The 56,523-nt window shown below is 71.4% G+C and carries 52 protein-coding genes, 1 tRNA gene and 1 pseudogene (1 of these 54 only partly in view); 20 read left to right on the forward strand and 34 right to left on the reverse strand.

What is annotated here, in order from left to right:
- Positions 1–65 precede the first annotated feature (65 nt).
- Entirely contained in the window at positions 66–830 is a 765-nt protein-coding gene (locus JSX79_RS11700) for a response regulator (RefSeq protein WP_374115184.1), read from the reverse strand.
- Between the two features lie 172 nt (positions 831–1,002).
- Positions 1,003–2,262, reverse strand: coding sequence for a class I SAM-dependent RNA methyltransferase (locus JSX79_RS11705; protein ID WP_229086403.1), 1,260 nt, complete (start codon positions 2,260–2,262; stop codon positions 1,003–1,005).
- A 14-nt stretch (positions 2,263–2,276) separates the two neighbouring features.
- Between JSX79_RS11705 and JSX79_RS11710 the strand changes: the two genes are divergently transcribed.
- Complete coding sequence (locus tag JSX79_RS11710) at positions 2,277–3,104, forward strand: nucleoside triphosphate pyrophosphatase (protein WP_229086405.1); 828 nt, start codon at positions 2,277–2,279, stop codon at positions 3,102–3,104.
- 79 nt (positions 3,105–3,183) lie between these two features.
- Positions 3,184–4,962, forward strand: coding sequence for a biotin carboxylase N-terminal domain-containing protein (locus JSX79_RS11715; protein WP_070418451.1), 1,779 nt, complete (start codon positions 3,184–3,186; stop codon positions 4,960–4,962).
- 127 nt (positions 4,963–5,089) lie between these two features.
- Here the strand turns inward: JSX79_RS11715 and JSX79_RS11720 are convergent, their stop codons facing one another.
- The 13 genes from JSX79_RS11720 to JSX79_RS11780 form a co-directional block, all read right to left on the reverse strand.
- Positions 5,090–6,043 (reverse strand): hypothetical protein, encoded by a 954-nt coding sequence (locus tag JSX79_RS11720; protein WP_229086407.1) that lies wholly within the window; start codon positions 6,041–6,043, stop codon positions 5,090–5,092.
- Between the two features lie 207 nt (positions 6,044–6,250).
- Positions 6,251–7,915, reverse strand: a complete 1,665-nt coding sequence (locus tag JSX79_RS11725; protein WP_229086409.1) for a phospho-sugar mutase — start codon at positions 7,913–7,915, stop codon at positions 6,251–6,253.
- The gene (locus tag JSX79_RS11730; protein WP_229086411.1) at positions 7,912–8,751 is read right to left on the reverse strand and encodes a purine-nucleoside phosphorylase; all 840 of its coding nucleotides are present in this window, start codon (positions 8,749–8,751) and stop codon (positions 7,912–7,914) included. Before JSX79_RS11730 ends, JSX79_RS11725 begins: the two co-directional genes overlap by 4 nt.
- A 30-nt stretch (positions 8,752–8,781) precedes the next feature.
- Positions 8,782–9,060, reverse strand: a complete 279-nt coding sequence (locus JSX79_RS11735; RefSeq protein ID WP_070418447.1) for a PTS sugar transporter subunit IIB — start codon at positions 9,058–9,060, stop codon at positions 8,782–8,784.
- A complete protein-coding gene (locus JSX79_RS11740) occupies positions 9,057–9,503 on the reverse strand; it encodes a PTS sugar transporter subunit IIA (RefSeq protein WP_070418446.1) in 447 nt (148 codons plus the stop codon). Before JSX79_RS11740 ends, JSX79_RS11735 begins: the two co-directional genes overlap by 4 nt.
- 3 nt (positions 9,504–9,506) lie before the next feature.
- On the reverse strand, positions 9,507–10,619 hold the full coding sequence (locus JSX79_RS11745) for an adenosine deaminase (RefSeq protein WP_229086413.1): 1,113 nt from the start codon (positions 10,617–10,619) through the stop codon (positions 9,507–9,509).
- Between the two features lie 132 nt (positions 10,620–10,751).
- On the reverse strand, positions 10,752–12,041 hold the full coding sequence (locus tag JSX79_RS11750; RefSeq protein ID WP_229086415.1) for a thymidine phosphorylase: 1,290 nt from the start codon (positions 12,039–12,041) through the stop codon (positions 10,752–10,754).
- Positions 12,042–12,046: 5 nt separating this feature from the next.
- Complete coding sequence (locus JSX79_RS11755; protein WP_070419511.1) at positions 12,047–12,445, reverse strand: cytidine deaminase; 399 nt, start codon at positions 12,443–12,445, stop codon at positions 12,047–12,049.
- 163 nt (positions 12,446–12,608) lie between these two features.
- A complete protein-coding gene (locus JSX79_RS11760; protein ID WP_071295798.1) occupies positions 12,609–13,892 on the reverse strand; it encodes an ABC transporter permease in 1,284 nt (427 codons plus the stop codon).
- Positions 13,893–13,897: 5 nt separating this feature from the next.
- Positions 13,898–15,256 (reverse strand): ABC transporter permease, encoded by a 1,359-nt coding sequence (locus tag JSX79_RS11765; RefSeq protein WP_374475350.1) that lies wholly within the window; start codon positions 15,254–15,256, stop codon positions 13,898–13,900.
- Between the two features lie 49 nt (positions 15,257–15,305).
- Entirely contained in the window at positions 15,306–16,826 is a 1,521-nt protein-coding gene (locus JSX79_RS11770; RefSeq protein ID WP_229086417.1) for an ABC transporter ATP-binding protein, read from the reverse strand.
- A 75-nt stretch (positions 16,827–16,901) separates the two neighbouring features.
- Positions 16,902–17,978, reverse strand: coding sequence for a BMP family protein (locus JSX79_RS11775; protein ID WP_070418441.1), 1,077 nt, complete (start codon positions 17,976–17,978; stop codon positions 16,902–16,904).
- Positions 17,979–18,187: 209 nt separating this feature from the next.
- Positions 18,188–19,303 (reverse strand): mannose-1-phosphate guanylyltransferase, encoded by a 1,116-nt coding sequence (locus tag JSX79_RS11780; protein WP_070418440.1) that lies wholly within the window; start codon positions 19,301–19,303, stop codon positions 18,188–18,190.
- A gap of 256 nt (positions 19,304–19,559) precedes the next feature.
- Between JSX79_RS11780 and JSX79_RS11785 the strand changes: the two genes are divergently transcribed.
- The 6 genes from JSX79_RS11785 (at position 19,560) to JSX79_RS11810 (ending at position 25,143) form a co-directional block, all read left to right on the forward strand.
- The gene (locus tag JSX79_RS11785; protein WP_229086419.1) at positions 19,560–20,798 is read left to right on the forward strand and encodes a glycosyltransferase family 1 protein; all 1,239 of its coding nucleotides are present in this window, start codon (positions 19,560–19,562) and stop codon (positions 20,796–20,798) included.
- Between the two features lie 78 nt (positions 20,799–20,876).
- Positions 20,877–21,326, forward strand: a complete 450-nt coding sequence (gene sdhC / locus JSX79_RS11790; protein WP_083295282.1) for a succinate dehydrogenase, cytochrome b556 subunit — start codon at positions 20,877–20,879, stop codon at positions 21,324–21,326.
- Positions 21,327–21,337: 11 nt separating this feature from the next.
- Positions 21,338–21,784, forward strand: a complete 447-nt coding sequence (gene sdhD / locus JSX79_RS11795; protein ID WP_070418438.1) for a succinate dehydrogenase, hydrophobic membrane anchor protein — start codon at positions 21,338–21,340, stop codon at positions 21,782–21,784.
- Between the two features lie 70 nt (positions 21,785–21,854).
- A complete protein-coding gene (gene sdhA / locus JSX79_RS11800) occupies positions 21,855–23,648 on the forward strand; it encodes a succinate dehydrogenase flavoprotein subunit (RefSeq protein WP_071295791.1) in 1,794 nt (597 codons plus the stop codon).
- Position 23,649: 1 nt separating this feature from the next.
- The gene (locus JSX79_RS11805; protein ID WP_071295792.1) at positions 23,650–24,423 is read left to right on the forward strand and encodes a succinate dehydrogenase iron-sulfur subunit; all 774 of its coding nucleotides are present in this window, start codon (positions 23,650–23,652) and stop codon (positions 24,421–24,423) included.
- Between the two features lie 75 nt (positions 24,424–24,498).
- Positions 24,499–25,143: a TNT domain-containing protein gene (locus tag JSX79_RS11810; protein ID WP_229086421.1), complete on the forward strand. Its 645-nt coding sequence runs from the start codon at positions 24,499–24,501 to the stop codon at positions 25,141–25,143.
- 74 nt (positions 25,144–25,217) lie between these two features.
- On the opposite strand, the gene JSX79_RS11815 is transcribed toward JSX79_RS11810, so the two are convergent.
- The 4 genes from JSX79_RS11815 to JSX79_RS11830 all read right to left on the reverse strand — a co-directional run bounded on the left by JSX79_RS11815 (position 25,218) and on the right by JSX79_RS11830 (position 28,694).
- Complete coding sequence (locus tag JSX79_RS11815) at positions 25,218–25,883, reverse strand: DUF805 domain-containing protein (RefSeq protein ID WP_267484362.1); 666 nt, start codon at positions 25,881–25,883, stop codon at positions 25,218–25,220.
- Positions 25,880–26,404 (reverse strand): DUF805 domain-containing protein, encoded by a 525-nt coding sequence (locus JSX79_RS11820; RefSeq protein ID WP_229086423.1) that lies wholly within the window; start codon positions 26,402–26,404, stop codon positions 25,880–25,882. The genes JSX79_RS11815 and JSX79_RS11820 overlap by 4 nt, the downstream gene beginning before the upstream one ends.
- A gap of 72 nt (positions 26,405–26,476) precedes the next feature.
- Entirely contained in the window at positions 26,477–27,421 is a 945-nt protein-coding gene (locus JSX79_RS11825; protein ID WP_229086425.1) for an NADP-dependent oxidoreductase, read from the reverse strand.
- A gap of 10 nt (positions 27,422–27,431) precedes the next feature.
- Positions 27,432–28,694 (reverse strand): ice-binding family protein, encoded by a 1,263-nt coding sequence (locus tag JSX79_RS11830; RefSeq protein WP_229086430.1) that lies wholly within the window; start codon positions 28,692–28,694, stop codon positions 27,432–27,434.
- Positions 28,695–28,880: 186 nt separating this feature from the next.
- Here JSX79_RS11830 and JSX79_RS11835 point away from each other — a divergent pair, with 186 nt between their 5' ends.
- Positions 28,881–29,879, forward strand: a complete 999-nt coding sequence (locus JSX79_RS11835) for a diacylglycerol kinase family protein (RefSeq protein WP_083414139.1) — start codon at positions 28,881–28,883, stop codon at positions 29,877–29,879.
- A gap of 92 nt (positions 29,880–29,971) precedes the next feature.
- Here the strand turns inward: JSX79_RS11835 and JSX79_RS11840 are convergent, their stop codons facing one another.
- The 4 genes from JSX79_RS11840 to ptsP form a co-directional block, all read right to left on the reverse strand.
- Positions 29,972–31,129, reverse strand: coding sequence for a mannitol-1-phosphate 5-dehydrogenase (locus JSX79_RS11840; RefSeq protein ID WP_071294737.1), 1,158 nt, complete (start codon positions 31,127–31,129; stop codon positions 29,972–29,974).
- Positions 31,126–31,563 (reverse strand): PTS sugar transporter subunit IIA, encoded by a 438-nt coding sequence (locus tag JSX79_RS11845; RefSeq protein WP_022907882.1) that lies wholly within the window; start codon positions 31,561–31,563, stop codon positions 31,126–31,128. The genes JSX79_RS11840 and JSX79_RS11845 overlap by 4 nt, the downstream gene beginning before the upstream one ends.
- An 85-nt stretch (positions 31,564–31,648) precedes the next feature.
- On the reverse strand, positions 31,649–33,205 hold the full coding sequence (locus JSX79_RS11850) for a PTS mannitol transporter subunit IICB (protein WP_229086432.1): 1,557 nt from the start codon (positions 33,203–33,205) through the stop codon (positions 31,649–31,651).
- Between the two features lie 65 nt (positions 33,206–33,270).
- Positions 33,271–34,926, reverse strand: a complete 1,656-nt coding sequence (ptsP, locus tag JSX79_RS11855) for a phosphoenolpyruvate--protein phosphotransferase (RefSeq protein ID WP_229086434.1) — start codon at positions 34,924–34,926, stop codon at positions 33,271–33,273.
- 266 nt (positions 34,927–35,192) lie between these two features.
- Between ptsP and JSX79_RS11860 the strand changes: the two genes are divergently transcribed.
- Both JSX79_RS11860 and JSX79_RS11865 read left to right on the forward strand, forming a co-directional pair.
- Complete coding sequence (locus JSX79_RS11860) at positions 35,193–35,963, forward strand: DeoR/GlpR family DNA-binding transcription regulator (RefSeq protein WP_071303090.1); 771 nt, start codon at positions 35,193–35,195, stop codon at positions 35,961–35,963.
- A gap of 76 nt (positions 35,964–36,039) precedes the next feature.
- Positions 36,040–36,312 (forward strand): HPr family phosphocarrier protein, encoded by a 273-nt coding sequence (locus JSX79_RS11865; RefSeq protein WP_229086436.1) that lies wholly within the window; start codon positions 36,040–36,042, stop codon positions 36,310–36,312.
- Between the two features lie 66 nt (positions 36,313–36,378).
- Here JSX79_RS11865 and JSX79_RS11870 read toward each other — a convergent pair whose 3' ends face one another.
- A complete protein-coding gene (locus tag JSX79_RS11870) occupies positions 36,379–36,714 on the reverse strand; it encodes a hypothetical protein (protein WP_229086438.1) in 336 nt (111 codons plus the stop codon).
- A 56-nt stretch (positions 36,715–36,770) separates the two neighbouring features.
- Here JSX79_RS11870 and JSX79_RS11875 point away from each other — a divergent pair, with 56 nt between their 5' ends.
- The 8 genes and pseudogenes from JSX79_RS11875 to JSX79_RS11910 all read left to right on the forward strand — a co-directional run bounded on the left by JSX79_RS11875 (position 36,771) and on the right by JSX79_RS11910 (position 44,843).
- The gene (locus JSX79_RS11875; RefSeq protein WP_071296540.1) at positions 36,771–37,613 is read left to right on the forward strand and encodes an exodeoxyribonuclease III; all 843 of its coding nucleotides are present in this window, start codon (positions 36,771–36,773) and stop codon (positions 37,611–37,613) included.
- A 37-nt stretch (positions 37,614–37,650) separates the two neighbouring features.
- Positions 37,651–38,661: a tryptophan--tRNA ligase gene (gene trpS, locus JSX79_RS11880; RefSeq protein WP_070418426.1), complete on the forward strand. Its 1,011-nt coding sequence runs from the start codon at positions 37,651–37,653 to the stop codon at positions 38,659–38,661.
- A 2-nt stretch (positions 38,662–38,663) separates the two neighbouring features.
- Complete coding sequence (locus tag JSX79_RS11885) at positions 38,664–39,263, forward strand: GNAT family N-acetyltransferase (RefSeq protein WP_229086440.1); 600 nt, start codon at positions 38,664–38,666, stop codon at positions 39,261–39,263.
- A gap of 90 nt (positions 39,264–39,353) precedes the next feature.
- Positions 39,354–40,406: a bifunctional diaminohydroxyphosphoribosylaminopyrimidine deaminase/5-amino-6-(5-phosphoribosylamino)uracil reductase RibD gene (gene ribD, locus JSX79_RS11890; RefSeq protein WP_229086470.1), complete on the forward strand. Its 1,053-nt coding sequence runs from the start codon at positions 39,354–39,356 to the stop codon at positions 40,404–40,406.
- A gap of 29 nt (positions 40,407–40,435) precedes the next feature.
- Positions 40,436–41,062 (forward strand): annotated as a pseudogene (gene ribA / locus JSX79_RS11895) (GTP cyclohydrolase II); the annotation flags it as partial.
- Positions 41,063–41,278: 216 nt separating this feature from the next.
- Positions 41,279–42,691 (forward strand): MFS transporter, encoded by a 1,413-nt coding sequence (locus tag JSX79_RS11900; protein WP_070418423.1) that lies wholly within the window; start codon positions 41,279–41,281, stop codon positions 42,689–42,691.
- A 108-nt stretch (positions 42,692–42,799) separates the two neighbouring features.
- Positions 42,800–43,015 carry a hypothetical protein gene (locus JSX79_RS11905; RefSeq protein WP_022907338.1) on the forward strand — a complete coding sequence of 72 codons (216 nt, stop codon included), beginning with the start codon at positions 42,800–42,802 and terminating at the stop codon, positions 43,013–43,015.
- A 7-nt stretch (positions 43,016–43,022) separates the two neighbouring features.
- Entirely contained in the window at positions 43,023–44,843 is a 1,821-nt protein-coding gene (locus JSX79_RS11910) for an ABC transporter ATP-binding protein (protein ID WP_070418422.1), read from the forward strand.
- A gap of 39 nt (positions 44,844–44,882) precedes the next feature.
- Here the strand turns inward: JSX79_RS11910 and JSX79_RS11915 are convergent, their stop codons facing one another.
- The 3 genes from JSX79_RS11915 to JSX79_RS11925 all read right to left on the reverse strand — a co-directional run bounded on the left by JSX79_RS11915 (position 44,883) and on the right by JSX79_RS11925 (position 48,100).
- Positions 44,883–45,503, reverse strand: a complete 621-nt coding sequence (locus tag JSX79_RS11915) for an isochorismatase family protein (RefSeq protein ID WP_229086441.1) — start codon at positions 45,501–45,503, stop codon at positions 44,883–44,885.
- A gap of 23 nt (positions 45,504–45,526) precedes the next feature.
- Positions 45,527–47,020 (reverse strand): D-alanyl-D-alanine carboxypeptidase/D-alanyl-D-alanine-endopeptidase, encoded by a 1,494-nt coding sequence (gene dacB / locus JSX79_RS11920; protein WP_229086442.1) that lies wholly within the window; start codon positions 47,018–47,020, stop codon positions 45,527–45,529.
- Between the two features lie 99 nt (positions 47,021–47,119).
- Complete coding sequence (locus JSX79_RS11925) at positions 47,120–48,100, reverse strand: Gfo/Idh/MocA family protein (protein ID WP_229086443.1); 981 nt, start codon at positions 48,098–48,100, stop codon at positions 47,120–47,122.
- Positions 48,101–48,268: 168 nt separating this feature from the next.
- On the opposite strand from JSX79_RS11925, the gene JSX79_RS11930 reads away from it, so the two are divergent.
- Positions 48,269–49,948: an HAD family acid phosphatase gene (locus JSX79_RS11930; RefSeq protein WP_229086444.1), complete on the forward strand. Its 1,680-nt coding sequence runs from the start codon at positions 48,269–48,271 to the stop codon at positions 49,946–49,948.
- Between the two features lie 138 nt (positions 49,949–50,086).
- Here the strand turns inward: JSX79_RS11930 and JSX79_RS11935 are convergent.
- The 7 genes from JSX79_RS11935 to JSX79_RS11965 all read right to left on the reverse strand — a co-directional run.
- Positions 50,087–50,159, reverse strand: a tRNA-Thr gene (locus JSX79_RS11935).
- A gap of 44 nt (positions 50,160–50,203) precedes the next feature.
- Entirely contained in the window at positions 50,204–50,848 is a 645-nt protein-coding gene (locus JSX79_RS11940) for a TetR/AcrR family transcriptional regulator (RefSeq protein WP_071295960.1), read from the reverse strand.
- Between the two features lie 134 nt (positions 50,849–50,982).
- Positions 50,983–52,125 carry a DNA polymerase III subunit delta' gene (locus tag JSX79_RS11945; RefSeq protein ID WP_229086445.1) on the reverse strand — a complete coding sequence of 381 codons (1,143 nt, stop codon included), beginning with the start codon at positions 52,123–52,125 and terminating at the stop codon, positions 50,983–50,985.
- Between the two features lie 25 nt (positions 52,126–52,150).
- Positions 52,151–52,786, reverse strand: a complete 636-nt coding sequence (gene tmk, locus JSX79_RS11950; RefSeq protein ID WP_229086447.1) for a dTMP kinase — start codon at positions 52,784–52,786, stop codon at positions 52,151–52,153.
- Complete coding sequence (topA, locus tag JSX79_RS11955) at positions 52,783–55,575, reverse strand: type I DNA topoisomerase (protein WP_229086472.1); 2,793 nt, start codon at positions 55,573–55,575, stop codon at positions 52,783–52,785. The genes tmk and topA overlap by 4 nt, the downstream gene beginning before the upstream one ends.
- Before the next feature lie 440 nt (positions 55,576–56,015).
- A complete protein-coding gene (locus JSX79_RS11960) occupies positions 56,016–56,321 on the reverse strand; it encodes a TadE family type IV pilus minor pilin (RefSeq protein WP_229086448.1) in 306 nt (101 codons plus the stop codon).
- A 34-nt stretch (positions 56,322–56,355) separates the two neighbouring features.
- A protein-coding gene (locus JSX79_RS11965; RefSeq protein ID WP_070418415.1) for a DUF4244 domain-containing protein crosses the window boundary here: on the reverse strand, positions 56,356–56,523 show its 3' portion. Its footprint extends 39 nt past the window's final position; only the last 168 of its 207 coding nucleotides appear in the window; its start codon lies off the right edge, out of view — the gene reads right to left on this strand; its stop codon occupies positions 56,356–56,358.

Raw genomic sequence — 56,523 nt, forward strand, 5'->3', positions numbered from 1 at the left:
GCGGCTGACGCTGCACCCGGCCCCGGCCCCGGCCCCGGGTGCAGCGTCAGCCGCCGTCATGCTGCTCAGCGGCCGTCGCCGTCGGGGTCGATGCCCGAGTCGAGCCCCGGCAGGATGCCGTCCTCGACCGCACGGCGGAGGAGGTCGACCTTCGTCGGTGCCGGTCGACCGACCTCGACGTACTTCACACGGATGCGGTCGAGGTACTCGCGGGCGGTGGAGTACCCGATGCCGAGCTGCTGCGCGGCGAGCTTGAGCGGCAGGCCCGAGGCGTAGAGGTGCAGGATCTCGCGTTCGCGGCGGCCGAGCTGCGCCTTCGCGAAGTCCCGGTCGGCGTCGATCGCGCTGGCCCACTCGAGGTTGTTGAGCACGTCCCCGCGGGCGACGGTGGCGACGGCGGCCATCACGGTCTTCGTCGCCGAGGACTTCGGGATGACGCCGGCCGCCCCTGCGGCCAGTGCCTCGCGGACGTTCGCGACGCGGTCGGCGATCGAGTGCACGAGCACGGCGGAACCGGTGCCCTGCACACCCTTCACGTTCGCGGTCACGGTCGAGCCGTCGCCGAGGGACAGGTCGAGGACGACGACGTCGACCTCACGCCCACCGAGGTTCTCGATGTACTCGGGCACGCTCGCGGCGGTCAGCACCACCTCGAACCCCTCGTTCTGGCAGGCTGCCTGGATCCCGAGCCGCACGGACTCGTGGTCGTCGACGATCGCGACACGGACGGGCTTGGTCGCCAGTCCGGTCGTTCCGGTTGTGGTCGTGTCTGTTGCCACGGTGGCCTCTCTGGTCGATGCGCTCCCCGGCCCCTGAAACCGGTTCGCCATCAACGACCAAGGATACCCAGGTCGGACTCAGGCAGCGGCGCGACGCGGTCGTGACACGGCCGGTCGTCGTGCGCTCGGACACGCGTCGCGCAAATCGGCCAGGTCGGCGCGGCGCCCGCGCGACCGCCGTCGAGCGCGCGCCCGCCGCCCTGGAGGCGACCCGCGATCGACGTCAGGCGACGGGCACCAGGCGCGCCACGGCCTCGAGGTGGTGGGTGTGCGGGAAGAGGTCGAAGGCGCGCAGTGCCTCCAGGCGGTACCCGAGGTCCGCGAACGTCGCGACGTCGCGCGCCAACGCGACCGGGTCGCAGGCGACGTAGACGACCTGCGCCGGCTGGAGGGCCGCGATCTGCACGACGACCTCGCGGCCGGCACCCGAACGCGGCGGGTCGAGCACGATCGTCCCGGCGCGGTGGCGCTGCCGCTCGCCGGCGGACAGGGTCGAGACGGTGCGCTGCAGCCAGCGGTCGACGCGGCCGGTCTCGGCGCGGGCGCCGATCCACTCGGACAGGTTCTCCTGCGCGTGCTCGGTCGCACGCTCCGAGCTCTCGACGCTGGTGAGCTTGGCGCGCGGCCCGACGAGGTCGCCGAGCGCGGCGCCGAGCAGGCCGACACCGCCGTAGAGGTCGAGGTGCTGCCCCTCGGGGTCGAGCCGGTCGCGGTCGACGAGGTCCTGCACGGCCGCGGTCAGCACGGCCGGAGCCGCACGGTGGACCTGCCAGAAGCCGTTGTCGTCGACCGAGAACGAACGCTCCCCCACGACCTCGGTCACGACGGTCGGCTTCTGCTCGTCGATCACGAGTCGCGCGCCCTCGGAGCCGCTCGGCGCGAGGACGTCGACCACGGACGCGCCGGGCATCGCGCCGCGGCCGAGCGGTGCGCTCTCCTGCACGACCCGGCTCGCGAGCGGGAGGGACGCGACGGGCACGACGGTGTGCGACCGGGCCGCGAAGGGGCCGGCGGTGCCGTCCTCGTCGACGTGCAGGCGGACGCGGGTGCGCCAGCCGGTGCCGTTCGACTCGTCGTCGCCGGGGGCTGCCTCGACCACGACGTCGTGGCCGAGCACGGCAGCGAGGTCCGCGCGGGCGAAGCGCGCGAAGGAGTCGACGAGGACGTCGTGCTTCAGCGTGCGCTGGTGGCCGAGGGCGATGTGCCCGAACTCGGCACCGCCGGCGCGGACGGCCGGGTCGCGGTCGAGGGCGGCCTCGGGCCAGACGTGGTCGACGCGGTGTTCGCTCGGCGTCCCGACCGACACGGTGTCGGCACGCCAGAACGACTTCTTCCGGTCCTCGGTCACGCGGGCGGTCACCCGTTCGCCGGGGATCGCGTCCGACACGAACACCACCCGCCCCTCGTGCCGTGCCACCGAGATGCCGCCGTGGGCGATCCCGGTGACGTCGAGGTCGAGCAGCGTTCCGACGGATTCACCCATGGTTCGATGTTCCCATGCGTCTGTACCTCGCGAGTACCTCCCCCGCCCGCCGCGCACTCCTCGCCCAGACCGGGATCGAGCCGGTGCTCGTCGCGCCGGGGGTCGACGAGGACGCCGCGGTCGCCGCGGCCGCCACGTCGCTCGGCCGGGACCTGACCGGACCGGAGCTGGTGGCGATGCTCGCGGTCGCCAAGGCCTCGGCCGTCGCGGACGCCCCGGTCGACGGCTCCGCGGTCGACGGCTTCGTGTTCGGCGGGGACTCCGCGTTCGAGGTCGACGGCGTGCTGTACGGCAAGCCCCACGACCCGGAGGTCGCGCGGGACCGGTGGCGGCAGATGCTCGCCGCCGGCGGCGGCACGCTCTGGAGCGGGCACTGCGTCGTGGACCGGCGCCAGGCCGCGGACGCACCCGACGCCCTGGACGCACCCGACGTCCTGGACGCACCCGATCCGGGGCCTGGAGGCGCGGGTCGGGCCGGCACCGTGCCTCCCGTCCGTACCGTGGACGCGTCGGGCGGCGGGCCGCTCGGCGCTGCTGCCTTCGTCGCGGGCGTCGCGCCCGGCGGGTCGGCGATGGTCGCCGACGGCGACCAGGTGGTGGCGGTCGACAGCGCCGTGCTCACCTTCGCCGACGACATGTCGCCCGCGGAGATCGACGCGTACGTCGCCACCGGCGAACCGCTCGAGGTCGCCGGGGCGTTCACCATCGACGGTCGGGCCGCCGCGTACATCACCCGGATCGACGGCGCACCGTCCGCCGTGGTCGGGCTCTCGCTCCCGGTGCTGCGCGCGATGCTGCTGCGGGGGTTCGGCATCGCGTGGCACGACCTCTGGGCACTGTAGACATCCACACTTCTTCGCGCCTGTTCTTTGTGGGTGCCAGTCAATTCGCGCCCCTGCCGCACGAATACGCTGACTTACCATGCCCCGTATCAGCAAGGTCCTCATCGCGAACCGCGGCGAGATCGCCGTCCGCATCATCCGCGCGGCCCGCGACGCAGGCAAGGCATCGGTCGCGGTCTACGCCGACCAGGACCGTGACGCCCTCCACGCACGCCTCGCCGACGAGGCATACGCGCTGAACGGCACCACGAGCGCCGACACCTACCTCGTCATCGACAAGATCATCTCGGTCGCCCGACGCTCCGGCGCCGACGCCGTGCACCCGGGTTACGGGTTCCTCGCCGAGAACGCCGACTTCGCCCGCGCCGTCATCGACGCCGGGCTGACCTGGATCGGCCCCTCGCCGGAGTCGATCGAGCGCCTCGGCGACAAGGTCTCCGCGCGGCACGTCGCCGAGAAGGTCGGCGCGCCGCTCGCGCCCGGCACGATCGAGCCCGTGCAGGACGTCTCCGAGGTCTTCGACTTCGTCGACCAGGTCGGGCTGCCCGTCGCGATCAAGGCGGCGTTCGGCGGTGGCGGCCGTGGTCTCAAGGTCGTCCGCTCGCGCGACCAGGTGGAAGAGCTCTTCGAGTCGGCGACGCGCGAGGCCATCGCGGCGTTCGGCCGCGGCGAGTGCTTCGTCGAGAAGTACCTCGACAAGCCGCGCCACGTCGAGACGCAGTGCCTCGCCGACGAGCACGGCAACGTGGTCATCGTCTCGACGCGCGACTGCTCGCTGCAGCGTCGGCACCAGAAGCTCGTCGAGGAAGCGCCCGCGCCGTACCTGACGGCGTCGCAGGAGGAACGGCTGTACGAGTCGTCGAAGGCGATCCTGCGCGAGGTCGGCTACGTCGGTGCCGGCACGTGCGAGTTCCTCATCGGCGCCGACGGCACCGTCTCGTTCCTCGAGGTGAACACCCGCCTGCAGGTCGAACACTGCGTCTCCGAAGAGGTCACCGGCATCGACCTCGTCCGCGAGCAGTTCCGCATCGCCGAGGGCGGCGTGCTCGACTACTCCGACCCGGTCGCGCGGGGGCACTCGTTCGAGTTCCGCATCAACGGCGAGGACCCGGGTCGCAACTTCTTCCCGGCGCCGGGCCCCGTGCACGCGTTCCACGCGCCGTCCGGCCCCGGTGTCCGCGTCGACTCCGGCGTCGTCTCGGGCGACGTCGTCTCCGGCTCGTTCGACTCCATGCTCGCGAAGCTCATCGTCACCGGAGCCACGCGCGCCGAGGCGCTCGAGCGGTCGCGTCGTGCCCTCGCCGAGTTCGAGGTCACCGGCCTGCCGACCGTGCTGCCGTTCCACCGTGCGGTCGTGTCGGACCCGGCGTTCGCGACGCCCGACGAGACCCCGTTCAGCATCTACACGCAGTGGATCGAGACCGACTTCGTCAACGAGATCCCGGCGTGGAGCGGCTCCCCCGAGGAGCTCCCCGCACCGGCAGCCCGCGAGAGCGTGGTCGTCGAGGTGCAGGGCAAGCGCATCGAGGTCACCATGCCGTCGATCGTCGCCGGTGGCGCCGCCGGTGCTGCCGGTCGTCGTCCGGCCGGGCCGTCCGCTCCGCCGAAGCGCCGGTCGTCCGGGGTCCGTGGCGGCCTGGCGTCGTCCGGCTCCGTGACGTCCCCGATGCAGGCCACCGTGGTGAAGCTCGCGGTCGCCGAGGGTGACACCGTGGTGAAGGGCGACCTGCTCGTCGTGCTCGAGGCCATGAAGATGGAGCAGCCCGTCGCTGCCCCGCGTGACGGTGTCGTCACGGGGCTGAACGCCCCCGTCGGCCAGACGATCTCGTCCGGCCACGTGCTGCTCGAGCTCGCGTAGGCGGCTGCGCCGCGCGCGCGGTGCGCGCGCCGCTGCGCTTCGCACAACCAAAGTCCCTTCGAACCGCGCATCGGCGCAGTTCGAAGGGACTTTGGTTGTGCGCAGACACCCCGAGCCTCCATCGCCGTCACCGCAGCAGCGTGAACGAGCGCGGCGTCGTCGGGACTCCCACCCCCTGGAGCAGCGCTCGGAGCGCCTCAGCATCGTGCGCCTCCGGCCAGCCGAACCGCCCGACGGCTCGCACGTCCCGATGCCGACGGAGTCGATCCTCCCGTCGCTTCTCCGACACGACCACGTCGGCCGCGGTCGTACCGGCTGCTCGGAGAGCAGGGTCCACGTACTTCGCCTTGCCGTCGAACTCCAGGATCACGCCCTGGTCGGGGAACCAGAAGTCCACGCGCCCGATGAAGCCGTCTGCATCGCGGAACTCCTGTTGCAGCACGGCGCGAGGAGCGCCCACCTCGTCGAGCGCCACGCGCCCGACGGACTCCCCCGGTGAGCCACTCGCCGCATCGGCCAGCTCGATCGCCGTGATCGCACGATGCCGCCCGTGCACGGCGTTCCGGGCGTCGACCTCTGCCCGGATGTCCGCTCGGGCTGCGCCCCGCCGCAGGGCAGAGTCCAGTGCCGGCACGGAGATGCGGAGATCGTAGGAGATCGCGAGGTCGGCCGCCGTGCTCACGAGGTCGGTGAGCAGACGGTTCTTCGCCACCATCGTCTGGGTCCGGAACGTCCGGCCGGCACCAGGTCGCTTCCGGACGTGTGCGAGACCCTGCGACGTCGTCCGTCGGGGATCGAGCACGTCGACGGTCTCGGGGAACTCTCCGACCCACGGGAGGCCGTGCAACGCGGCCGCCGACGCGTGCGACACGACGAGTCGCGGAGCGAGCCGATCGTGCACCGCTTTGATCCGCGCGATGTGCCGTTCACCAGGCGTCGCGCGCCGCCACTCCCCGGCGTCGACGAACCGGCCGGGGACGAGCCGTACGAGGTCCCCTGCGTCGGCAGCGCGCTGGAGCGCTCGTCCCCTGCGGCCGGAGGGGTGGGCGGCGCCGCCGTGGATGATCGTGAGTCGTGCCATCGAACGAGGATCCCGCTCGACCGCTGCGAACGGTCGTCTGCGCCCCGCTTCTGTGGACCGCACGGCGATCCCGGGGTCCTGTGGAGGACGGCGTCGTTCGCCTCTGCACAACGAAAGTCGCTCCGAACCGCGGGGAACCCCGGTTCGAAGCGACTTTCGTTGTGCGGCGGGCCAGCGCCGCCGCCAGCGCCGCCGGCGCCGGCGCGCCTACGACACCAGGGGGCGGATGTCGGCGGCGAGGGCGTCGACGAGCGACTGCGCCTCGGCGGGGCTCTCCGCGACGGTGTCGATGTAGACCTTCACCTTCGGCTCGGTCCCGCTCGGGCGGACGATCACGCGGGCGTCACCCGTCAGGTCGTAGCGGAGGATGTCCGACGGCGGGAAGCCCTCGACACCCCCGGCGTAGTCCGTCACCGACAGCACCGACAGCCCGCCGAGCGTCGTCGGCGGCGTCGACCGCAGGGACGCCATGATCGAACCGATGCGGGACAGGTCGTCCACCCGGGTCGCCACCTGCCCGGACGCGAACGCCCCGAACTCGGCCGCGAAGGCGTCGAGCTGCCCGGCGATCGACGACCCCGAGGAGGCCAGGTCCGCGGCGAGGGACAGCAGGGACAGCGCCGCCGAGATGCCGTCCTTGTCACGGACGACCTCCGGGTCGACCAGGTAGCCGAGCGCTTCCTCGTACCCGAACAGCAGCCCGGGGACGCGGGAGACCCACTTGAAGCCGGTGAGGGTGTCGCGGTACTCCAGCCCGTGCCGCGACGCGACCCGTGCGAGCGCCGGCGAGGACACGATCGACGCCGCGAGCGTTCCCTGCACACCGTCGTCGGACGCCCGGGCGGCAGCGCGCCACCCGAGGAGCCAGCCGACCTCGTTGCCCGAGAGCCTGCGGAAGGAACCGTCGCCGTCCGGGATCGCCAGCGCCAAACGATCGGCGTCCGGGTCGTTCGCGATGACGAGGTCCGCACCGACAGCGACCCCGCGGGCGATCGACAGGTCCATCGCCCCCGGTTCCTCGGGGTTCGGGAACGACACCGTCGGGAACGCCCCGTCCGGCTCGATCTGCTCGGGCACGGTCACCGGCACGGCGAACCCGGCCGCCTCGAACACCGCGCGGGCGGTCTCCCACCCGACGCCGTGCATGGCCGTGTAGACGACCTTCGGCTGCGCGTCCGGAGCGAGCCCGGGCGCTGCCACCGTCGCCGCAGTGGCGGACACGTAGGCGTCGAGCAGCGCGGACGTAGCGACGGTGTAGTCGGTGGCACGGGGCAGGTCGGCGATCGAGCCCGCGGCGACGGCGTCGATCGCGGCGGCGATGTCGGCGTCGACGGGCGGGACGATCTGCGACCCCTCGTCGTCCTCGCCGAGGTAGACCTTGTAGCCGTTGTCCCGCGGCGGGTTGTGGCTCGCGGTCACCATCACCCCGGCACCGACGTCGAGGTGCCGCACGGCGAAGGCCAGCACGGGCGTGGGGAGCGCCGACGGCAGCAGGGTGACCTCGAGCCCGAGGCCGCGCATGACCTCGGCGGAGTCGCGGGCGAAGACGTCCGAGTTCACCCGGCCGTCGTACCCGATGACGACGCTGCGTCGACGACCGGTGTCGATGAGGAAGCGCGCGAGTCCCGCGGCGGCCTGGGTCACGACGACCCGGTTCATCCGGAGCGGTCCGTACCCGAGCTCGGCGCGGAGGCCTGCGGTGCCGAACGCCAGGCGCCCGGTGAACCGCGCGGCGAGGTCCTGCACGGCGGGACCGTCGCCGGTCGCCGCCGCGTCGATCGCCGCATCGAGCGAGGAACGGGTCTCGGGGTCCGGGTCCTGCGCGCTCCAGGAACGAGCAGCAGCGAGCACCCCGTCGACGTCGAGCTTCACGACGCGGAGCCCAGCGCGGTCACCACGCGGGCGAGCAGGTCGGCGATCACCGGCTCGGCCTCGCGCCCGGCCTCGAGCACCTCGGCGTGCGACAGCGGCGTCTTCTGGATGCCGGCGGCGAGGTTCGTGATGAGCGAGAAGCCGAGGACCTCCATGCCGGCCTGCCGCGCCGCGATGGCCTCGAGCGCGGTGGACATGCCGACGATGTGCCCGCCGATGGTCTTCGCCATCTGGACCTCGGCCGGCGTCTCGTAGTGCGGACCGCGGAACTGGGTGTAGACGCCCTCGTCGAGCGAGGGGTCCACGCCGCGAGCGACCGACCGGAGCCGCGCCGAGTACAGGTCGGTGAGGTCGACGAACGTCGCGCCCTCGAGCGGGCTGTCCGCGGTGAGGTTGATGTGGTCGCTGATGAGGACGGGCGTGCCGGGCGTCCAGTGCTCCTTGATGCCCCCGGCCCCGTTCGTCAGGACCATGATCGAGGCGCCGGTCGCCGCCGCGGTCCGGACGCTGTGCACGACCCGACGGACCCCGTGGCCCTCGTAGTAGTGCGTGCGCGCCCCGATGACCAGCGCGTGCCGGCCGTCAGTGAGACGGATCGAGCGGACCGTACCGGAGTGTCCGGGGACGGCCGAGGCGCTGAAGCCGGGGACCTCGGACGCGGGGATCTCGGACACGGTCTCGCCGATGAGGTCCGCGGCCTTCCCCCACCCGGACCCGAGGGTCAGGGCGATGTCGTGGCGCTCGATGCCGGACTTCGAGGCGATGACCTCGGCGGCGTCACGCGCGACCTCGAACGGGTCGGCGGCGGGGTCGTTCAGCGGGTTCTCCGTGCTCATGCCCCAACTCTAGAGGCCACGGAACCGGCGTCAGTGTTCGCCGAGCGCCCGGTCCACCGCGGCCGTGATCTCGGCCTGGTCGAAGTGGTTCCGGATCACGATGACCTCGGCGTAGGTGGACCCGATCGCCTCGACGAACTCCTGGCTGGTGAGGATCACGTTCGCGTCGTCGGACACCTTCTGCACGGACGCGACGTCGGCCGCCACGACGGACGCGGTCAGCCCGAGCGCCGCGAGGGCCTTCTCGGCGTTCACCTTGAGGATCGCGCTGGAACCGATGCCCGCGCCGCAGATGGTGACGATCTTCATGCCGTGACCCCCATGATCGCGCGGACCTCGTCCGCGGTGGCGGCATCGGCGATCCGACCGGTCACCGAGGCGTCGTTGAACAGGTTCGCGATCTCCCCGATCGACTCGAGGTGGGTGCCGACCCCGGCGACCGCGAGCCCGAGCACCACACGCACGGGGTCGTTGTGCGGGTGCCCGAACGAGACCGGCGCGTCGAGCGTCACGACGGACAGCCCGTCACGCAGCACGGCGGGCCCCGGCCGGGCGTGCGCGAACGCCAGCCCGGGCGAGATGACGATGTACGGCCCGTGTTCCTCGACCAGGCCGATCATGGCGTCGGTGTACGGCTCGGTGGCCGCTCCCGACGACACGAGGGCACCGCCAGCCAGCCGGAGCGCGTCGCGCCACGAGGACGCGGTCGCCCCGAGCACGACGGCGGAGTCCGGCAGCGGCGGCAGTGGCATGCGTCAGGCCTCCTGGTGGCCGGCCGTGATGGTGGCGATGATCTCTTCGCGGTCCTCGAGCGGCAGGAACGAGCCGAGCGCCGCGTTGATCTGGAACGCCGCGAGGTCGTCGAGGTCGTAGCCGAACGTGCCCGCGAGCAGCGCGAGCTCCTTCGAGAGCGAGGTGTCGCTCATCAGGCGGTTGTCGGTGTTCACCGTGACCCGGAAGCCGAGCTGGTAGAGCACGTCGAAGGGGTGGTCGGCGAGGTCGTCGCCCCACGCCGCGACGGCCCCGGTCTGCAGGTTCGACGACGGCGAGACCTCGAGCGGGATCTCACGGTCGCGCACCCACGAGGCGACCTCGCCGAGGGAGGCGAGCGTCGAGCCGTCACCGGCGTCGGACAGGACGACGTCCTCGAAGATGCGCACGCCGTGGCCGAGGCGCAGCGCTCGCCCGTCGACGAGCGCGGAGCGGATCGAGGCGAGCCCGTCGGCCTCGCCCGCGTGCACCGTCACGGGGAAGAGCTCGGACGCGAGGTAGTCGAACGCCGCACGGTGGTTCGAGGGCGGGAACCCGGCCTCGGCACCGGCGATGTCGAACCCGACGACGCCGTTGTCACGGTGCCGGACGGCGAGCTCGGCGATCTCGAGTGCACGGTCCGCGTGGCGCATCGCGGTGACGAGCTGCCCGACGCGGATGCTCCCGCCGGCGGCGTCGACCGCTTCCTCGATGCCGGCCTGCACGGCCTCGACCGCCTGGTCGAGCGTGAGCCCGCCCTGCAGGTGCTGCTCGGGCGCCCAGCGGACCTCGCCGTAGACGACACCGTCGGCGACCAGGTCCTCGACGAACTCCTTCGCGATGCGGTGCAGCTGCGGCGCCGTCTGCATCACCGAGATCGTGACGTCGAAGGTCTTCAGGTACTCGACGAGCGAGCCGGAGTTCGACTGGTCGGCGAACCACTGCCCGAGCTCGGCCGGGTCGGTGGTCGGCAGGGTGACGCCCGCGGCACCGGCGAGCTCGACGATCGTCGCCGGGCGCAGGCCACCGTCGAGGTGGTCGTGCAGCGAGACCTTCGGCAGGTCGTTGATGACCGCTCCGGCGTCGGGCAGGCGGTAGGTCGTGGCGTCGGAGCTCATGCACCCAGGCTATCGGTGGTCACCGACCCCGCGCAGGCACCTGTGCACAACAGACGACGGGACCCACTGGAGGCTCTCCACAGCCGGGCAGGCAGCCGCAGCCCGGCCGGTGGCCGGTCCCACGGCCGGGGTTCAGCCAGCGATGCGCTCGCGCACGATCGGCCCACGCAGAGGCGCCTCGGTGCCGATCGACCACGCACCCTCGAGCGACTCGAGCGCCCGCGGGATCCTCGACGCGTCGTCGGTGTGCAGCGTCCAGAGCGGCTGCCCCGCGGCGACGGTGTCACCGGGCTTGACGTGCAGCTCGATGCCCGCCCCGGCCTGCACCGGGTCCTGCGCGCGCGCACGGCCGGCACCCAGGCGCCAGGCCGAGACGCCGAACGGCAGGGCGTCCTGCTGCGCGAGCACGCCCGACGACGGCGCGGTGACGACGTGCTGCTCGCGGGCGACCGGCAACGCGGCTGCGGGGTCCCCGCCCTGCGCCTGGATCATCCGCCGCCAGGTGTCCATCGCTCGGCCGTCGGCCAGTGCGGCGGCAGGGTCGGCGTCCGGCAGCCCGGCCAGCGTGAGCATCTCGGTCGCCAGCGCCACGGTCAGCGCGACGACGTCGGCTGGACCCCCGCCCGCCAACACCTCGACCGACTCCCGCACCTCGAGCGCGTTGCCGATCGTCAGCCCGAGCGGGACCTCCATGTCGGTCAGCAGCGCCGAGGTCTTCACCCCGGCGTCGTTCCCGAGGTCGACCATGGTCTGCGCGAGCTCGCGCGACGCCTCGTACGAGGGCATGAACGCCCCCGACCCGAACTTCACGTCGAGCACGAGCGCACCCGTGCCCTCGGCGATCTTCTTCGACATGATGCTCGACGCGATGAGCGGGATGCTCTCGACGGTGCCGGTGATGTCCCGCAGGGCGTAGAGCTTCTTGTCGGCCGGCGCCAGGCCGGTACCGGCGGCGCAGATGACCGCGCCCACGTCGGTCAGCACCTCGAGGAGACGGTCGTTCGACAGCGCCGCCTGCCACCCGGGGATCGACTCGAGCTTGTCGAGCGTCCCGCCGGTGTGCCCGAGCCCGCGGCCCGACAGCTGGGGCACCGCGACCCCGAACGACGCCACGAGGGGCGCCAAGGGCAGCGTGATCTTGTCGCCGACGCCACCGGTCGAGTGCTTGTCGACCGTCGTCTTGCCGAGCGACGAGAACGACATCCGCTCCCCCGACGCGATCATCGCGAGCGTGAGGTCCTTGATCTCGCGCCGCTCCATCCCGTTCAGGAAGATCGCCATCGCCATCGCCGCCATCTGCGGGTCCTCGACGTAGCCGCGCGTGTAGGCGTCGACGAGCCAGTCGACCTCGGCGGTGCTCAGGGCGGCCCCGGAGCGCTTGGTGCGGATGAGGTCGACGGTGTCGAACGGCTCGACGGCCATGTGGATCAGTGCTCCTGCTGGTAGGTGGCGAGGGTCCGCGGCCCGAAGGCGTCCGGCAGGACCTCGTCGATGGTGCGGATGCCGGAGACGGTCTCGAGCAGCATGCCCTCGGTGGAGTGCTCGAAGAGCAGCTGGCGGCACCGGCCGCACGGCATCAGGGTCGCGCCGTCGCCGTCGACGCACGTGAACGCCACGAGCTTGCCGCCGCCGGTCATGTGCAGCTGCGAGACGAGCGAGCACTCCGCGCAGAGCGTCACCCCGTAGGACGCGTTCTCGACGTTGCAGCCGGACACGATCCGGCCGTCGTCGGTGAGCGCCGCGGCGCCCACCGGGAACGACGAGTACGGCGCGTAGGCGTGCCCCATCGCGGCCGTCGCGGCGGTCCGCAGGGCGGTCCAGTCCACGTCGGACGGGAGGCGCGGCTCGGCCCCCGTCCCGTCGGCGGCGGTCCGGCCGCCGCGCCCGTCAAGGGCCGTGGCCGGGTCCGCCCAGGCGGTCGCGTCGGTGGACGCGATCTGGTCGTCGCCCGCAGCGTGCGTGTCGGTCATGTGCCGTGCCTCCTGGCCGTCAGCTCTTGATGTACGGCTTGCCGGCCGCCGCGGGACCGCGCACCTGCCCGACCAGGCCGGCGACCGCGAGGATCGTCACCACGTACGGGAGCATGAGCAGGAACTCGCTCGGGACGGGCGAACCCTGGACGACGCTGAGCGCGTTCTGCAGGTTGGACGCGAACCCGAACAGCAGGGCCGCGAGCATCGCGCGGATCGGGTCCCAGCGACCGAAGATCACGGCGGCGAGCGCGATGTAGCCCGCGCCGGCGGTCATGTCCTTCGTGAAGCCGCCGACTGCGTCGAGCGTGAAGTACGCACCGCCGAGACCGGCGATGGCGCCTGCGAGCGAGACGTTCCAGAACCTGGTGCGGTTCACGTTGATGCCGACCGTGTCCGCGGCCTGCGGATGCTCGCCGACGGAACGGAGGCGCAGGCCCCACCGGGTCTTGAAGAGCCCGAACGTGACCACCGCCACCGCCACGTACGCCAGGTACACCACGACGGTCTGTTCGAAGAAGATCGGGCCGATGATCGGGATCTGGTGCAGCAGCGGGATCTCGAGCTTCGGGAAGCGCAGGCCCACGTTGAGCGTCGACGCGTTCGGCGAGAGCACCTGCGAGTACAGGAAGCCGGTCAGCCCGGAGACGAAGGCGTTGATGACGACACCGACGATCACCTGGTCGACGAGGTACTTGATGCTGAACGCCGCGAGGATGAACGACACCAGGACACCGGCGACGACGGCACCGACGAGGCCGGCCCACGGTGTACCCGTGACCGACGCGACGAGCGCCGAGGTGAACGCACCGGCGAGGAACTGGCCCTCGATGGCGATGTTCACGACGCCGACACGCTCCGAGATCACGCCGCCGAGGGCGCCGAACACGAGCGGGACGCTCAGACCGAGCGCGCCCACGAGCATGCCCGGAATCGTGATCGAGTCACCCGCGACGGCCCAGGCGAGGAAGCCCACGACGAACACGATCGCGAACAGCGCGGTCACCCAGAGGCGGACCCGACGGAACGCGCGCGTCTCGACGACCGCGTAGACGGTGGCGAGTGCGAGGAGCACGATGACGACGACGCCCGTAGCCGTGGACGGCAGTGGAAGGTTCGGCAGAGCGAAGAAGTCACCCTTGGAGGACAGGCGGAACGTGGCCGTGCCCGGTCGGTGTGCGACGCCGAAGAGCAGCAGCGCGATCACGGTGAAGACGCCGTACCCGATCGCGGCCTTCCAGCTGCGGGTCGTCTCGAGGCCGCGGCCTTGCGCGGGGAGCGCGGGGACCGCGGTGGGGGTCATGGTGCTCACGCGGCGACCGCCTTCTTGCTCTGCTTGTTGCGGGTTCGGCGACGAGCACCCGGCTGCGGGATCCGGAAGATCGCGCGGACGAGCGGCGGTGCCGCGATGAAGAGGACGATGAGGGCCTGGATGACGCCCACGATGTCGATCGGGATGCCGTTCGCGGCCTGCATGGCGTAGCCGCCGTTCTTCAGGACGCCGAACAGGATCGCGGCCCAGAACACGCCCCACGGCTTCGACCGGCCGAGCAGCGCCACGGTGATGGCGTCGAACCCGATGCCGGCGTCGATGCCGGAGGTGAACCCGGTCGTGACCGCGCCCTGTACCTGGTACGCGCCGGCGATGCCGACGAGGGCACCGGAGATGACGAGGACCCAGATGGTCAGGGACGGCACGCTCATGCCGGCCACGCGGGCGGCACGCGGGTTCTCACCGATGGTGCGGAAGCGGAAGCCGAGCGAGGACTTGTTCACGAGCCACCACACGACGACGACCGCGATGATCGCCACGACGAAGCCGAGGTCCACGCCGTAGCGCACCCCGAACAGCGGCGGGAGCACCGCGCTGTCCTTCGTCGCGGGCGAGATCGGGTTCGGGCTGCCCGGCGCCTGCAGCAGGCCCGGCGTGCGGAGCAGGTAGCTCACGAGGTACAGCGCGACGTAGTTGAGCATGATCGTGAGGACGACCTCGTTGGCACCCGTCCGTGCCTTGAGGACGCCGACGATCCCGGCCCACACCGCACCGCCGACGATGCCGGCGATGATCGTGAGCGGGATGTGGATCGCCGCGGGGCCGTCGAACGAGAAGCCGACCCAGCCGGCCGCCGCGGCGCCCATCAGGATCTGGCCCTGGCCGCCGATGTTGAACAGGCCGGCGCGGAACGACAGCGCGATGCCGAGACCGGCCGCGATGAGCGGCACGGCGTAGTCGATCGAGCGGGTCAGCGGGACGATGGCCTGCTGGAAGCTCGACGCGCCGAAGTTGACGACGGACCCCTCGAACAACGACGCGTACGCGCCGCCGACCGCGGTGCCGATCGCCCGGAAGGTGTCGGCCGGACGGGCGAAGAAGTACCCGGCGGCCGAGCGGACGTTCTCGTCGGTGATGGCGATCAGGATGCCGCACGCGACGAGGGCGAGCACGACGGCGAGGACCGTGACGAGCGCGGAGCCGTTGACGATGCCCTGCAGTGCGGCCTGCCAGCGGTCGCCGCCCTGGCGTCGCTCGGTGTCCTCGGCGGAGTCCGTCATGAGGTGCGGGGTGGACTCGACGTCCTGCAGGCGGTCGTCGGTCAGCGGTGCGTCCGGCTGCGTGTCGGCCGTCGGCTGGGCATCCGGCTGCGTGTTGTCTGGCGTGTTGCTCACGCTGCCAGCTCCGTTCCGGTCGTGGTGGGCTCTGTGAGTTCCCCGGCCATCATGCGACCTGTTCCGTTCCTTCTGGGAGTTCCCCGGCCATCATCAGGCCGAGGACGTCGCGCGGGGTGTCCGCGGGGACGATGCCGACGATCCCGCCGCGGTACATCACGGCGATCCGGTCGGCGAGCGCCACGACCTCGTCGAGCTCCGTGGAGACGACGATGACCGGGACACCGGTGTCGCGGGTGGCGACGATGCGCTTGTGCACGAACTCGATCGACCCGACGTCGATGCCGCGGGTCGGCTGCGCCGCGACGAAGAGGCGCAGGTCGCGGCTCAGCTCGCGGGCGAGGACGATCTTCTGCTGGTTGCCGCCGGACAGCCGGCCGGCCGCGGTGGTGCGGCTCGGCGTGCGGATGTCGAACTCGGCGATCTTCTCGTCGGCGAACGCGTCGCGCTCCGCCGACCGGATCGTGCCGGCGCGGACGAACTCGGCGTGGTCGGCCCGGTCGAGCATGAGGTTCTCGGCGATGGTGAACTCGCCGACGAGCCCGTCTTCCTTCCGGTCCTCCGGGACGAAGCCGACGCCGGCGTCGAGGATCTGCTTGACGGTGCGGCCGGTGAGCTCGCGCCCGTCGAGCGTGACGTGGCCGGCGTGCACCGGCTCGAGGCCGAGGATCGCCTCGGTCAGCTCGGTCTGCCCGTTGCCCTGCACCCCGGCGATGGCGAGCACCTCGCCGCGCCGGACCGTGAACGAGACGTCGTCGACGAGGACGATGCCGGACGGGTCGGTGACGGTCAGCCCGTCGACGACGAGGGCGTCCTCACCACCGGTCGCTGGTGCCTTGTCGACGACGAGGGAGACGGCACGGCCGACCATGAGCGCCGCGAGCTCGTTGTTCGTCGCGGTGGGCGATGCCTCGCCGACGACCTTGCCGAGGCGGATCACGGTGATGCGGTCGGCGACCTCGCGGACCTCGCGCAGCTTGTGGGTGATGAACACGATCGCGGTGCCGGCTGCACGGAGCTGGCGCATGATGCCCATCAGCTCGTCGGTCTCCTGCGGGGTGAGGACGGCCGTCGGCTCGTCGAACACCAGGACCGAGGCGTCGCGGGACAGCGCCTTGATGATCTCGACCCGCTGCTGGACGCCGACGGGGAGGTCCTCGACCTTGGCGTCCGGGTCGACGTCGAACCCGAAGCGCTCGGAGATCTCCCGCACGCGCTTGCGGGCGCCGGCGAGGTCGAGCCGGCCGCCGAACGCGGTCTGCTCCTGGCCGAGCATGACGTTCTCGGCGACGGTGAAGACGGGGACGAGCATGAAGTGCTGGTGCACCATGCCGATGCCGGAACGCATGGCGTCACCGGGTCCGTCGAAGTCCTGGACGACGTCGTCGAGGAGGATCTCGCCCTCGTCCGCCTGGTACAGGCCGTACAGGACGTTCATCAGGGTCGACTTGCCGGCGCCGTTCTCCCCGAGGAGACAGTGGACCTCACCGGGCTCGACGGTGAGCGAGATGTGGTCGTTGGCGACGAGGGGGCCGAACCGCTTCGTGATGCCGCGGAGTTCGAGCTTCATGTTCTCTGGGTCTGTTTCTGTGATCGACGCACGGAAACGCGGGCGAGGGAGGTTCCCCCGCCCGCGTTCACCGGACTACTTGACGGTCGCCTTGGTCTCGACCTTGATCGAGCCGTCGATGATGCCCGACTTGATGGTGTCGAGCTCCTTCTCGAGGCCGCTGTCGACCTTGTCGGCGTAGTCGTGGAACGGCGCGATGCCGACGCCGTCGTTCTTCAGCGTGCCGACGTACGGCTCGTTGGAGTACTTCTTGTCGGCGGCCTGCTCGACGACGTCCTTGACGGCGGGGCGCATGCCCTTCTCGACGGACGTGAACGCGATGTCCTTGTAGCGCGGGTCGGCCTCGTAGAGGTCGCTGTCCGCACCGATCAGCACGGAGCCGTTGTTCGCGTCCTTGATGGCCTCGGCAGCCGACTGGTAGATCGGGCCACCGACGGGCAGGATCACGTCGGCGTCCTGGTCGATCAGGGTCTGCGCGACGGCCTTGGCCTGCGTGCCGGCCTCGAAGCCGCCCGTGAAGGAGCCCTTCTGGCTGTCGACGTCCCAGCCGACGACCTTGACGTCCTTCGACTTCTGCTCGTTGTAGTACTTCACGCCGTCCGCGAAGCCGTCCATGAAGATGGTGACGGTCGGGATCTGCATGCCACCGAAGGTGCCGACGACGCCGCTCTTCGAGTACGAGGCGGCCGCGTAGCCGGCGAGGAACGCCGCCTGCGAGGTGTCGAAGGTGATCGGCTTGACGTTCTTCGCGTCGATCGAGTTGTCGTCGATGATCGCGAAGTCGGTGTCGGGGTTCGCCGCGGCCTGCTTCTTCGTGGCGTCGGCGAGGTTGAAGCCGACGGTGACGATGAGGTTGCAGTTCTGGCCGATGAGCTGCTCGATGTTCGAGTCGTAGACGGTGGCGTCCTTGGACTCGGCCGACTTGTAGGTGGCACCGAGGTCGGACGCGGCGTCCTTCATGCCCTCGAACCCGAGCTGGTTGAACGACTTGTCGTCGAAGCCACCGGCGTCGGAGACCATGCAGGGGCGGAAGCTGGTCTTGTTGTCGCCGGACGCGGTGTCGGACGGGGCGGCCGAGCAACCGGCGAGGACGGCGACGGTACCGGCGAGCGCGAGGGAGCTCAGCAGGACCTGACGGGTACGAGATGTCACGGGTGGGTTCCTCCGGGGAGCGTGCCCGGACCACGTGCGTTCCGGGCGATCGTGGCGACAGTACACGACCGCCCGGCCGGTACAGAACGCCCCTGAGGGACTCCTGGGATCAGTTACGGGATCGCGACCGCGCCGAAACGCGCCCGTAACGCGAAGTCACGGTTCTGCCCCCAGTTCGGGGGACGTCAAGCGCTTTTCGTGATGGAGCGCTACAGGACGTCACCGCGGCCGCTGATCTTCAGTGCATCCACCACACCCTTGACGCGCTGCGCGTTCGCACTGGTGGTCACGAGCAGGGCGTCGGGGGTGTCCACGACGACGATGTCCTCGACGCCGATGAGCGAGATGAGCCGCTGGCTGTGCGAGACGACGATGCCGCTCGACGAGTCCGCGAGGATGCGAGCGCCGTCCCCGAGCACCGCGAGGTTGTTCGCGCGGCCGCCGGACTGCAGCTTCGCGAGCGAGGCGAAGTCGCCGACGTCGTCCCAGTCGAAGTCGCCGGGGATGACCGCCATGCGCCCAGCGGCGGCGGCGGGCTCGGCGACCGTGTAGTCGATGGCGATCTTCTCGAGGTTCGGCCACACCGCGTCCACGACGGCACCACGTGCCGAGGTGTCCCACGCGTCGGCGAGCTCCTCGATGCCGGCGAGCAGCTCGGGCTTCGTCCGGCCGATCTCGGCGAGCAGCACGTCGGCGCGGGCGATGAACATGCCCGCGTTCCAGAGGTAGGTGCCCTGCTCGACGTACGAGCGCGCGGTGTCGAGGTCGGGCTTCTCGACGAAGGAGCGCACCGCGTGGGCGGTCGGGGCGCCCTCGATGCCGATCGGGTCGTCGTGCGCGTGGATGTAGCCGAAGCCGATCGCCGGCTCGGTGGGCGTGATGCCGATCGTCGTGATGTAGCCGGCGCGTGCGGCGACGACCGCTTCGCGGACCGACCGGCGGAAGCCCCGGGCGTCACCGATGACGTGGTCGGCCGCGAAGGAGCCGATGACGACGTCCGGCTCGCGGCGGCGCAGGATCGCCGCGGCGAGGCCGATGGCCGCCGTGGAGTCCTTCGGCTCGCTCTCGAGCACGACGTTGTGGTCCTCGACGCCGGGGAGCTGCGACTCGACGGCGACGCGGTGCGCGCGGCCGGTGACGACCATGATCCGCTGCTCGCCGGCCAGGGGCGCGAGACGGTCCCACGTCTGCCGGAGCAGCGAGGTGCCGGACCCGGTCAGGTCGTGCAGGAACTTGGGCGCGTCGGCACGCGACAACGGCCAGAGCCGCGATCCGATGCCCCCGGCGGGGATGATCGCGTAGAAGTCCTCGAGTGCGTCTGCCACGTGCTCACCGTACCGGTGCGGCCGGGCGCGACCTGGGTGGTTCCCGCACGCTTCCCGCACGCACGCGGTGCGGGAGTCCGCACACGGCCACCGCAGCCGGCCCGCCGGTCGTGCGCCGCGCCTCCAGTCCGATCGTCCACCACGCGCGGACGCGACCGTTCACCACCCGCCGACGCGGCTGTTCACCGCCTGCGTGCCGGGCGTTCACGTCGACGGCCCCGCGGGGACACGCCGCGCGCGGAGCATGGACACCGCCATGAACGCACGCAGCGTGGAGCGCGGCACGTCCCAACGGACCGTCGCCGTCGTGACCGAGAGCTTCCTGCCCACCCTCAACGGCGTCACCACCAGCGTCCTCGCGGTGCTGGACCACCTGGAACGCCGCGGTCACCGCGCGGTCGTCATCGCGCCGGACACCCCCGGCATCGCGCAGTTCCGCTCGCGGACCGCGGTGGAGCGGTACCGCTCCTTCGACGTGCACCGGGTCCCGGCCGTGGCCTACCGCCAGTTCCCGGTCGCGCTCCCCCACCCGGTGCTCGACACGATCCTCGCCGCCTCCGGCGCCGACGTGCTCCACGCCGCGAGTCCGTTCCTGCTGGGTGGGCGCGCGATCACGGCGGCCGGGAGGCTCGGCATCCCCTCCGTCGCCGTCTTCCAGACCGACGTGGCCGGGTTCGCCCGCCGCAACGGCCTGACCGCGACCGTCCCGTTGGTGCGGAAGATCCTCGGACGCATCCACGCCGGCGCCTCGCTGACGCTCGCGCCGTCGAGCGCGACCGCGGCGATGCTCGCCGAGGACGGCGTCCCCCGCGTCGCGCGCTGGGGCCGCGGCGTGGACACCGAGCTGTTCCACCCCGCGCGCCGCTCGTCGGCGCACGTGCGGGCGCTCCGGCGGCGGATCGCCCCGCGCGGCGAGACCATCGTCGGGTACGTCGGGCGGCTCGCGCCCGAGAAGGAGGTCGAGCGGCTCGCGGAGCTCGGCGGCATCCCCGGGATCCGGATCGTGGTCGCGGGCGGTGGTCCCTCCCGGGCCGCGCTCGAACGGCGCCTCCGCCACCTGGACGTCACGTTCACCGGCCCGCTCCGCGGGGACGCGCTCGCGGACGCCTACGCGGCCCTGGACCTGTTCGTCCACACGGGACCGGCGGAGACCTTCGGCCAGACCCTGCAGGAGGCGCACGCCAGCGGGCTGCCGGTCGTCGCGCCGAGCGCCGGCGGGCCGCTCGACCTCGTCGCGCCGGGACTCGACGGCGAGCTGTACGACCCGGACGAGCCACAGGCCCTGCGTCGAGCCGTCCTCGCCCTGCACCACGACCGCGCCCTGGCCGAGCGGATGGGCTCCGCCGGGCGGCTCCGGGTCGAGGGGACGACGTGGGAGGCGATCGGCGACGAACTGCTCGACCACCACGACACGGCCCGCACGATCGGCGCGCCGCCCGCCACGACGCGGGGTGCCCGGACCGGTTGGCACGAGAAGGTCAGCGCACGCGCATAGGATGGGTCGTGTTCCACACGAACACGAACGGCAAGGGCTCGCCGATCGGGCGAGCCCGTCCTATGGGAGGACGAGCTCATGGCCGAGCAGACCGCAGGGGGTACGGCGACCGCCGCACCTCGGGTGACGATCGAGGCGCCGCGCGCTTCTCGGACACCGCAGGGGACGCTCTACCGGGGGTCCACCGGCATGTGGTCCTGGGTCCTGCACCGCATCACCGGTGTGGCGATCTACTTCTTCCTGCTCGTGCACATCCTCGACACCGCCCTCGTGCGGCTCTCCCCCGAGGCGTACAACGCGGTCATCGGCACGTACAAGACGCCGATCATGAACCTCGGTGAGATCGCGCTCGTGATGGCCATCGTCTTCCACGCGTTCAACGGGCTCCGGATCATCCTCATCGACTTCTGGTCGAAGGGTCCGAAGTACCAGCGGGCCATGTTCTGGATCGTGATCGTCCTCTGGGCGATCGCCATCGCCGGCTTCCTGCCGCGCCAGCTCATGAACCTCGTCGCGGACTTCAACTAGGGGGCATCCGGATGACCACGCAGACCATCGAGCCCCCGCGCTCGGCAGCAGCAGCCCGCCGCTCCACCAACTGGGAGAAGTGGGGCTGGATCTACATGCGCGGCTCGGGCGTCCTGCTCGTCGTGCTGATCTTCGGCCACCTCTTCGTCAACATGGTGGCGGGCGAGGGCGTCAAGCAGATCGACTTCGCGTTCGTCGCCGGCAAGTGGGCGTCGCCGTTCTGGCAGGTGTGGGACTCGCTCATGCTCGTCCTCGCGCTGATCCACGGTTCGAACGGCATGCGGACGATCGTCAACGACTACGTGTCGAAGCCGGGCATCCGCAAGACCCTGCTCGTCGCGATCCTCATCGCCTGCGTCGTGCTCATCGTGCTCGGCCTGCTCGTGTGCTGGACGTTCGACCCGTGCCCCGCCGGCGCAGCCGCCGCGGACCTGCCGTCGTTCTGCCCGGCCCAGTAGCCGCAGCACGCGTCCTCGCCCTCGCCGCCGCACGCCCCTGCCGGCGCGGCACCACTCCTGAAAGGCCCCAGTGACCGAGACCACCGTTCACCACCACCAGTTCGACATCGTCATCATCGGCGCGGGCGGTGCCGGCATGCGTGCCGCCATCGAGGCCGGCCCGAAGGCGAAGACGGCCGTCATCTCGAAGCTGTACCCGACGCGTTCGCACACCGGTGCGGCGCAGGGCGGGATGGCCGCGGCGCTCGCCAACGTCGAAGAGGACTCGTGGGAGTGGCACACCTTCGACACGATCAAGGGCGGCGACTACCTGGTCGACCAGGACGCCGCCGAGATCCTCGCGAAGGAAGCCATCGACGCGGTCATCGACCTCGAGAACATGGGCCTGCCGTTCAACCGCACGCCCGAGGGCAAGATCGACCAGCGGCGCTTCGGCGGTCACACCCGCGACCACGGCAAGTCCCCCGTCCGCCGGGCCTGCTACGCGGCGGACCGCACGGGCCACATGATCCTGCAGACGCTGTTCCAGAACTGCGTGAAGCTCGGCGTGAACTTCTTCAACGAGTTCTACGCGCTCGACCTCATCATGGTCGACGTCGTCGGCGAGGACGGCGTCACCCGCAAGCAGCCCGCCGGTGTCGTGGCGTACGAGCTCGCGACCGGTGACCTCCACGTCTTCCACGCCAAGGCGATGATCTTCGCGACCGGTGGCTTCGGCAAGATGTACAAGACCACCTCGAACGCCCACACCCTGACCGGCGACGGCGTCGGCATCGTCTGGCGCACGGGCCTCCCGCTCGAGGACATGGAGTTCTTCCAGTTCCACCCGACCGGGCTCGCCGGCCTCGGCATCCTCCTCACCGAGGGCGCCCGCGGCGAGGGCGCGATCCTCCGCAACGCCTCGGGCGAGCGGTTCATGGAGCGCTACGCCCCCACCATCAAGGACCTCGCCCCGCGTGACATCGTCGCCCGGTGCATGGTGCAAGAGGTCGCCGAGGGCCGTGGCGCCGGGCCGAACAAGGACTACGTGCTGCTCGACTGCACGCACCTCGGGGCCGAGGTGCTCGAGACCAAGCTCCCCGACATCACCGAGTTCGCGCGCACCTACCTCGGTGTCGACCCGGTCGTCGAACCGGTGCCCGTCATGCCGACGGCGCACTACGCGATGGGCGGCATCCCGACCAACACCGACGCCGAGGTCCTGTACGACAACACCACGGTCGTCCCCGGGCTCTACGCCGCCGGCGAGTGCGCCTGCGTGTCCGTCCACGGTTCGAACCGCCTCGGCACCAACTCGCTGCTCGACATCAACGTCTTCGGCAAGCGCTCGGGCAACAACGCGGCCGAGTGGGTCAAGACCGCCGAGTTCCTCCCCCTGCCCGACGACCCGGCCGCCGGCGTCCGCGACATGCTCGCGCAGCTCCGTGCCTCGACCGGCACCGAGCGCATCGCCGTGCTCCGCAAGGAACTGCAGGACGAGATGGACAAGAACGCGCAGGTGTTCCGCACCGACGAGTCGCTCGCCCGCGTCACCGAGACCATCCACACGCTCCGGAACCGCTTCCTGCAGGTCTCCGTGCAGGACAAGGGCAAGCGGTTCAACACCGACCTGCTCGAGGCCGTCGAGCTCGGGTTCCTGCTCGACCTCGCCGAGGTCGTCGTGTACTCCGCCCGGAACCGCAAGGAGTCCCGCGGCGGCCACATGCGCGACGACTACCCGAAGCGCGACGACGAGAACTACATGCAGCACACCATGGCGTACCTGACGGGCGACCCGCACTCGTCACTCGCCGACGACCACATCACCCTCGACTGGAAGCCAGTCGTCGTGACGCGGTACCAGCCGATGGAGAGGAAGTACTGAGATGACCGACACCCTGGTCTCCGACGCACCCCGCACCGACACCGTGCAGGACGCCCCTCCCGGATCGTTCCCGGTGACGCTCATCATCCGCCGCTTCGACCCGGACGTCGACGACGAGCCGCGCTGGCAGGACTTCGACGTCATGATGCTGCCGACCGACCGCATCCTCGACGCGCTCCACAAGATCAAGTGGGACCAGGACGGCTCCCTGACCTTCCGGCGCTCCTGCGCGCACGGCGTCTGCGGCTCCGACGCGATGCGCATCAACGGGCGCAACCGGCTGGCGTGCAAGACGCTGATCAAGGACCTCGACGTGTCGAAGCCGATCTACGTCGAGGCGATCAAGGGTCTGCCGCTCGAGAAGGACCTCGTCGTCGACATGGAGCCGTTCTTCAAGTCCTTCCGTGAGGTCCAGCCCTTCCTGCAGCCCGCGACCGCCCCCACCCCGGGCAAGGAGCGCATCCAGTCGGTGGCCGACCGTGCGCGCTTCGACGACACCACGAAGTGCATCCTCTGCGCCGCGTGCACGTCGTCCTGCCCGGTGTTCTGGACGGACGGCCAGTACTTCGGCCCCGCCGCCATCGTGAACGCGCACCGGTTCATCTTCGACTCGCGCGACGACGCGGCCGACGTCCGGCTCGACATCCTCAACGACAAGGAGGGCGTGTGGCGCTGCCGCACGACCTTCAACTGCACCGACGCGTGCCCGCGCGGCATCCAGGTCACGAAGGCGATCTCCGAGGTCAAGCAGGCCGTCATGCGGGGCCGGGCCTGACGACGTCGCCGGGACGGGGCCGACGCTCGGCTCCGTCCAAGGCACGTCAGGGGCACCACCGATAGGCTCCGCTCCATGACCTTCGCGGACACCCGCCCCATCCTCGACCAGCTCGGCTACACGATCCGCTACGTGCAGCTCCCCGGAGAGACCCTGCACGAGCCCCCGGTCGAGGGCGCGCTGCGAGTCGTCGCGGTCGAGGGCACGGGCGACTTCGCGCTCGAGGTCGTCGACTACGGCACCGCGCGGCGTCTCGCGACCGCCCGGGGCGAGGCGGACGCGGTCGAGATGCTCCGTCGCTTCCTCAACCGGCCGTTCCCGGCGCCGAAGGACATCCCCCGGTACGAGCTCGACGGGCTCCGCGACCGGGCGGCGTCGACGTACCCGCAGCTCGCACAGCAGGTGGCGCAGGCGGGCGAGCAGGGCCTCACGATCCAGGTGCCGGCCGGCGTGCCGGTGGACCGCGTCGGTGGCCCGGACGGCTACCTGCTGCACCCGCTCGACACCCCGCTGCCGCAGCGCTCACTGCCGCCGCACGTCGCGGCGGCGCCCGAGACGCACCGCTACCTGGTCGAACGGCCGTTCCTGGTGACGGTCCGGTTCGTCCAGCCCTGGTTCGACCAGCCCGGAGGCGCGTTGCGCTTCCAGACGGCGGATCCGTCCGTCACGGTGCGCGACCTGGTCGTGGACGGTTCGCTCTCGCGGCTCCGGGTGGTCTGACCCGCGCCCCGACCGCAACACGACGAAGCGGCCCGCCCCCTGCCGGGGCGGGCCGCTTCGTCGTGGTGGTCGCGCTACCCGAGGTCGGGGCGGTCGTACTGCGCACCGGCCGGGTTCGACTCGAGGGCACCGAAGACGATCCCGGCGATCCCGACGAACAGCGCGATGAGCCAGAACGGTCCGGCCAGGTTCGCGTCGTGCACCCGGCGCCACCCCAGGGCCAGGCTCGGCACGATCGTCGCGAGCCACCAGAGCCCCCAGACCCCGCCGATCAGCAGCGCGACGACGGGCGGCCCCACGGCGTCGGACCGTGCCACGCCGTACGCGTCGGTCGAGGTGTTCGCCGCGATCCACGAGAACAGCGCGACGAGGTAGGCGCCGAGGAAGACGAGGTTGACCAGCCCGTTGGCGAGCGCCCAGAACCAGAACTCGCTCCGGCTGGCGCGCCCGTCGAACCGCGCGTACTTCTTGAAGAAGCGCGTGGCGGCGTCGAGGAAGCCGATGCCGTACCAGGGTGCCCAGAGCGGGGGCGTGCCGTCCGGCCCGACCGGGATCGGGGGCTGGAGCTGCGCGTACGGCTGGCCGTACGGCGGGAACGTCTGGCCGTACTGCTGGCCGTTCTGCTGCCCGTACGGCGCCGAGGGCTGGCCGTAGGGCGCGGAGGGCTGGCCGTTCGGCTGCCCGGCCGGCGGCTGCTGCCCGTCCGGCTGTCCCCACCCGGGTTCGCCGCTGGTCGTCATCGCGAACCGGTCGGTCGGTCGAACCGGGCGCCCTGCGGGTTCGACGGCAGGAACATCATGATGAACACCGCGACCGTACCGAGGAACGGGATGAGCAGCAGCAGCGCGAAGAGCCCGCTGATGTTCGCGTCGTGGAGGCGTCGCACGATGAGCGCCAGCGTCGGGATGATGAGCGCGAGTCCGACGATCCAGAAGGCCGTCCCGGCGAGCGGGTTGGTCGACATCGTCGAGAAGCCCACGTACGTCGAGGAGGTCGTGGTGGTCGTCGTGCCGGTGGCCGCCGTCAGGATGCCCGTGATGATCGACGCCACCGTGCCGATGATGGCGCTCCAGAGGTACCACCACCAGTACTCGCTGCGGCTCGCGCGGCCGCTGAACGTCGCGTACTTCTTGAAGAAGCGCGAGAACGCCTTGCCGAACGAGATGCCGTACCAGGGCGCCCAGATCGGCGGTTCGCCGCCGGGCCCGGTCGGTGCGGGCTGCTGGCCGTACGGGTTCTGCGGCGGGTACTGGTCGGTCATGGGTCCCCCTCGGGTGTTGGCTGAAGTACGAGTGCGATTCAACCAGAACCCCCCGGCCACGTCCGCGCGGGGTCAGGGGACGAGCGCGAGCTTCCCGCCGGGGTGCTGCGACTCGAGCACCTCGGCCGCGGCCTTCGCCTCGGCGAGCGGGAACGTCCGCGCGACGGGGACGGCGAGCTGCCCGTCGCCCGCGAGGTCGATGAGTCGCTGCCGCACCGAGTCTCGGAACGCCTTGCTCTCCGGCTGGGCTCCGCCGATCGCCCGGATGCCGTCGGCCCCCGCTCGACCGAACGCGGCGATCGTGACGATGCGCGACCGGTCCGCGACGAGCGCGAGCGAGACGTCGACGGCCTCGTCGGTCCCGACGCAGTCGAGCGCCACGTCGACGCCGTCGCCCGTGCCGTCGGCCACGAGTGCCCGGACCCGGTCCTCGAGTCCGTCGCCGTAGGCGATCCACTCACCGCCGAAGTCCGCGACGGTGTCGGCGTTGCGCTCGGAGGCGGTTCCGATGACCCGCGCCCCGAGGAGGCGGAGCTGCTGCAGGAGGCTGACCCCGACGGCGCCGGCGGCACCGTGCACGAGGACCGTGTCGTTCCCCGAGGCCCGGGTCACCCGGAGCATGTCCGCGGCGGTGGTGCCGGCGAGCAGGAGGTTCGCGGCCTCGGGGAAGCCGAGGGCCGCGGGCTTGGCGAACACGTCCCGTGCCGGCACCGTGAGTCGCTCGGCCCAGCCACCAGCGACCCGGAACGCGAGGACCTCGTCACCGACCGCTCCCCCGCCGGACGCGATCTCGGTGTCCGGACCGACGGCGCTCAGGACGCCCGCGACCTCGTAGCCGATCGCGATCGGCAGGTCCGACGGGTCGCCCTGTCGGGTGTGCTTCGTGTCGGCGGGGTTCATGCCCGCGGCGCGGACGTCGATCGTCACCTCGCCGGGCCCCGGGGCCGGCACCTCGGTCTCGACGTACTCGAGGACTTCGCTGCCGCCGAACCGCGGGGCCACCCAGTGCTTCGTCATGCTCCCGACGCTACGCGCGCGGTGCCGGACGTCGTCGGGCACGCAGGGTACGGGACCGCAGCACGAGCAGTGCGGAGCCGGCGACGAGGAGGGCTCCGGCGATCGTGAGCGGCACCGTCGGGTCGCTGCCGGTGAAGGCGAGTTCCGCCGGGGAGTTCCCGGAACCGCCGCTGCCCGAGCCCGCAGCGACCGGCACGGCCGGAGCGCTCGACGTCGGTGCCGAGGGAGTGGGGGTCGGCGTCGGGACCACCGCGGGAGCGCGGACGGTGAGGACGTACGTCTCGGTGTCGGCCGGGGCCGTGCCGTTGTCCGCCGTGATCGTCACCGTCGTGGTGCCGGGCGTCGTCGGGGTGCCGGAGATGACCCCGGTCGTGGGGTTGATCGTGAGCCCGGGCGGCAGGGTCCCGCCGTCCGAGTACGTGGGCGCGGGCGTCCCGGTCGCCGTCACCGGGAACGAGTAGGGCGTACCGGCGGTCGCGGCCGTGGGGGTGCCGGACGTGATCGTCGGAGCCACCGTCTCGGAGGGGGTGCCGGGGGCCGGGCACCCGGTCGGCGCGGTGATCGTGTTCGTGTCGAGCGTCACGGCCGCGGTGCGCGCGAGCAGACGCCCGACGACCGTCGCACCCGTGGTGGCCGTGACGGACTGGTCAGCGAGGACCGTGCCCTGGAACTGCGCGGCGCTGCCGATCGTGGCCGAGCTGCCGACCTGCCAGAAGACGTTGCAGGAGCTCGCGCCACCTGTGATGAGGATGCGCGTGCCCGATCCGATCGTCAGCGTCGACGCGGCCTGGAACACCCACACGGAGTCGGCGCTGCCCGCGAGCGTCAGCGTCCCGGTGTCCGCGAGCCGAAGTGCGTCGCCGGTGTAGACGCCGGGCGACAGGCTGAGCCCGTTCAGCTCCGAGACGCCGGTCTGCGTCGGGGTCAGCGACGCCGCCACGTCGTACGCGGTCGTGGTGTCGGCCTGCGCCTGGGCCGCTGCCGCGTCGGTCTGGTGCACCGTGCCGTCCACGATCCCGTTGCCGGGTCCGCCGAACCCGGTGATCGAGGTCCCCGGGGAGAGGCCGAGGTCGCCCTGGACGGTGGTGGGTCCGGTGTTCGTGACGGTCGAGGCGCCGAGGACGCCGTACGTCGCGGCCGTGCCGAGCCCGATCGGACCGTCGATGACGGTCGCGGCCGAGGCGGGACCGGAGGACGCGAGCGCCAGCGCTGCCGCCAGTCCGATCCCGGTGCCGATGAGGGTGAGTGAGCGGACGATGGGCGTGCTGGCCATGACGGCCCCTGCCTGTTCAGGAGAGGTACCGCACAGGTGTCGAAGTCACCCGGCACTCGCCGTGTCGCGAGTCTCGCTCGCGTACCTGTGCGTGAGGGTCCCGATTGCCAGGTTCGGCGGATCCGCGGGGATCGGACACACCGGTGCGCGGCGCGATCGCCTCGCGTCCGGCGGTACCGTCGACTGGTGCCCTCCACTCCCGCAGCCCCCGACCGCACGCACCGGACGGCCGGCCCGCAGCACGCGGCCGTCGTCGTGAACCCCTCCGCGGTCGACCTCGCCGCCCTCCGCTCGGCGGTCGCCACCGAGCAGGGGTCGCTCGGCTGGGCCGACACCGCCTGGTTCGAGACCGCGGCCGACGACGACGGCCGCGCCGCCGCACGCGCCGCCCGTGACAGCGCACCCGACGTCGTGCTGGTCGTCGGTGGCGATGGCACGCTGCGGGTCGCGGCCGAGGTGCTGCACGGCTCCGGCATCCCGATCGCCCTGCTCCCGACGGGCACCGGCAACCTCTACGCACGGAACCTCGGCATCCCGATCGGTGACGTCACCGCGGCCGTCCGGTCGGCGTTCCACGGCGCGGACCGTGCCGTCGACGTCGCCTTCGCCGCGCTCACCACCGCCGACGGGGACACGACCGAGCACGCGTTCCTCGTGATGGCGGGGATCGGGCTCGACGCCCGGATGGCCGCGGACACGAACGCCGGGCTGAAGAAGCGCTTCGGCTGGCTCGCCTACTCCGACCCGATCATGCGGTCCGTGGTCGGCAACCGCCAGGTCGACCTCCGGTACCGCCTCGACGAGGGCGACGAGCACAGCATGCGGGCGCACACCGTCATCGTGGGCAACTGCGGGACCCTCACGGCGGGCCTGCTGCTCCTCCCCGAAGCGCAGCCGGACGACGGACTCCTCGACGCGGTGGCGTTCCGCCCGCGTGGCGCCTTCGGCTGGACGAAGATCGGCTACGGCCTGTCGCTCAACCGCTTCTACCACCGGACGCGTTTCGGACGGCTGCTCGCCCGCTTCCTGCCGCGGTCGCGGACGCTCGGCTACACGACGGCGCGGCGACTCGACCTCGTGCTCGACGAGCCCGAACAGCTGCAGTTGGACGGTGATCCGTTCGGCCTGGTGGCCGCTGCCAGCCTGCGCGTCGAGCACGGCGGTCTCGTGCTGCGGACGGCCTGACACGGCGGTCCGACGCGGGTGCGTGACGGACGGGAGGCGCGGTGCCAGCCGGCACCGCGCCTCCAGTCCGTCAGGTGGATGCGTCGAGGACGCTAGGCGCGCGCGGACCGCACCCGGTCCGCGAACGCGGCGTGCAGCGGGTGCTGCTCGTCGAGCCCGGTGATCTCGGTCACGACCTCGGCGTCGCTCCGGTCCGAGCGCAGCAGCGCCTGGAGTTCGACGCTCTGCTCGTCGTCCGGCACGTCGAAGCGCAGCGCGGCGCCCATGGCGTCGAGCAGCGCCGTCGGCTCCGTGCCGTCCTCGGCGAGGGCGGCGGCGGGCGACACGAAGCGCTCGTCGCGGGAGAGCTTGCGCAGCGGCTGTCGGCCGACGCGTGTCACGGTGTCGGGCAGGTGCGGGTTCTCGAAGCGCCCGATGATGGCCTGCACGTACGCACGGTGCACCTCGGGGTCGAGCTCGTGGCGGCGGACGAGCAGGTCGCTCGTCTCGGCGAGCACGGACTCGAGCTCGGACCGGACCGCGGGGATCGCGATGGCGTCCGAGATCTTGTCCGCCCCGGCGAGGAAGCCGTGGTACGCGACGGTCGCGTGCCCGGTGTTCACCGTGAAGAGCTTGCGCTCGATCGACGCGGCGAGGCCGTCGACGTAGTGGGCGCCGGGGATCTCCGGCTCGTTCCCGCCGAACGGCGTGCGGTCGATGGCCCACTCGAAGTAGGTCTCGACAGTGACGTCCAGGCCCGCGCCCTCGGGCTGCGCCGGGACGATGCGGTCGACCGCGGTGTTCGCGAAGACGGCCTTGGCGAGGGCCTGGTCGCGGACGTCGGCGGGGAGCGCCTCGACGATGAACTCGCGCAGGCGGTCGGTGGCGTTGAGGGCGTTCTCGCACGCCATCACGGCGATCGGCGCGGCGTCCGCGTCGCGCTGCTGGAGCGCCTTCGCGATGACCGGTGCGATGAACTTCAGGACGTTCGGTCCGACGGCGCAGGTGACGATGGACGCCGTGGCGATCTCGGCGACGACGGCCGATTCGTCCTGGGCGCTGTTCAGCGCACGGAAGTTCGTGACCTCGTGGTCGCGCGCGTTCTGACCGACCTCGTGCACCGTGTACGAGTCGGCAGCGGCGAGAGCGTCGATGAGGGGCGCGGCGACGTCGGCGAAGACGACCTCGTAGCCGGCCTCGTGCAGGAGCAGTCCGACGAAGCCGCGGCCGATGTTGCCCGCGCCGAAGTGGACGGCGGTGGGGGTGCTCACTCGTTGACCTCGCCGAGGATCGACAGGATCGCGGCGGTGTCCGGTGCGTCGGTCAGCTTCTGGACCTCGTCCTCGTCGCTGAACACGATCGCGATCTTGGACAGGATGTCGAGGTGCTCGTTGTTGACGCCGGCGATGCCGACGACGAAGCGGACGGGGTTGCCGTCCCAGTCGATCGGGGTCGCGTAGCGGATGAACGACAGCGCCGAGGACTTGATGGCGTCCTTCGCGTCGTTCGTGCCGTGCGGGATGGCGAGGAAGTTCCCCATGTAGGTCGAGACGCTCTTCTCGCGCTCGAGCATCGCCGGGTAGTAGTCCGCCGTGACCGCGCCTGCAGCCTCGAGGATCTCGGCAGCCTCCTTCATCGCCTCCGACTTGGTCGGTGCGGTGTCCTCGGTGTGGATCCGGATCTGGCTCTCCTGCAGGACGGGCATCGGGGTTCTCCTTGCTTCGTGACGTGGCGTCGTGGACGTGTGGAGGGGACGAGCCGTGGCCCGTCCCCTCCGATACTGCACTTCGTTACTGGTTCTTGAGCTGTTCGACGACCTGGTCGTACTGCGGCGCGTTCATGAAGTTGCCGACCGACACGTGCTGTGCGTTCGGGTTCTTCTGCTTCGCGCGCTCCGTCAGCTCCTCCTGCGTGATGATCAGGTCCTCGTCACCGGAGAGGTTCGCGATCGCCTTGTTGGAGACCGTGACCCCTTCGATGCCCGCCTTCTTGATCTTGTTGCGGAGGACGCTGGCGCCCATCGCGCTGGAGCCCATGCCGGCGTCGCAGGCGAACACGAGGTTCTGGACGCGGGTCGCGGTCGCGGTGGTCGCCGAACCGACGCCACCGAGCGAGGCCTCGGCCTCCTCCTCGTTCGCCGGGGAGTTGTTGCCGAGCAGGCCCGAGGTCGCGGCGTTGACGTCGCGGCCCTTGTTCGCCTGGAGCTTCGCCATCGCGGCGCTCATGTCGCCGCCACCGTTCGCGAGGTCACGCTTGCGGGTCGCGATGAGGAAGAACGACGCGACCGCGAACGACACCGCTGCGGACAGGATGACCGAGAGGATGACGCCGAGGAAGCTGTCCTTCGCCGTCGCACCGAGCACCGCGAAGATCGATCCGGGCGACGCCGGGGCGACGAGACCGGAGTGGAACGCGACGTTGGTCGCGACGCCCGTGGCACCACCGAGGATGACGGCGATGAACAGGACCGGCTTCTGCAGCACGTACGGGAAGTAGATCTCGTGGATGCCGCCGAGGAACTGGATGATGATCGCGCCGGGAGCGGTCGAGCGGGCGATGCCGACACCGAAGAAGGTGAAGGCGAGCAGGATGCCGAGACCCGGGCCGGGGTTCGCCTCGAGCAGGAAGAGGATGCTCTTGCCGGACTCCTGGACCTGCTGCGCGCCGAGCTGGTCGAGCACACCGTGGTTGATGGCGTTGTTGAGGAAGAACACCTTGGCCGGCTCGATGATCACGCTGGCGAGCGGGAGCAGCGAGTGCTGGACGAGGAAGTTCACCGCGTCGCCGAGGCCCTCGGCGATGAGCTTGAACAGCGGCGCGAGCCAGAAGAACCCGGCCATGGCCAACCCGAAGCCGAGGATGCCGGCCGCGTAGTTGTTCACGAGCATCTCGAAGCCCGGCCGGATCTTGCCGTCCCAGAGCTTGTCGATCTGCTTGATGAGGTACGCGCCGAGCGGCCCGCAGATCATCGCGCCGAGGATCATCGTCGTGCCGTTGGCGCCGATGATGACACCCATGGTCATGATCGAACCGACCACCGCACCACGGGTCTCGTAGACCATCCGGCCACCCTCGATCGCGATCGCGAGCGGGATGAGGTAGGTCAGGATCGGGCCGACGAGGCCGACGTTCGCGACGCCGCCCGTCTCACCGAAGCCGCCGAGGATGCCCACGGGCGTCCAGCCGGTCTCGATGAAGAAGGCGGTGATGATGCCCCACGCGATGAAGATCGCGATGTTGGGCATGACCATGCCGGAGAGGAACGTGCCGAACTTCTGAACGGCGACGCGTGCGCCGCCCCGCGACTTCGCGGGAGCGTCGGGCGCTGCAACGGACGACGTTGTCATGTGCGGTGACTTTCTGTGAGGTGCTGCTGCTGCGTGTGGAGGGGAGGTGGTGCTGGGGGGTCGGATCAGGCGGCGTGCGTCGCGGCCGCGGCGGACTTGGCGGCCGCCGCCGTGCTCGCGGCGAGTGCCGCCTGGGCCATCTCGCGGGCCTGGTCGAGGGTGTGCTTGCCGAGTTCGGCGCGCACGTCGGCCAGGGCCGCGGGGGTCATGGAGAGCGTCGTGGCGCCGAGACCGACGAGCACGACGGCGAGCAGCGGGTCGGCCGCTGCCTCGCCGCAGATGCCGACGGGCTTGCCGGCGTCCGCACCCGCTGCGCCGAGCTGCGCGACGAGGCGGAGCACGGCGGGGTGCCACGGGTCCTGGTAGGACGCGACGGTGCCGAGCATCCGGTCGGCGGCCATCGTGTACTGGGTCAGGTCGTTCGTGCCGATCGACACGAAGTCGGCGGAGGTGAACACCTGCTCGGCCATCAGCGCGAGCGAGGGGACCTCGGCCATCACACCGGCGGTGCGGATCCCGAGCTCGCGGGCGAGGTCGACGAAGTACTCGGTCTCTTCGGCGTCGGCGACCATCGGGGCCATCACCCAGAGGTCGGCCTCGGTCTCGGCGTCGGCCTGGGCGAGCGCCGTGAGCTGGTCGCGGAGCACCTCGGGGTGGTTCCGGAGCGCCCGGAGACCGCGTCGACCGAGGGCCGGGTTCTCCTCGTCCTTGTCGGTGAGGAACGGCAGGGGCTTGTCGGCACCCGCGTCGAGCGCCCGGACGACGACCTTCTTGCCCGGGAAGGCCTCGAGCAGCTGCTTGTAGGAGTCCTTCTGCTCGTCGACGGTCGGCGCCTTCGGCGAGTCGAGGAAGAGGAACTCGGTGCGGAAGAGCCCCACGCCCTCCGCACCGAGAGCAACGGCGCCCGCGGCGTCGGCGGGGCTGCCGAGGTTCGCGAGCAGCGGGACGGTGTGCCCGTCGGCGAGCGCGCCGGCGGTCAGGGGCGCTGCGGCCGCGGCGAGGCGGTCGGCGATGCGCTGCTCGACGTCGGCGACGAGGTCGGCCGACGGGTCGGTCACGACGGTGCCGGCGGCGGCGTCCACGACGACGACCGTGCCGTCGGCCAGGTCGTCCGCGCCGGTCACGCCGACGATCGCGGTGATGCCCTTGGCACGGGCGAGGATCGCCGTGTGCGAGGTCGGGCCGCCGTCACGCGTGACGAGGGCGAGGACCTTGTCGAGGTCGAGGAGTGCGGTGTCGGCCGGCGCGAGGTCACGGGCGACGAGCACGAAGGGGGTGTCCGACTCGGGCACACCCGGGGCGTGGACGCCGCGGAGCTTGGCGATGATGCGCTGGGCGACGTCGTCGAGGTCGGCGGCACGCTCCCCCATGTACCCGCCCATCGAGACGAGCAGGTCGCGGAACTGGCCGAACGCCTCGAACACGGCGCGCTCGGCGTTGGTGCCGCCGTCGATGCGGGCGTGCACGTCGTCGAGGAGGGTCGGGTCCTGCGCCATGAGCGCCTGCGCCTCGAGCACGGCCTGGGCGTCCCCGCCGGCGAGCTGCCCCCGCTTGTTGAGGTCCTCCGCCACCGCTGCGATCGCGGCGGCCACGGCCTGCTTCGCGTCGTCCGCCGAACCGGTCAGGGCGTCCTTCGACGGTTCGCCGAGCGGGTCGGCCATGCGGAGCACGGGGCCGTGGGCGACGCCACGGCCGACGCCGGTGCCGAGCAGTTCGGACATTCGAGACTCCTTCATCTCACGCGCGCTTGCGGTGGGGTGGTTCGTTCGGTGCGCGCAGCGCGGAGACGGGACCCCGCCGGTGCGGCTGAGCAGCACCATACCCCGATCCACGTTGACAAACAAACACATCCGGGGATAAAAATGCAGAAACAGATGCCCGTTTGCGTCTGGTGGCGGATCCGTTCGGGTCGCTGTCGCCGGAGACGTGCCCGGTCGTGTCCGTTCCGTTCCGACTCCCCCACCGCTTCCGAGACGACGAGGCCCCGATGTACGCACCAGAGCGCCACCAGCGCATCGTCGAACAGGCGCGTGCGCAGGGCCGGGTCGACGTCAAGGACCTCGCCGAGCTGCTCGAGGTGACCCCGGAGACGATCCGCCGCGACCTCACCTCGCTCGAGCGACGCGGGCTGGTCCGACGTGCGCACGGTGGCGCGATCCCCGTCGAACGCATCACCCTGCACCCGGGGGTCGGCGACCGTGGCGGCATCAACCAGGCCGAGAAGATGGTCATCGCCGAGGCCGCGCTCGGCGAGCTGCCCGAGAACGGGTCCGTCATGATCGACGCCGGCACCTCGACGATCTGCCTCGCCGAGATGCTCCCGACCGACCGTGGCCTCACCGTCGTGACGCACTCCCTGCCCGTGGCGATGGCGGTCGCGAACCGGCCCGGCATCGACCTGCACCTGCTCGGCGGCAACATCCGCAGCGACTCGCTCGCCGGCGTCGGCACGTGGACGCACCAGCTCATCGGGATGGTCAGCGTCGACGTCGCGTTCATCAGCATCAACGGCATCACGCCCGAGCGCGGCCTCACGACGCACAACATGGCCGAGGCCGCCGTGAAGTCCGCGATGATCAAGTCCGCGCGCCGCAGCATCCTGCTCGCCGACCACACCAAGTTCGGTCGCGAGGAGTTCGGCCGCGTCGCCCCGCTCGCCGCGATCGACACGATCATCACCGACCCCGGCGTGAACGCCGACCTCGTCCGCGAGGTCGAGGCCGCCGGCACCGAGGTCTTCTGGCCCGGCCGCGACTGACCCTGCGTCCCGCCCCGGAACCGCCCACCCCGCGCTCGCTACCATGAGCCAACCACCCATCGACAGGAGTACATCGATGTCCGAAGCCACCCGCACCGTCACCGTCGCCAGCGCGTCCGGCCTGCACGCACGCCCGGCCTCCCTCTTCGTCCAGACCGTGACCGCGTCCGGCCACCAGGTCACGATCGCGAAGGGCGACAAGTCCGGGAACGCCGGCAGCATCCTCGCGCTCCTCGGCCTCGGCATCGAGAACGGCGACGAGGTCACCCTCACGGTGACCGGCGACGACGCCGAGACCACCGCGGACAGCCTGGTCGAGTTCCTCAAGACGGACCACGACGCGGCCTGACCACACGACGGACGGGAGGCGCGGTGCCAGCTGGCACCGCGCCTCCCGTCCGTCGTCCGGTCGCCCTTACTGCTCCTGCCCCGGCGGCGGGATCGGGCGCAGATCGCCCCAGGCGAAGGCACTCTCGGCGATGAAGTCCTGCAGATCGTCGGCGATCTTCAGCAGCATCTCCGGTTCCCCGTCGCGGAGCCACAGCCAGGAGTCGCCGTCGTCCCCGGCGATCGACCAGGCGAGCGCCATCCCCTCGTCGGCGACCTCGGTGTCGACCACCCGCCGCAGTCGTTCGGACCAGTCGCTGTACACCCAGAACTCCGCTCCCCGGAACTCCTCCGGACGCAGCATCTGCTCCGCCACGGGGCGGAACGCATCGAGCAGCTCCCCCACGGTCATCACGACGGTCACGGCGCGAGCCTACGACCGGCGCAGCCGTGTCGGCACCCGCCGATAGGGTGTTCTGCATGACACGCCTGCGCCTCGCATCCGTCAACGTGAACGGCATCCGTGCCGCGTTCCGGAAGGGCATGGGCGACTGGCTCGCCACCCGCGACGTCGACGTGCTCGCCCTGCAAGAGGTCCGCGCGTCGAGCGACGACCTCGCCGGGCTCCTCGGCGACGAGTGGGACATCGTGCACGACCCCGCCACCGCGAAGGGTCGGGCGGGCGTCGCGATCGCCTCCCGCCACAGCGCGCACGTGCACCGCGTCGCGCTCGGTGCGGACGACTTCGACTCCGCCGGGCGCTGGCTCGAGGCCGACTACGAGATCGGCGGCACCACGGTGACGGTCGTCTCGACGTACGTGCACTCGGGCGAGGTGGACACCCCGAAGCAGGACGAGAAGTGGAAGTTCCTCGACGCGATGACCGAGCGGCTGCCGAAGCTCCGCGAGCACAACCCGCTCGCGGTCGTCGTCGGCGACCTCAACGTCGGGCACGACCAGCGGGACATCAAGAACTGGAAGGGCAACGTCAAGCGCGCGGGCTTCCTGCCGCGTGAGCGTGCCTACTTCTCGCGGTTCTTCGGCGAGCAGGGCGCCGAGGTCGAGGGCGCCGACGGCACGACCGGGCCCGGTCTCGGCTGGGTCGACGTCGGTCGCGCCCAGGCCGGCGACGTCGAGGGGCCGTACACGTGGTGGTCGTGGCGCGGCCAGGCGTTCGACAACGACACGGGCTGGCGGATCGACTACCAGATGGCGACCCCGGAGCTCGCCGCGAAGGTCACGCAGTACACGGTCGACCGCGCTGCCGCGTACGACCAGCGATGGTCCGACCACGCCCCCGTGGTCGTCGACTACGAACTCTGACCCGCACCCCCACACTTCTCCAGCACAGGACAGCACCATGACCAAGACGCGCATCTTCTCGGGCATCCAGCCCTCGGCCGGTTCCCTCCACCTCGGCAACTACATCGGCGCGCTCATGCAGTGGCGGACGCTGCTCGACGACTACGACGCCATCTACTGCGTCGTCGACATGCACGCGATCACGTCCCCGCAGGACCCGGCCGAGCTCCGCGCGAACACCCGGGCGACGGCCGCGCAGTACATCGCCTCGGGCATCGACCCGACCAAGGCGACGCTGTTCGTGCAGTCGCACGTCCCGGCGCACGCCGAGCTCGCGTGGGTGCTGAACACCCTCACCGGCTTCGGCGAGGCGAGCCGGATGACCCAGTTCAAGGACAAGTCCGCCCGGCAGGGCACCGAAGCCGCGTCGGTCGGCCTCTTCACGTACCCGATCCTGATGGCGGCGGACATCCTGCTGTACGACACGAAGGTCGTGCCGGTCGGTGACGACCAGCGGCAGCACGTCGAGCTCACCCGCGACCTCGCCGGGCGCTTCAACTCGCGGTTCGGCGACACGTTCGTCGTACCGGAGGCCCGGATCCTCACCGACACGGCGCGGATCTACGACCTGCAGGACCCGACGAGCAAGATGAGCAAGTCGGCCGCGTCCGACAACGGCCTCATCCGCCTGCTCGACGACCCGAAGCGCACCGCCAAGAAGATCCGCTCGGCGGTCACCGACACCGAGCGCGAGATCCGGGCCGACCGTCAGGCGAAGCCGGGCGTGACGAACCTGCTGTCGATCCTCTCGGCGTTCACCGGCACCCCGGTCGCCGCGCTCGAGGAGTCGTTCCAGGGCAAGGGCTACGGGGACCTGAAGGGCGAGGTCGCCGACGCCGTCGTGGCCGAGCTCGAGCCCGTGCGCGCCCGCACGCTCGAGCTGCTCGACGACCCGGCCGAGCTCGACCGGCTCCTCGCCGTCGGCGCCGAGCGTGCCGAGTCGATCGCCGCCGAGACCCTCGCGAAGGTCTACGAGCGCATCGGCTTCGTGCCCCGCACCCGGCGCTGACCGTGCGCCCCGTCACGCTGTCGTCCGCCCGGGTGCACCTCGACGTGCCCACCCGGGCGGACGCGACGGCGATCACCGAGGCCTGCCAAGACCCGGACATCGTGCGCTGGACGACGATCCCCACGCCGTACACCGCCCGGGACGCCACGACCTTCGTCGACGCGCTCGTCGGTCCGGGGTGGGCCTCCGACCGCGAGTACACCTGGGCGATCCGTCGGACGGGGTCCACCTGGCTCGAGGGGATCATCGGGTACCGCACGGCGCGGCGGGACCTCGGCTTCTGGCTCGCACCCTCCGCACGCGGCGCCGGGCTGATGCACGACGCCGTCGGCCTCGTGCTCGACTGGGCCTTCGCGCAGGGTGCGCCGGACGTGTACTGGGAGTGCTACGTCGGCAACACCGCCTCGGCCTCGGTCGCCCGTGCCGCGGGGTTCTCGTACACCGGCACCGGCGACGCGCTCATCCCCGGGCGGGACGGCGCTCCGACGACGGCGTGGAAGGGGCTCCGGCGGGCCGACGGCGCTTCCGCGTCCGACCTGCCGTGGCCGGCCGAGACGACGACGGCACGCCCGGATGACGCGTCACCGACCGTTCGCGGATAGTCTCGGACCGTGACCGTCACCCCTCGGCCGTCGGACTCCGCGGCTTCCCCCGCAGCGCACCCCTCGGTCTCGCCGGCCGAGCTCCGTGCGATGCGCCGTGGCCTCGAGCTCGCGGCCCTCGGCCCCGCGGTCGGTGACCACGTCCGCGTCGGCGCCGTGATCCTCTCCCCCGACGGAGCGGTCCTCGCCGAGGGCTGGCACAAGGGCGCCGGTACCCCGCACGCCGAGGTCGACGCGATGTCGAAGGTCGACCCCGCACACCTGGTCGGCGCGACCGCCGTCGTCACCCTCGAACCCTGCAACCACACCGGACGCACCGGTCCGTGCGCCGTCGCCCTGCTCGAAGCGGGGATCGGCCGCGTCGTGTACGCCGTCGACGACCCCGGGCCGGCAGCCCACGGGGGTGCCGAGCGACTCCGGTCCGGCGGAGTCGACGTCGTCTCGGGCGTCCTCGCCGACGAGGTCGAGGACTTCCTCGAGCGCTGGCTCCTCTCGGTGCGCCTCGGACGCCCGTGGGTGACGGTGAAGTGGGCGTCGAGCCTCGACGGCCGGGCCGCGGCGGCCGACGGCACGAGCCAGTGGATCACCGGTGCGGCCGCACGCCAGCACGTCCACGAACAGCGCGCCGCGCACGACGCGATCCTCGTCGGGACGGGCACGGTCCTCGCCGACGACCCGAGCCTCACCGCGCGGGGCGACGCCGGCGAACTCCTCGCCGACCAGCCCGTCCCGGTGGTGTTCGGCGACCGGCCGGTCCCGGACGACGCCGCGGTCCGCCGCCACCCTCGCTCCCTGCTGGCGCTGTCCGGCCACGACCTCGCCGCCTCGCTCCACGCACTGCGGGACCACGGCGTGCACTCGGTGTTCGTCGAGGGCGGGCCCACCGTCGCCTCGGCGCTCATCGCGGCCGGTCTGGTGGACGAGTACCTCGTCTACCTCGCGCCCGTCCTGCTCGGCGGCCCCCGTGTCGCCCTCGGTGACGTCGGTGTGGGAAGCATCGGCGAGCGTCGGCGGTTGGACGTACTATCGACCACCAGCCTCGGCCCCGACCTGCTGGTCCGAGCACGACCCCACCGCGCACCCCGGCCGGCGGCCGCCGAGCCCGGGATCGCGGGGCCCCAGAACGACCGGAGCACCACATGACCGATGCACTCACCTCCCCCACCCCCGGGAGCCCGGTCCAGTTCGAGGTGTCGACGAACGTCCCGACCACGCACGGCACGTTCGAGATGCGCGCGTACCGCGACCTCGTGACGAGCGCCGAGCACGTCGCGATCATCGCCACCGGCCCGGACGGCGCAGCACCGCGCGACGGCGCCCTCGTCCGGGTGCACTCGGAGTGCCTGACGGGCGAGGCGTTCGGGTCCCTCAAGTGCGAGTGCGGCCCGCAGCTCGACGCCGCGCTCGACACGATCGCGGCCGAGGGCGGCGTCGTGATCTACCTCCGCGGGCAAGAGGGCCGCGGCATCGGTCTCATCAACAAGCTCAAGGCCTACCGCCTGCAGGAGGACGGCCTCGACACGCTCGACGCGAACCTCGCGCTCGGTCTCCCCGCCGACTCGCGGGCGTACGGCGGCGCGGCCGGCATCCTCGCCGACCTCGGCATCACCACCGTCCGCCTCCTGTCGAACAACCCCGAGAAGCGTCGCCAGCTCGAGGAGCACGGCATCACGGTGGAGAGCCTGGTGCCGCTGGTCGTCGGCGTCTCCGCGCAGAACGCGGCGTACCTCGACACGAAGCGCGACCGGATGGGGCACCAGCTCCCCGCGCACCTCGAAGCGGGCAGCCCGCTGGCCTGACCGAGCGCCGGCCCGGCCCGACCCGGCCACGATCCAGCGGATTCGCAGGTTCACGACATCTGTCGTACGATGGTGGCCCCGTCACAAGCGGTACACCACCACGAACCGAACGCACCCGATCAGTGCCCGCGCCACCCCGCGCGAACCGATCGGTGTCCGCCGTCCGGAACACCGCTGCGCTCCCCCCGAGCGTCATCCACGGAGTCTCCTCACCCCATGTCCGCCGCACCGGCACCCGCATCCCCGAAGACCGCAGGCAACCCGCGCTCCCGCGTCGTGATCGCCAGCCTCGTCGGCACCTCCATCGAGTTCTACGACTTCTACGTCTACGCGACCGCCGCGGTCCTCGTCTTCCCGACGCTCTTCTTCCCGAACGAGGACCCGACGGCATCGCAGCTGTCCTCGTTCGTCACGTTCGCCCTCGCGTTCTTCGCCCGCCCGGTCGGGTCGATCATCTTCGGCCACTTCGGCGACCGCGTCGGCCGCAAGGCGACCCTCGTGGCGTCCCTGCTCGTGATGGGCACCGCGACGTTCCTCATCGGCTGCCTGCCGACGTTCGACTCGATCGGCATCTGGGCGCCGGTGCTCCTCGCGGTGATGCGCTTCGCCCAGGGCGTCGGGCTCGGTGGCGAGTGGTCGGGCGCGGCACTGCTCGCGACCGAGAACGCCCCGAAGGGCAAGCGCGGGGTGTTCGGCTCGATGCCGCAGCTCGGCGCCCCGATCGGCTTCCTGCTCGCCAACGGCCTGTTCATCGCGATCAACGCGGCGATGCCCGCCGGCGCCGACGGCACCCCGAACCCGGACTTCCAGGCCTGGGGCTGGCGACTCCCGTTCCTGCTGTCGGCCGTCCTGGTGATCGTGGGCCTCTACGTGCGGTTCAAGCTCGTCGAGTCGACGGTGTTCCGCGGCGTCCAGGAGTCCGGTTCGGTCGCCAAGGTCCCGCTCGGCCGGGTGTTCCGCACCTCGTGGCGCGCCGTGATCGTCGGCACCTTCGGCATGGTCGCGACCTACGTCCTCTTCTACTTCATGACGACGTTCACGCTGTCCTACGGCACCACGGGCGCCGAGGCCGGCCCCCTCGTCCCGAAGATCGGCCTCGGCTACACCCGTGGCGAGTTCCTCACGCTGCTCATGATCGGCGTCGTGTTCTTCGGCATCTTCACGCCGATCGCAGGCATCCTGGCCGACAAGTTCGGCCGTCGTCGCACGCTCATCCCGACCACGATCGGCATCGCGCTCTTCGGCCTGACGTTCCAGTTCTGGTTCGCCGCGTCGACCGGTCCGATCACGGTGGTGACGTTCCTGATCGTGGGACTGTCGCTGATGGGCCTGACGTTCGGTCCGATGGGCGCTCTCCTGCCGGAGCTCTTCCCGACGAACGTGCGGTACACGGGTTCGGCGATCGCCTACAACGTCGCGTCGATCCTCGGCGCCTCGCTCGCTCCGACCATCGCGCTCGCGCTGTGGCAGCCGGACGGCAACATCTTCCTGGTCGGGCTCTACCTCACGATCGCCGCGGTCGTGACGCTCGTCGCCCTGTTCTTCATCCGTGAGACGAAGAGCGCCGCGCTCGACGCGGCGGACACCGCCGGTGAACCGGACGCAGCACCGGTGGACGCGCGCGCCTGACGCGACCACCTGCGCAGACGGGAGGCGCGGTGCCGGCTGGCACCGCGCCTCCCGTCCGTCGTCAACCCGGGTTGACATCCATCGGTGCGTCAATGTAGGTTGACGCGCGTGGACCGACCGACCATCACGAGCCTCGCCGCCGGTGCAGCCGGAGACGACCCGTTCTCCGCCCTCGCCAGCGTGCGCGAACTCCGTCGTGAGCTCGACCGGACCGAGGAACTCGCGGCCCGACGTGCCCGGAACGCCGGCGCCTCGTGGCAGGAGATCGCGACGCTGCTCGGCGTCAGCCGCCAGGCAGTGCACAAGAAGTACGGCAGAAACTAGGAACACGATGAGCTCCCCCTTCGCCAGACCCAAGAAGACCGACGGTCCCCGCGCCACGTTCGGCCGACTGCTGAGCTACCTGTTCGAGAACAAGCCCGCGATGGTCGTCATCATCGTGCTGAGCGTCCTCGGTGCCGGTGCGTCCCTCGCGCAGCCGCTGCTCGTCAACCAGGTCATCACCGCCGTCCAGCACGGCAACACGCTGAGCACCCTCGTCTGGCTGCTCGTCGGACTCGTCATCGTCGCGGGCGTCCTCAACGGTGTGCAGCACTTCCTGCTGCAGCGCGCGGGTGAAGGCGTCGTCCTGTCCACCCGGCGGAAGCTCATCGCGCGCATCCTCAACCTGCCGATCTCCGAGTTCGACACGCGCCGCACCGGCGACCTCGTCTCCCGCGTCGGCAGCGACACGACACTGCTGCGCGCCGTGCTGACGCAGGGCCTCATCGAGTCGATCGGCGGCGCCCTGACGTTCATCGGCGCGATCATCGCGATGGCCGTCATCGACCCGCTGCTCCTCGGCATCGTCGTCGTCATCGTGCTCGTCGCGATCGTCGTCGTCGGCGGGCTCAGCCGCCGCATCCGCGTCGCGTCGAAGCGTGCGCAGGAGAAGGTCGGCGACCTCACCGCGGCGGTCGAACGCGGCATCGGTGCCGTCCGCACGATCCGTGCCGCCGGTGCCACCGAGCGCGAGGTGCACGAGGTCGACGGCCACGCGACCGAGGCCTACCGTCGTGGCCTCGACATCGCGCGGATGTCGGCGTTCGTCGTCCCCGTCGCGAGCATCGTCATGCAGGTCGCGTTCATCGCCGTCCTCGGCGTCGGTGGTGCGCAGGTCGCAGCCGGCACCATCACGATCGCGACGCTCATCACGTTCATCCTGCTGCTCTTCATGATGATCATGCCGCTCGGCCAGGCCATGGGCGCTGCCGTCGCCGTCGCCCAGGCGCTCGGTGCGCTCGGCCGGATCGAGGAGATCCTGCACCTCCCGACCGAGGCGCAGGACGACCAGGCCGTCCGCGTCGCCGCCGCGGTGGAGAGCGACGACGCGATCGCCTTCGAACACGTGTCGTTCCGGTACGCGCGTCCGGCCCAGGCCTCCGGTGCGGACGGCGCCGAGCCGGCCGTCGACGACGACACCGCCTCCGACGACGTGGTGCTGCACGACGTGTCCTTCCGGGTCCCCCGCGGGTCACGCGTCGCACTCGTCGGTCCGTCCGGCGCGGGCAAGTCGACCACGCTCGCCCTCATCGAACGGTTCTACGACCCGACCGACGGCGTCATCCGGCTCGGCGGCGTCGACGTCCGTGGCCTCGACCGCGCCGAGCTGCGCGCGCAGATCGGGTACGTCGAACAGGACGCTCCGGTGCTCGCCGGCACGATCCGGGCGAACCTGCTGCTCGGTTCACCGGACGCCACCGAGGACGACTGCGTCCGCGTGCTCGAGGCCGTCAACCTCGGCGAGGTCCTGCACCGCGACCCCCGCGGCCTCGACGCCCAGGTCGGCGAGGACGGCGTCATGCTCTCCGGCGGTGAACGGCAGCGGCTCGCGATCGCCCGGGCACTCCTCGCCGCTCCGCCGATCCTGCTGCTCGACGAGTCCACCTCGTCGCTCGACGGCGTCAACGAGCAGAAGATGCGCCTCGCGATCGACGCCGTGGCCGAGGACCGCACGCTGCTCGTGATCGCGCACCGGCTGTCCACGGTGGTGGACTCGGACGTGATCGTCGTGCTCGAGCACGGCCGGGTCGTCGGCGTCGGGACCCACTCGGAACTCGTCGAGTCGACGCCGCTCTACCGCGACCTGGCGAAGCACCAGCTGCTCGTCTGAAGCCGCGGAGGGCCACCGCCCGACTTCCGCGCGCTGGGGTCAGAGGAGCGCGCCGTCGGGGTTCGCCAGTCCCTCGTCCATGTCGCTGTGGTCGACGTGCCCACCTGCGGCGCGGATCTCGTCGAGCGCCCGCGCGCTGCGGGCGTCGTCCACCCCGACCACGAGGTCGTCGTAGACGGCGACGTCGTATCCCGCAGCCCGGGCGTCGAGCGCCGATGCCCGCACGCAGTGGTCGGTGGCGATGCCGACCACGTCGATCGTGACGACGCGGTGCTCGGCCATGACCTCGGGCAGCGGGACGCCGTCCTCGGTGCGCGCCTGGAACGCCGAGTAGTCCGGCGTGCCCTGCCCCTTGAAGACGTGCACGTCGATCGGAGCGGTGTCGAGCCGCGGGTGGTACTCGGCCCCCGCGGTCCCGGCGACGCAGTGCACCGGCCAGGTCGTCTCGTAGTCCGGACCCTCGGGACCGGCGAAGTGGCCGCCGTTGTCGTCGTCGCCGTGGTGCCAGTCGCGGGAGCCGACGATGAGGTCGTACTCGTCGGCGTGCCGACCGAGGAACGCGGTGATGCGTCGCGCGAGGTCGTCCCCGCCGGTCACACCGAGGGCACCGCCCTCGGTGAAGTCGTTCTGGACGTCGACGACGAGGAGTGCCCTGGACATGGGTCCATCCAACACCCGCGGCCTCAGGAGCCGGTGAGCCTGCTCCCGCACGAGTACGTCGCCGCCGTCACCCCGTCGAGTGCGGGCAGCGCCGCGGCCCGCGAGGACCCGATCGCGTAGAAGGCGAACGTCAGCCGGGTGCCGTCGGCCGCGTCGATGTAGCCGCCGAGGGTGTTCGCGCTGTCGATCCACCCGGTCTTCGCGTGCACCTTGCCCCGGGCGACCGCGTTCGCCCCGGTGAACCGACTGGCCAGCGTGCCGGACTGCCCGGACACCGGCAGGGCGTTCGCGAGCGTCCCGAGGCCCTTCGCACCGGCGGCGACCTGCACCATGAGGTGCGCGACGAAGTTCGGCGACACGGCGTTCGCGGCGCTCTCCCCCGAGCCGTCCTTGATGACGATGCCGGCCGGGTCGACGCCGTACGACTTCAGGGCCGCCTGGTACACGGCGGTGAGCGAGGCTGCGGAGCCGTCCGAGCCGGACTCCTTCGACGAGATCCGCGCGAGCATCTCGGCGAGGGTGTTGTCCGAGTTCGGGATCATCTGCCCGATGAGCGTCGACACCGGCTGCGAGGAGACCGTGGCGATCGTGTCCGTGCTGGTCGTGGCACGTTTGACGATCTGCGCGTTCCCCGCACCGGCGACCCCGGCGTTCGCGAGGGCCGTGCGGAACAGGTCGCCGGCGCGACCGACCGGGTCGGTGGAGCGCGGCGACGTCTGGGCGCCGGGGTTCGCGCGGTCACCGTCGACCATGAGCGCCGTGACGTTCGGCTGGTAGCCGATCGTCCGCTCGCTCACCGGCCAGGTGGGGTCCCAGGCGTCGGCGTCGTTCCAGTACGTGTCGTCCGTGACGATCGTCGTCACCGGGGTGGTGCCGAGCTTCGCCTTCACCTGCTGGGCGAGCTGCGCGAGCGTCGGGGCGCCCGGGTACACCGTCGCTCCGCCTGCCGAGAGCGTGGCGTCGCCGTGGCCGACGAGGGCGATCGCACCGCCGGACTCCTTCGTCACGGTGGTCGGGATGCGGTGGTCGCCGCCGAGGACGGCCAGCGCGGTCGCCGTCGTCAGGGTCTTCATCACGCTGCCGGTCTGTGCGGCCTCGTCACCGTTGCGCGAGAACAGCACCTCGCCGGTCTTCGCGTTCATGACGTACCCCTCGAACGCGCCGAGGCCGCTCGCCGAGGCGGCGTTCGTGATCGTGCAGGTCCGGAGGGCGGAGGGGCCCGCGGCGTCGTCCGGCACCGTGCGGCCGCTCGGCGTCGGTGTCGGGGTGGGGGCGGCCGTCGTCGGTGCCGGGCTGCTCGACGCGGTAGCGGACGCCGTCGCGGCCGCCGTGGTCGTCGGGGTCGGCATCGTCGCCGCCGCCACGGCCACGGCACCGCCGGACCCGAGCACGAGCACGGTCGCGAGGCCACCCGCGATCCACGGCACCGGGCGGCGGGCGAACGAGGCGCGGACGGCGGTGCGCGCGTCGCGGAGGCGGTCCGCGACGCCGCGCGGTGAAGGCTGCTGGTCGGACATCGCGAACGATCCTACGGAACTGCGGGAGGAGCCTCCAGGCCCACTTTCCGGATCCGGACGTTCCGCGCCCTGCCGGACGTCAGCCGTCGGTCGGTCGCGTCAGCCGTCGGCCGGGTACCGGACGCCGACCTGTCGGCGAGCCTCGTCCATGAGGGCCATGATCGCGACCGTCTCCTCGGGGTCCATCGGGCCGCCCTCGTGGGTGCCGGACTCGACCATCGACTCGAACGCGCGGACCTCGTGCGCGTAGCCGGTGAGCTCCTCACGCCCGTCGAACTCCTCGACGACGTTCCCGTCGCGGTCGCGGAGCCGCCAGGTCGTCGGCGTGAACCACGTCGAGTCCAGGTCGATGCGGCCGTCCTCGCCGATGACCGACGCGGTGTTCGGACTGCGGAGGTCGAGCCCGAAGTGGAGCATCGACTGCGTCCCGCCCTCGTGCGTCAGCACCAGGCCCATCTGGGTGTCGACGCCCTGCTCGCTCAGGGTGCCCGCGGCGACGACCGACGTGGGGAGGCCGAGGACGTCGACCGCGAAGGAGATCGGGTAGATGCCGAGGTCGAGCATCGCGCCACCGCCGAGTGCCGGGTCGTTCAACCGGTGTGCCGGGTCGGACGGCAGCGCCTGGTGGTGGGTCGCCTCGACGAGCCGGACCCGCCCGATGCGGCCCTCGGCCACGAGCTCGCGGATCATCGACATCTGCGGGAGGAAGCGCGTCCACATCGCCTCCATGACGGCGACGTCGGCGCGCCGGGCGGCGTCGACCACCAGGCGGGCCTCGTCCGCCGTGATCGTGAAGGCCTTCTCGACGAGGACGTGCTTGCCGGCCTCGATGGCGAGCAGTGCGTCCGCCGCGTGCCGCGAGTGCGGTGTCGCGACGTACACGGCGTCGACGCCGTCGTCGGCGACGAGGTCCTCGTACGAGCCGTGCGCCCGCGGGATCCCGAACTCGGCCGCGAACGTCTCGGCGCTCGCGAGCGTCCGGCTGCCGACCGCGACGAACTCGACCCCCGCGGCCGTGCAGTCGCCCACGAAGGACCGTGCGATGCCGCCCGTACCGATGACTCCCCAGCGAACCGTCATGGGACCTGTCTACCAGGGGCCACGGTCGGCACACCGCGGTCCGCCCGCAGCACCTTGGTATGGACTGCACTGGTGATTGCCAGCTAGCGTGCTGCTGCACCCCCTGAACGGGGGTCCCGCGGTCGCGTCCGACGGCCGCTCCCCCAGCAGAAAGCGATCAGGTCCTCCATGCGCCGATCCGTCCTGTCCGTCGTCGCCACGAGCGCGGCCATCGTCATCACCTCGACCCTCGTCGGTGTCACCCCGGCGACCGCGCACGGCTGGGGATCGCCCGGACACGGCTGGGCACCGCCGGGACACTCGGCCGACGCGGGACTGCAGCCCCGGACGCAGTTCACGATGGCGGCCGACGGTTCCTCCGGCGCGAGCCAGGGCGGCGAGGGCATCCCGAACATCGACTCGGTCAAGAAGACCATCGCGACGTACTACGGCGACCCCGGCACCGGACTCGCCAACCGCACCGACTCCCCCTACATCCGCGAGATGCGGTCCATCGTCGACCGGCAGAGCGCCCAGCTGCAGCGCATCCACGACGCCGCGGTCCGTCGCGGCGAGAAGCCCGCGATCGTCCTCGACGCCGACGACACGACGCTGTGGACCTACGACATGGAGGTCGCGGACATGCACTTCGTGTTCGACCCGGCCCGCCAGGACGAGTGGGTGCAGGACGAGCGCTTCCCCGCGACGCCGTCGATGGTCGGCTTCGTGAACCGGGCGCAGTCGCTCGGGTTCACGGTCTTCGGACTCACCGGTCGGAACGACGACCAGAAGGCCGCCACCGTCCAGAACCTGTCGAAGGTCGGCTACACCGCGTTCGCCCAGGACCGCTTCTTCACGAAGTGGACCGGAGTCGGTGCGTCCCAGCAGCCGTCGTACATCACCTGTGCCACGGCGAAGTGCACGACCGTCGAGTACAAGGCGCTCACGCGGAAGCACATCGAGCAGGACCTCGGCTACGACATCACGCTCAACGTCGGTGACCAGTGGAGCGACCTGCAGGGCGGGTACGCCGACCGCTCGGTGAAGCTGCCGAACCCGACCTACTACCTTCCCTCGGCCGACCTGCCCGGCGTGTCCGAGCCGCGGCTGACGCCCCGCACGCACTTCACCATGGCCGCGGACGGCTCCTCCGGCGCCACCCAGAGCGGCGAGGGCATCCCGAACATCGACTCGGTGAAGTCGACCATCGCGACGTACTACGGCGACCCCGGCACGGGCCTCGCCAACCGCACCGACTCCCCGTACATCCGCGAGATGCGGTCCATCGTCCGGAAGCAGGCTCCCGTCGTCGCCGCTCAGTGCGCCGTCGGCCGGAAGCTCCACCGCAACCCCGCCATCGTGCTCGACGCCGACGACACCACCCTGTGGACCTACGACATGGAGGTCGCCGACATGCACTTCGTCTTCGATCCCGCCCGCCAGGACGAGTGGGTGCAGGACGAGCGCTTCCCTGCCACCCCGTCGATGACCTCGCTCGTGTCGATCGCCCAGCGCTCCGGCTGCACGATCATCGGGCTCACCGGGCGCAACGACGACCAGAAGACCGCCCCGATCGAGAACCTGCAGAAGGTCGGCTACCCGCAGTTCGCGGCGACGCAGCGCGGCACGCAGACGTACTACACGAAGTGGACGGGCGTCGGGGCCTCGCAGCAGCCGTCGTACATCACCTGCGCCACGGCGAAGTGCACCACCGTCGAGTACAAGTCGCAGACCCGTGCGCACATCGAGTCGCGCTCGGGTGGGCGCTACGACGTGGTGGCGAACTTCGGCGACCAGTACAGCGACCTGCTCGGTGGGTCGGCGGACCGGAGCGTGAAGCTGCCGAACCCGACGTACTACCTGCCCTGAGGCCGGGTCGGGCCGGGCGCGCAGGCACCTGGCCCGGCTCGGGCCCGGCGCCCGGCCCCCGGCGCCCGGCTCGGGCCCGGCGCCCGGGTCGGGAAGCAGAAAGCCCCGGTCAGACACTGTCTGACCGGGGCTTCTCGGAGCCGCCTGTCGGAATCGAACCGACGACCTATTCATTACGAGTGAATCGCTCTGCCGACTGAGCTAAGGCGGCGGACGCTCCGTTGCCGGAGCGGCACGGGACACGACTATACAGGTTCAGACGAGCGAACGCGAAACGAGCGCGTCGAGGTCGGCGAACGACCGTTCGAGCTCGTCGACGAGGTGGGTGTCCGACCCCGCGTCCGACCACTCCCACCACGCGTGCCGCAGCGCAGCCAACGCCACGAGGGACGCCAGCCGCGCCCGACGACGCCGCTCCGGGGTCTCGCCGGAGGCGTCCGGAGCTCCGTCCGCAGCCGCCGCGAAGCGCGCCACGATGGCCCCCTCGATCGCCGCCTGGAACTCCTTCATCGACTCCATCCGCCGACTGAAGAGCTCCGGCGCGGCGCGGAGCACCTGCTGCCGCTCCTCGATCAGCCCACGCTCCTCGATGAGTTCGCGCGTCGAGTGCACGAGCAACGCCCCGAGGTCGGCCAGCAGGTCGCCCGTCGGCCCACCGGCCACGAAGTCCGCGAGGGTGTCGTCGTCCGGCAGCGTGGGATCGTCGCCGAGGATCGCGCCTTCCTTGTTCGGGAAGTAGTTGAAGAACGTCCGCGGCGACACGTCCGCACGCCGCGAGATCTCGTCGACCGTCACCGCCGCGAGCCCCTCCTCGATCGCGATGCGGAGCGCGGCCTGCTGGATCGCGAGTCGGGTGGCGCGGCGCTTCCGCTCGCGCAGGCCGGGTTCTGCGTCGGACATGCGGTGATTGTCCCATGCGCGGGGGCGCGGGCGGATGGGGAACGTCACAGGGTGCGGTTCGGGACGGCCTGGAGGCGCGGTGCGAGCGCGTCCTGCGTCTCACCTCGGGCAGGTGGTCCGGCCCAGGGCGCGGGTCAGCGGCGCGCGCGGGCGATGGTGACGAGCAGCGCCTCGAGCGCGAGGAGGGCCGCCACGTTCGCGGCGATGCGCTGCCGAGCGAGCGCGATGGCGTCGAGCACCTCGAGCGCAGCGGCCGGGGGCACCGACTGCAGCGCGTGGTCGAGCTGTTCCCGCATCGCGAGGTTCACCGGTTCCGCCGGCGCCCCGAGCCTGAGCAGCAACAGGTCACGGTACAGCGACGAGACATCAACGAGGATCCGGTCCAGCCCGTCCCGGAGGCTCCGCGTCGCCCGACGCTTCTGGTCTTCCTCGAGCAGGCGCAGCTGCGAACGGAGTGCCGGCGGGATCGTGCCGCCGGGCTCGATGCCGAGCGAGCGCATCGCGGCGTCACGTTCCTCGGCGTCGCGCTGCTGCGTGATCGCCTTGGCGTCCTCGTCGGCGACGGCGAGCAGGTCGGCGGCGGCCATCACGGCGTCTCCGACGGTCCGGACGCCGAGCACCGTGCTGAGCGTGCGGCGTCGACGGTCGCGGGCGTCCTCGCTGGTGGCGAGACGCTGTGCCATGCCGATGTGGCTCTGCGCCTGGCGTGCGGCGTCCATCGCGAGGACGCGGTCCACACCGGTCCGGGTGACGAGCAGGTCTGCGACGGACTCGATGCCCGGCACGCGGAGGCGGACCGACCGCACGCGCGACCGGATCGTCGGCAGCAGGTCGGCCTCGCTCGGGGCGCAGAGGATCCACACGGTGCGCTCCGGCGGTTCCTCGAGCGCCTTGAGGAGCAGGTTCGACGTGCGTTCCGTCATGCGGTCCGCGTCCTCGATGATCACCACGCGGTACCGGCCGACGGAGGGCGAGTAGTGCGACGACGTGACGAGCTGCCGGATCTCGTCGATGGTGATGATGACCCGCTGCGTGGTCAGGACCGAGACGTCGGGGTGGGTCTTCGCGGTGATCTGCTGGAGCGTGTGGTCGTCGTCGGGACCGTTGCCGACGAGTGCGGCGGCGAAGGCGGACGCGACGTTCGACCGGCCGGAGCCGGGAGGCCCGGTGATCAGCCACGAGTGCGTCATGCCACCGGTGCCGTCGGGCGACTCGGCCGCGTTGCGGAGCGACGCGACCGCTTCCTCTTGCCCAGTCAGGCCGTCCCACACGCTCACGGGATCATCCTGCCAGCCGCCACCGTCATCCCTCGACGATCCCGACCAGTGGAGCGACCGCGGCACGGATCGCGCGCTGGACGTCCGTGGCCGGGGCGGACGCGTCCACGACGAGGAAGCGCTCGGGCTCGGCGGCGGCCATGTCGAGGAACGCCTGGCGGACCGTCTCGTGGAACGTCTCGGCCTCGGACTCGAGTCGGTCGAAGGTGTCCCCGCGCGCCGCGGCCACCCGCGCACGCCCGACGGTGACGTCGAGGTCGAGCAGGATCGTGCGGTCCGGCGTGAGCCCGTCCGACGCCCAGTCCGACACCGAACGGATGTGCTCGGCGCCGAGGCCGCGCGCGACCCCCTGGTACGCCACCGAGGAGTCGATGTACCGGTCCTGCAGCACCACGTCGCCGCGAGCGATGGCGGGGCGGACGAGGGTCTCGATGTGGTGCGCGCGATCGGCCGCGTAGAGCAGGGCCTCGGCTCGTGGCGCGACGTGGCCGCGCTCGTGCAGGACGATCTCGCGGATCCGCGTGCCGAGGTCGGTGCCGCCCGGTTCACGGGTGCGCACCACGGTCCGGCCGTGCTCCTCGAGCCAGGCCGTCAGCAGCTCCGCCTGGGTCGTCTTGCCCGCACCGTCGCCGCCCTCGAGCGTGATGAACCGGCCGGTCACTTCTTCTTGGCCGCCGGCTTCCGCGCCGGTGCCTTCTTCTTCACCGGCCCCTTGGCGCGCTTGTCCGCGATGAGCTGCACGGCGCGGGCGTGGTCGACCGCCTCGACGTCCTCGCCGCGCGGGATCGTCGCGTTGGTCTCGCCGTCCGTGACGTAGGGACCGAACCGGCCGTCCTTCATCTTGATCGGCTTGCCGGACACCGGGTCGGCGTCGAACTCCTTGAGCGCTGCGCTCGCCGAGCTGCGGCCGCCGTACTTGGGCTGGGCGAAGAGCTCGAGCGCACCGGGGAGGTCGATGTCGAAGATCGCGTCCTCGCCCGGCAGGGTCCGGGTGTCCGTGCCCTTCTTGAGGTACGGACCGTAGCGGCCGTTCTGCGCGGTGATGTCGTCGCCGGACTCGGGGTCCTTGCCGACGACCCGCGGCAGGTCGAGCAGCTTCAGCGCCGTCTCGAGGTCGACCGTCTGCGGGTCCATCGACTTGAAGAGGGACGCCGTGCGCTCCTTGGGCGCCGCGGGCTTCTTCGTGGTCTTCTTCGCCGGTGGCTTCTTCGCGGCACCCTTCGCGGTGGTCTTCGCTGCGGGCTCCGCCTCGGCGGCGGCCGGCGTGGCCTGCGCGTCGAGCACCTCGCCCGTCGCGGCGTCGACCGCGGGTTCCGGCTCCGGGGTGCGCTCGGTCACGTACGGCCCGAACCGGCCGTCCTTCGCGAGGACCTCTTTTCCGGTCTCGGGGTTGATGCCGACGACGCGGTCACCGAGCACCGGGGCGTCCACGAGCTCGCGGGCCTTCTCGGCGGTGAGCTCGTCGGGAGCGAGGTCCTCGGGCACGTTGACGCGACGGGGCTTCTCGGGGTCGTCGCTCGGCACCTCGATGTAGGGGCCGTAGCGACCGATGCGGAGGGTCAGCCCCGGCGCCAGTTCGACGGAGTTGATCTCGCGCGCATCGATCTCGCCGAGGTTGTCGATGACCGTGCGGAGCCCGCGCTGGTCACCACCACCGAAGTAGAACTCCTTGAGCCAGTCGACCCGGTCGGCGTCGCCGTTCGCGATCCGGTCGAGGTCGGCTTCCATGTCGGCCGTGAACTGGTACTGCACGAGGTCACCGAAGTACTCCTCGAGCAGCCGGACCACGCTGAACGCGATCCAGTTCGGCACGAGCTGGGTCCCGCGCAGCGACACGTAGCCGCGGTCGATGATCGTCGGGCTGATCGTCGGGAAGGTCGACGGGCGACCGATGTCGAGGTCTTCGAGCGTCTTGATGAGGCTCGCCTCGGTGTAGCGCGGCGGCGGGGTGGTGTCGTGCCCCTTCGCGACGACGTCGTCGACGGCGAGGTGCTCGCCTTCCTTGACGTCCGGCAGCGCCACGTCGTTGCCCGAGCGGTCCGAGGACTCGTGGCGGTCCTCGTCCTTGCCCTCTTCGTAGGCGTTGAGGAACCCGCGGAAGGTGATGACCGTGCCGGACGCCGTGAACTCGGCGTCGGTGCCGTTCGCCGTGGCCGGGATGCCCTCGACGGACTCCCCGGAGGAGATGCCGAGCACGATCGACGCCGTGGAGCCCTTGGCGTCCGCCATCTGCGACGCGATGGTGCGCTTCCAGATGAGGTCGTAGAGGCGCCACTCGACACCGGTCAGCGTCCCCTCGAGCTGCGACGGAGTGCGGAACGTGTCGCCGGCGGGGCGGATCGCCTCGTGCGCTTCCTGCGCGTTCTTGCTCTTGCTCGCGTAGACGCGCGGCTTGTCCGGCACGGTCGCGGCGCCGTAGAGGTCTGCCGCCTGCTTGCGAGCGGCGTCGAGCGCCTGCTTCGACAGGTTGACCGAGTCCGTACGGATGTAGGTGATGTAGCCGTTCTCGTACAGCGTCTGCGCCGCACGGGCGGTCTGTCGCGGCGAGAGGCGGAGCTTGCGCGCCGCTTCCTGCTGCATGGTCGACGTCGTGAACGGTGCTGCCGGGCGGCGCGTGTAGGGCTTCGACTCGACGCTGCGGACGGTGGCGTCACCGGCACGCTCGAGCACGGTGGTGAGCGCGGCCGCGGCGGCTTCGTCGAGGCGGACGGCCTCGCCCTTCAGGGCACCGCGGTCGTCGAAGTCACGACCGGAGGCGACCCGGGTCCCCTGGACCCGCGCGAGTCGAGCGGTGAAGGCGGCGTCGCCCTCCTTCTCGAAGCGCGCGCTGAGGTCCCAGTAGTTGGCGGACACGAACGCGAGGCGTTCGCGCTCACGGTCGACGACGAGACGCGTGGCAGCGGACTGCACGCGGCCGGCCGAGAGCCCCGGACCGATCTTGCGCCAGAGCACGGGCGAGACCTCGTACCCGTAGAGACGGTCGAGGATGCGGCGGGTCTCCTGCGCGTCGACGAGCGCGGTGTCGAGTTCACGGGTGGCTTCCTGCGCGCGCTGGATCGCCTCCTTCGTGATCTCGTGGAAGACCATGCGCTTGACCGGCACCTTGGGCTTCAGGACCTGCAGCAGGTGCCACGCGATGGCCTCGCCTTCGCGGTCCTCATCAGTTGCGAGGTAGAGCTCGTCGGCTTCCTTGAGCGCACGCTTCAGCTCGGAGACGGTCTTCTTCTTCGCGTCCGAGACGACGTAGTAGGGCTCGAAGCCGTTGTCGACGTCGACCGAGAACTTGCCGAGCGAGCCCTTCTTGAGCTCCGCCGGCAGGTTCTTGGGCTCGACGAGGTCCCGGATGTGTCCGACGGACGCCTGGACCTCGTATCCGTCACCGAGGTATTGCGCGATCGTCTTGGCCTTCGCGGGGCTCTCGACGATGACGAGCTTCTTCGTGCCTGGCACGTGTCTCCTTGATCGATGGTGCGCGTCGGCCCTGGACGACGAGCGCGTCCGGGTCGACCGGGGCACCGATGACCGGGGGCCGACAGGCACACCATACACATAGTGTTCGGGCTGGTCGTCCGCCGGACCGGCGACTGCGACTGCGCCCACGGCGAACGGTCCGCCGCCGACCACGACCCGGACCCGCGCGGCGGAGGCAGCCGTCCCGCAGGTGTCGACGGCTGCCTGGTTCCGCGCTGCCACGCGCGTCGCGACGGAACAGGGTTCGCCCGGGACGAGCCCGACGAGGGCCGCCGCCGCCGCGAGCGCCGAGGCATCGGCAGCGGCCTGGGCGCGGATCGTGGCCACGCGCAGTCCGGCTCCGGCGAGCGCCGCGGTCAGGACGACGAGGACGATGCCGACGACCGCCGAGAGGAGGACCGCGGCGGACCCGCGCTCGTTCACCGTCCGTCCTCCGCAGCGCAGCCGGTGGCACGGAGCGGGACGGCGTCGAACGGCCCCGCGGCCCCTCGTGCTGCCCGGACGCAGACTACGCCTCCGTCGCGGTCCACCGTCATGCCGGCCCCGGGTGCGAGGTGCTCGAGGGCTGCGCGCCCGGCGTCGTCGTCCCCGCGACCGAACGCTCGTGCCGCCGTGGCCGCCGCGAGCTGGAGGCGTCCGAGGCCGTCGACGACGAGCACCGCGGCGACGAGCGAGGTCAGGACGAGTGCCACGACGGGGAGCACGACCGCGAACTCGACGCTCACGGTGCCGCGCTCCCCGTCCGCCGCCGGGCGCGGGTCAGAGGGACAGCGCACCACGGACGAGTTCCGTGAGGATGCTCTGCACTTCTCCGGAGCGCATCACGGCGACGAGGACCCCGGCGAACGCGACGGCGGCGAGGATCACCACCGCGTACTCGGCCGTCGCCGATCCCCGGTCGTCGTCGAGTCGTCGCCGGAGTCGGGC

The sequence above is a fragment of the Curtobacterium sp. GD1 genome (assembly GCF_020882855.1).
In the GTDB taxonomy this organism is placed as follows: Bacteria; Actinomycetota; Actinomycetes; order Actinomycetales; family Microbacteriaceae; genus Curtobacterium.

What these genes read in the sequence shown, in the direction of transcription:
- JSX79_RS11700 (WP_374115184.1), bottom strand. Translation starts at nt 830, where the DNA reads ATGGCGAACCGGTTTCAGGGGCCGGGGAGCGCATCGACCAGAGAGGCC.
- JSX79_RS11705 (WP_229086403.1), bottom strand. Translation starts at nt 2,262, where the DNA reads ATGGGTGAATCCGTCGGAACGCTGCTCGACCTCGACGTCACCGGGATC.
- JSX79_RS11710 (WP_229086405.1), top strand. Translation starts at nt 2,277, where the DNA reads ATGCGTCTGTACCTCGCGAGTACCTCCCCCGCCCGCCGCGCACTCCTC.
- JSX79_RS11715 (WP_070418451.1), top strand. Translation starts at nt 3,184, where the DNA reads ATGCCCCGTATCAGCAAGGTCCTCATCGCGAACCGCGGCGAGATCGCC.
- JSX79_RS11720 (WP_229086407.1), bottom strand. Translation starts at nt 6,043, where the DNA reads ATGGCACGACTCACGATCATCCACGGCGGCGCCGCCCACCCCTCCGGC.
- JSX79_RS11730 (WP_229086411.1), bottom strand. Translation starts at nt 8,751, where the DNA reads ATGAGCACGGAGAACCCGCTGAACGACCCCGCCGCCGACCCGTTCGAG.
- JSX79_RS11735 (WP_070418447.1), bottom strand. Translation starts at nt 9,060, where the DNA reads ATGAAGATCGTCACCATCTGCGGCGCGGGCATCGGTTCCAGCGCGATC.
- JSX79_RS11740 (WP_070418446.1), bottom strand. Translation starts at nt 9,503, where the DNA reads ATGCCACTGCCGCCGCTGCCGGACTCCGCCGTCGTGCTCGGGGCGACC.
- JSX79_RS11745 (WP_229086413.1), bottom strand. Translation starts at nt 10,619, where the DNA reads ATGAGCTCCGACGCCACGACCTACCGCCTGCCCGACGCCGGAGCGGTC.
- JSX79_RS11750 (WP_229086415.1), bottom strand. Translation starts at nt 12,041, where the DNA reads ATGGCCGTCGAGCCGTTCGACACCGTCGACCTCATCCGCACCAAGCGC.
- JSX79_RS11760 (WP_071295798.1), bottom strand. Translation starts at nt 13,892, where the DNA reads ATGACCCCCACCGCGGTCCCCGCGCTCCCCGCGCAAGGCCGCGGCCTC.
- JSX79_RS11770 (WP_229086417.1), bottom strand. Translation starts at nt 16,826, where the DNA reads ATGAAGCTCGAACTCCGCGGCATCACGAAGCGGTTCGGCCCCCTCGTC.
- JSX79_RS11785 (WP_229086419.1), top strand. Translation starts at nt 19,560, where the DNA reads ATGAACGCACGCAGCGTGGAGCGCGGCACGTCCCAACGGACCGTCGCC.
- sdhC (WP_083295282.1), top strand. Translation starts at nt 20,877, where the DNA reads ATGGCCGAGCAGACCGCAGGGGGTACGGCGACCGCCGCACCTCGGGTG.
- sdhD (WP_070418438.1), top strand. Translation starts at nt 21,338, where the DNA reads ATGACCACGCAGACCATCGAGCCCCCGCGCTCGGCAGCAGCAGCCCGC.
- JSX79_RS11805 (WP_071295792.1), top strand. Translation starts at nt 23,650, where the DNA reads ATGACCGACACCCTGGTCTCCGACGCACCCCGCACCGACACCGTGCAG.
- JSX79_RS11810 (WP_229086421.1), top strand. Translation starts at nt 24,499, where the DNA reads ATGACCTTCGCGGACACCCGCCCCATCCTCGACCAGCTCGGCTACACG.
- JSX79_RS11815 (WP_267484362.1), bottom strand. Translation starts at nt 25,883, where the DNA reads ATGACGACCAGCGGCGAACCCGGGTGGGGACAGCCGGACGGGCAGCAG.
- JSX79_RS11820 (WP_229086423.1), bottom strand. Translation starts at nt 26,404, where the DNA reads ATGACCGACCAGTACCCGCCGCAGAACCCGTACGGCCAGCAGCCCGCA.
- JSX79_RS11825 (WP_229086425.1), bottom strand. Translation starts at nt 27,421, where the DNA reads ATGACGAAGCACTGGGTGGCCCCGCGGTTCGGCGGCAGCGAAGTCCTC.
- JSX79_RS11830 (WP_229086430.1), bottom strand. Translation starts at nt 28,694, where the DNA reads ATGGCCAGCACGCCCATCGTCCGCTCACTCACCCTCATCGGCACCGGG.
- JSX79_RS11845 (WP_022907882.1), bottom strand. Translation starts at nt 31,563, where the DNA reads ATGCCCGTCCTGCAGGAGAGCCAGATCCGGATCCACACCGAGGACACC.
- JSX79_RS11850 (WP_229086432.1), bottom strand. Translation starts at nt 33,205, where the DNA reads ATGACAACGTCGTCCGTTGCAGCGCCCGACGCTCCCGCGAAGTCGCGG.
- ptsP (WP_229086434.1), bottom strand. Translation starts at nt 34,926, where the DNA reads ATGTCCGAACTGCTCGGCACCGGCGTCGGCCGTGGCGTCGCCCACGGC.
- JSX79_RS11860 (WP_071303090.1), top strand. Translation starts at nt 35,193, where the DNA reads ATGTACGCACCAGAGCGCCACCAGCGCATCGTCGAACAGGCGCGTGCG.
- JSX79_RS11865 (WP_229086436.1), top strand. Translation starts at nt 36,040, where the DNA reads ATGTCCGAAGCCACCCGCACCGTCACCGTCGCCAGCGCGTCCGGCCTG.
- JSX79_RS11875 (WP_071296540.1), top strand. Translation starts at nt 36,771, where the DNA reads ATGACACGCCTGCGCCTCGCATCCGTCAACGTGAACGGCATCCGTGCC.
- trpS (WP_070418426.1), top strand. Translation starts at nt 37,651, where the DNA reads ATGACCAAGACGCGCATCTTCTCGGGCATCCAGCCCTCGGCCGGTTCC.
- ribD (WP_229086470.1), top strand. Translation starts at nt 39,354, where the DNA reads ATGCGCCGTGGCCTCGAGCTCGCGGCCCTCGGCCCCGCGGTCGGTGAC.
- JSX79_RS11900 (WP_070418423.1), top strand. Translation starts at nt 41,279, where the DNA reads ATGTCCGCCGCACCGGCACCCGCATCCCCGAAGACCGCAGGCAACCCG.
- JSX79_RS11910 (WP_070418422.1), top strand. Translation starts at nt 43,023, where the DNA reads ATGAGCTCCCCCTTCGCCAGACCCAAGAAGACCGACGGTCCCCGCGCC.
- JSX79_RS11915 (WP_229086441.1), bottom strand. Translation starts at nt 45,503, where the DNA reads ATGTCCAGGGCACTCCTCGTCGTCGACGTCCAGAACGACTTCACCGAG.
- dacB (WP_229086442.1), bottom strand. Translation starts at nt 47,020, where the DNA reads ATGTCCGACCAGCAGCCTTCACCGCGCGGCGTCGCGGACCGCCTCCGC.
- JSX79_RS11925 (WP_229086443.1), bottom strand. Translation starts at nt 48,100, where the DNA reads ATGACGGTTCGCTGGGGAGTCATCGGTACGGGCGGCATCGCACGGTCC.
- JSX79_RS11930 (WP_229086444.1), top strand. Translation starts at nt 48,269, where the DNA reads ATGCGCCGATCCGTCCTGTCCGTCGTCGCCACGAGCGCGGCCATCGTC.
- JSX79_RS11940 (WP_071295960.1), bottom strand. Translation starts at nt 50,848, where the DNA reads ATGTCCGACGCAGAACCCGGCCTGCGCGAGCGGAAGCGCCGCGCCACC.